Source organism: Schaalia georgiae DSM 6843, assembly GCF_000429245.1.
Classification (GTDB): Bacteria; Actinomycetota; Actinomycetes; order Actinomycetales; family Actinomycetaceae; genus Pauljensenia; species Pauljensenia georgiae.
The window spans coordinates 114,843-172,513 of the sequence record NZ_AUBM01000010.1 but is presented as its reverse complement, the minus strand read 5'-3'; the positions used below and the strand labels follow the sequence as shown (position 1 = coordinate 172,513).

Here is a 57,671-nt window from a genome sequence, read left to right as displayed (position 1 = left end):
ATTACGGGAAAGGGCTTGCCGTGCTCGCCCCTGGTGACAAGACCGTGATGCATCTGTTTCCAACGGGGAAACTCGTGAATGCTTGGGGAACTTCGTATGCGACTCCTATTGTTGCGGGTTTTGTGGCGGTTACGATGCAGCGGTGGCCCGGGGCGAGTGGGAACCAGGTGGTGCAGTCGTTGGTGAAGACGGCGACGAAGGGGTCCACGGGCCAGCCCTTGATCAGTCCGAATGGTTTGGACAAGACGGATCCGACTCAGTTCCCCGATGAGAACCCCCTCCTCGACAAGTTCCCGGGTACTGAGCCCAGTGCTCAGACTGTGGCGGACTACCGCGATGGGGTGCTGGGCACCCAGTCGGTCTTCGACAGCGACTCCTCCTACGTGTACCGGGGCACAGACGCGCAGGTGGCGCTCGCCCACCCGGACCGCTCCGCCCTTGGCACCTCGCCCCGCTACCACAAGAAGAAGGACCAGTAGCAGCGCGGGGCACTCGGGACCACAGGAACATCGGCAGTGAGGAAGTGAGAGCATGACCACGCCATCGAATCCGTCCGACCCGTCCAACGGGCAGTGGCAATCCGGCGGGCAGCCCACCACAGGCGGGTCCTGGCCCCAGGAAGAGCCGGGTGCGCAAGGGGCGTGGCGCGGAGCACCCAGCACCGCCCCCGCGCATGCGGGCATGGGCATGTACTCCACGCCCCTGACGCCCAGGAACAGACGCAGGAAGTGGCCCATGATCATTGGAATCGTCGTCGCCCTCCCATTCCTGGTCGTCGCATGCCTGCTCTTCTGGTCGGCCCACTCGTCGAATCAGCAGCGCCAGAACGACCCCGCGCTCCAGGCGTCCGACATCCAGAAGACCGACCGCGTCCCCTGGGAGATCCAAGGGGACATCCGCGCGCCCGGCGACGCCATCACCCCATCCGACGACTGGATCAACGGAATCGGCAGTGCGTGGACCATCGAGGAACCCGCGTGGAGCAGCGGCAGTTTCAACTACCGCGTCGCATACGCCACGAACGGCGCCCTCGTCATCACCAGCCAGAGCGCGAACACGTGGCAGAGCACCCTCAAAGGGTGGGACATCAGCGGCGACCAGCCCCGACAACTGTGGTCCCACACCGTGCAGGACAACGACAAACCGGACTTGGGCGCCGAGGAGAAGGGCGTGTGGGTCGGCAACACCCTCTTCATCGACGAGTACGCCATCAACGGCGACACGGGGGACATAGCGTCCATCAGCTGGCTCCGGTCCGAGAAGAGCAGCCGCACCAAAGGCAACGACCTGGTCGTCACACCCGACTTGGTGCTGGTCGCCTGCGATCCCGGAACAGGGGAGTGCTCCGCGCACACCGCGGACGGGACCCAGCTGTGGACCGCCTCCACAGGACTGTCCTCCTACACGCTGCGCGGGACCGCCCAAGCCGGCGGGCACACGTGGATCCGGCTCGACGCGGGGGCCGGGCGCAGTGCCTTCGTCAACACCGCGACTGGCGAGACCAAGAGCGCCACCTACGGGTCCGGGGACTCCTGCTGGCACGCCGCCGCATCGGACGGCTGGCTGATCGCCTGCCAGGGCGACGCCGCGATCACCGCGTTCACGGCGGACGGCGAGTCCGCGGGAACCTTCGCCGCCACCTACTGGCCGCTGTCCACTCGGGGCAAGAGCGAGTGCTCCAACGCCACCACACCCGTGTGGGCGCGCACCCCCACGCTCGCCCAAGCCACCGCTTTCTACCGCGACGGCGACATCAGCGCGACCCGGGGCACCCTCACACCCACCGACTGCGGGAATATCGTGTACCAGGCCCCCGGCGGCACCACGACAGACCTCGACCTCACCAGGGACAACAATCAGAGGGCATTCACGCTCGGCGACTCGGGGGGCGTGCTCCAGAAGCAGCTCGCCATCAGCGACAGCGGGAAAGTCCTAGTGATAGGGAACGCCGTCTTCGTCGACCTCACCAGCGGCGCCTACATGGGCTCCATCAGCGACGACCACCTCGACTGGCCGCTCCTGAGCGCCCCCGGACTCGTGCTGCTCAAAGACGACACGGGGATCGTGGCCTACAAACCGCGCTAGAGGGCCCGGGAATCCCGCCGCCCTCCGTCCCCACGTCGGCGACGCGCGCACGCGGTTTCCCGGCATCTGCTCGCGCGGGCGACACCGCGTGCTCTAAGAAGGGACGCGGCGGGGGCCTCAGACCGCCTGGCGGATCGCGTCGAAGAGCCCCGACGCGTACACCGACGCCGGCAGCACCACAATCATGGTGAACGCTTGGACGATATCGAGCATCCGCCCTGCCAGGGGCGAGGGCGCCGGCTTCTTAGCGCGCCCGTCGCGCACGGGGAAGAGCGCCACCAGCAGGAACGCCGAGCAGGACAGCAGGACCGCCGAACCCCCGGGGATGCCCGCCGCCACACCTGCTGAGGCCGCGACGGCCGAGACCAAGGCGGCCGAGGCGACGGTCAGGAGCGTCCGGGTGGCACCGCGCTGCCCGCGCGCCGCGAGGGCCAGGGTCAGGGCGCCGCCCACCACAGTCGCCAGGGCGGCGCGCCCGTGCCATTCCTGCGTTCCCAGGTACGCCCCCGACCCCAGGCCGCCCAGCACGCACAGCACGCACGCCAGGGCGACGACCACGTGGGAGCGCACCCGCGCCGACGTGTACGCGTCCTGCGAGGCGCGCACGTTCATGGCCTTCGGCTTCGGCGGCTCCTGCTGGCGCCCCGGCAGCGCGACGGTCATCACCTCGCGGATGTCGATGAGGACGAAGGACCCGGCCCGCACCGTCAACTGGGGAGAGAGCCACACGAGCACGGCCCCCACGGCGACCGCCAGGAACGCCGGACGGGCCACCAGGGAGTTCCCCAGGATCATGAGGGTGGAGCACGCGGTGGCCACCGCCCACGCGGCCCGGGGGACCGAGACGGCGTCGTCCACACCCTCCACGCGCCGCACTCCGTAGGTCAGGCAGTACAGCAAACCGCCCCACGTCACGATTATGGGGGCGACGGCGGAGCCCACCGGGTTGTCCGCCGGAACGATCTGCAGGCACGCCAGGGCGAACACCAGGCTGGCCACCGCCACGGACTCCGTCCTGGCCCACGTCGGGGCGATGTACCCCAGGGCCAGGGAGTAGAAAACGCTCAGCGCCCCCACGCCCAAACGGGAGAAGACATCGGGCTGCCACCCCCACACGAAGGGGCTCGCCAGGACGAAGACCTCGACGAGCACCACCGCCAGTGCGGAACCCACCAGGGTCCCCGCGGACACCGCGCGCGCGCGGGCGGAGCGCTCCGCCTCCTCCTCGGAGGAGGCCCGGGGGTCGCGGAAGGGCCAGCCCCCGTGGGAGAGCATCGCGGAGGGATCCGCGACGAACATGATGACGTCGCCCGCCGCCACCTCGAAGCCCACGCGGTCCGTGGGCTTCACCTCCGAGCCGGAGACCCGGCACAGGTGGACCCACGCCGGATCCACGCCCACCGAGTGGAGCGCCTCGGACAACGGGGTCCCCTGGGCGGCCGCGCAATCGCGCAAGGAGGCGTCCGGCAGGCGGAGCGTGAAGGGAACCAGCAGATCTGACACGTCTCCTCTTCTCCTGTCCTTCATGACATACGGTTAGGATTCGCCGCTGCGTGTATTCTTTCACGTGTGCGGCGGCGTGTGCCAGTGCGGCCCGTGCCCCAGTCCTCCCACTGGGGCCGCAGGGGCCCCACGGCTCGGGCGGGTATAATCAACCGGTAAAAAAGGGCATTCGGAGGAGACATGGCCAGACTGGCGAGGAAGAAGAAAGAGCCCGAGCCGGTGGAGGAGAACATCCCCACACGGCCGCAGGGCGAGCTCGCCCTCGAGCCCCCTCCCGACCGGGAGGAGCCGCCCAACGCCTCCAACCTGCTCACCTCCGTCGTCCCCATGCTCGGATCCGTCGGCATGATGGCCTTCATGGCCCTCTCCCAGTCGAACAACCCCCGGATGCTCTTCATGGCGGGGGCGATGGTCTTCGCCATGGTCGCCATGGTCGGCACGCAGATGTACCGCCAGGTGAGCGCCTACCGCACCAAGGTCGCCGACATGCGCGGCGAGTACCTGGCCTACCTGGCAGACACGCGCCGCCTCGTGCGCGACCTGGCCAAGCAGCACTACCAGTACCTGCAGTACACCCTGCCCGAGCCCGACTCCCTGGTCCTGCTGGCCGAGTCGGGCGCCCGCGTGTGGGAGCGGCGCACCAAGAACGTCGGGCTGCTCAACGTCCGCCTCGGGCTGGCCCAGCAGAAGCTCTCGAAGACCCTCAAGGCCCCCGAGCTCGGCGTCCTGGCGAACCCGGACGTCGTCTGCCAGTCCGCCGTCGCGCGTTTCGTCGACGTCCAGTCCAACCTGGGGCTGGCGCCCTTCGCGACCTACCTCGACCAGTTCCTCACCGTCGAGCTGTGCGGCCCCCGCGCCCTCACCGAGGCTCAACTGCGCGCCATGATCGCCCACCTGGCCGTCATGGTCCCCCCCGCGGACCTGCGTATCGCGGTCCTAGCGGGCGAGGAGACCATCGGCATGTGGGACTGGGTGAAGTGGTTGCCCCACTGCCGTTCGGAGGACGTCGAGGACGCCGTCGGCCCGGCCCGGATGGTCTCCACCAGCGCTGAGGAGCTCGACGAGCTCATGGGCCCCGGCGTCGAGACCCGCGGCGAGTTCCGCCAGGAGAGCGCCGGCCACGGGCCGCGCCCCCACATCCTGCTGGTCGTCGACGGCGCCGAGTACCCGTCGAACTGGATCCCCATGTCCGAGAAGGGGATGGAGAGCCTCACCCGGGTCGTCATCAGGACGACGTGGGAGGACCTGGAGGATCCGTCCACCCTGCGGCTCATCCTGCGCCGGGGCAAGGGCGACAAGGTCGTCGACGGCAAGCGCACCGCCGAGGTGATGCCGCTGGGGCAGGTGGTGCAGCAGGACGTCACCCCCGTCATGTACCGCCCGGACCAGATGGGCATCGCCGAGGCGACCGCTGTCGCCCGCCGCCTCACCCGTTTCACCGAGGGGATGGCCCAGGCGATCACGAACAAGTCGGAGAAGAAGGCGTCCTCGGACCTCATGGACCTGCTGGGCCTGGGGGACGTGCGCCTCTTCGACCCCGACAAGCGCTGGCGCCACCGCAAGGGCCGCGAGTACCTGCGCGTCCCCTTCGGCCTCACCGAGTCCGGGAACCCCATCATCATCGACATCAAGGAGTCCGCGAAGAACGGCATGGGCCCCCACGGGATGCTCATCGGCGCCACCGGCTCGGGCAAATCGGAGGTGCTGCGCACCATGGTCCTGGCCATGGCCCTCACCCACGACCCCATCCAGCTCAACTTCGTCCTCGTCGACTTCAAGGGCGGCGCGACCTTCGCGGGCATGGACACCCTGCCCCACGTCTCCGCCATGATCTCCAACCTGGAGGAGGAGTCCTTCCTGGTCGCCCGCATGGAGGAGGCCCTCCAGGGCGAGATGAGCAGGCGCCAGGAGCTGCTGCGCGCCGCCGGCAACTTCGCCAAGGTCGAGGAGTACGAGAACGCCCGCCGCGCCGGCAAGCACGACGGCCCGCCCCTGCCCGCCCTCTTCGTCATCATCGACGAGTTCTCAGAGCTGCTGGTCGCCCACGCGGACTTCATCAAGGTCTTCGAGGCCATCGGCCGCCTGGGCCGTTCGCTGTCCGTCCACCTGCTCTTCGCCTCGCAGCGCATCGACACGAAGGCCGGCGACCTCATGTCGCACATCTCGTACCGGATCGGCCTGAAGACCTTCTCCGCGGCCGAGTCCCGTTCCATCATCGGCTCCGACGCCGCCTTCAAACTGCCGCCGCTGCCCGGTTCCGGGTACCTGCTGGCGGGCGGCGAGGAGATGGTCCGCTTCCGCGCCTCGTACGTGGCCGCGCCCCCGCGCGACGCCGTGAAGGCCGTGGACGCCGAGGCGCCCGAGGACGAGCAGGAGCGCCACATCCTCCCCTTCTCCGTCGACCGGGTCGACACCGACGACGCGGTCGTCATCGAGAGGGTCGCCCTGCCCGCCCCCCACCACGCCCAGCAGGCCAGCCAAGGCGGGCAGATGGCCTCGCCCGCGCCGGGCACGGCACCGGCGCCCGGCGCCGCGCCCGTCCCGCAGGCCGAGGAGGCCGCGCCCGACTTCTCCCAGTACGCCGATATGAGCCAGCTCGACATCGCCGTCGAGCGCATGGAGGGGCACGGGCTGGCGGCGCACAAGATCTGGCTGGAGCCCCTGGACACGCCCCCCACCTTGGACATGCTCTTCGGGGACCTCGCCGAGGACCCCCGCCTCGGACTCATCTCCCCCTCGTGGCGGGGCAAGGGCCCGCTGCGCATCCCGATGGGCACCGTCGACTTGCCGCGGCAGCAGAAGCAGGAGCCGCTCGAGTACGACTTCTCCGGCGCCAAGGGCCACGGCATCGTGGTCGGCAGCCCCATGACCGGCAAGTCCACGGCGCTGCGGAGCCTCGTCATGTCCCTGGCCCTCACCGCCTCCCCGCTGGAGGTGCAGTTCTACGTCCTCGACTTCGGCGGCACCTTCTCCTCCATGCGCAACCTGCCGCACATCGCGGGCATCGCGGCGCGCGGTGACAACGAGCGCGCCACCCGAATGCTGGCCGAGATCGAAGCGATCCTGGCCGACCGCGAGGCGTACTTCCGCAAGAACGGCATCGACACGATGAGCGACTACCGCCGCATGCGCGCCGCCGGCGAGGCGGACGACGGCTACGGCGACGTGTTCCTCATCCTGGACGGGTGGGCCACCTTCAAGGAGGAGTACGACGGCGAGGACAGGCGCGTGGGCCGCATGATGGAGCGCGCGCTGAACTTCGGTGTCCACCTGGTCGTCGCCGCCGGCCGCTGGCTGGACCTGCGCATGGACATCCAGCCCCTGTTCGGGACGAAGATCGAATTGCGCGTCGACGACGAGTCCGCCTCGATCATCGACCGCCAGGCCAAGAAGAACGTGCCCGTCGACCGCCCCGGCCGCGGCCTGGACATGGACGCCCATCAGATGCTGCTGACCCTGCCGCGCATCGACGGGGAGCGCGACCCCGGCACCCTCAGCGAGGGCGTTCGCAAGTCGATCACCACGATCAAAGCGGCCGCGAGGGGCATGCACGCCCCCCGGCTGCGGCTGCTGCCCGAGAGGGTCGGGGTGCGCGAACTGCTGGCGGCCATCCCCGAGCTCAGCCGCCCGATGGCCGAGCTGGAGGCCGAGTACGCCCGCGTCCTCGCCGAGGAGGCGGCAGCCGCGCGGGCGGCGGCCCCCGAAGGGGAGGTCGTCGAGGAGGCGCCCCTGGAGAAGCCCGCGGTCCCGCTGCACGACAAGTGCCTGGTGCTGGGCGTCGAGGAGCGGCGCCTCGGCCCGCTGGTCTTCGACCCCCTCAAGGACCAGCACATCTTCGCCGTCGGCGACGGCGAATCGGGGCGGAGCGCGTTCATCCGCCTGATGGCGCACGAGATCATGCGGACCAACACGCCCGAAACGGCGAAACTGGTGATCGTCGACCCCCGGCGCTCCCTGCTGGGCGAGATCCCCGAGGAGTTCCTGCTGGCGTACCTGTCCCTCAACGACGACATCGAGGGGGAGCTCCGCGCGATCGCGGGCGCGATCACGAAGAAGCGCGCCCCGGGCAAGGACGTGACCGTCGCCCAGCTGCGCGAGCGCTCGTGGTGGTCCGGCCCCGAGGTCTGGGTGCTCGTCGACGACGCGGAGATGCTGTCCAGCGGCATGAGCAATATGCTGCAGCCCCTCGACCCGCTGCTCGCCCAGGCCAGGGACGTCGGCCTGCACATGGTGCTGGCCCGCCGCACGGGCAGTGGCATCATGAGCGACAGGTTCGTCACCAAGCTCCGCGAGCTGGGCGGGACAGGGCTGATCCTGTCGGGCAGCCCCGACGACGGGGCGGTCATCGGGCGCGTGAAGGCCGTGCAGTCGCGGCCGGGGCGCGCGCAGGTCGTCGCGCGCAACTCCGGCCTCTTCCGAGCGCAGATAGCATGGCAGCCGCAGTCGGAGTAATACCGGAAAGGATGCGGAGTCTGTAGAATCCTCAGTGGAACCGATCAACGAAAGGGTGGCAAGATGGGGACTCACGTGAAGCGGATGGGGGGCGCGCTCGCGGCCGTCGCGGCGGCCTGCGCCCTGGCGGCGTGCGCGCAGCTCGGCGGGGGCGTCTCCTCCGGCAAGCCCCTCGACCAGCTCGAGAACCTCGGCGCCGGGACGAAGGCGGACTACCAGAGCCGCATGGACCAGGCGTCGGAGGCGGACAAGCAGAAGATCCTCACCGAGGCGAACCAGGTCAATGCCGTGGTCGGCGCCGAACTGGTCCTCGACGACCCCTCGGCGAAAGGCGCGAAGTTCCAGCTCAAGGACGATAAGACGGTCGTCATGGACCAGAGCATCGCCCCCCTGATGTCCAACGCCACGAACTGGCGGGTCGGGGACCGCTCCATCGACCTGTGTACCGACGCCAGCTGCGAGTACTACTCCTCGTGGACGGTCGCCCCGAAGACGGGGTCCGGGGGCGGCTCCCTCAGCGGCTACACGCTGACGCTGCTCATCGAGAACGAGGCGGAGGCCGCCAACGTGAAGAACGTGACCCGGGAGTTCACCCTGGGCAAGTGAGGGACGTGCGGGCGGCGGGGCGGCTCGCGCCGCCGCCCCTGCGCCCGGGCCCGGCTCCCGATCCTCTTCATTCCTCCTCCTGCCTCTTCCTCGTTCCGCGTGCCCAAGGGGTCCGGGCCCCGCGCGCTGCGCCCCGGGATCCCGCATGGTGAGACAATTCATTATATGATTGCTTTCACTCCCGTTGTGGCTGGTGGTCGGGGCGAAAGTCCGTCTCGGGGGCGCGCTCGCTCCGGCATGATGGGCAGTGGTCGGATTCGTCGAATGGCAGCGGGACCCTGTGTTAATTAGTGTGTACCCCGGCCCGGAACGCTTACCTGGCAACTCTCTATGGAGTAACGACTCGTGCGACACTAGGGAGACGGGCCTGAAATCCGACCAGCGGCACGTGATGAAAGGTGGGGATGCGCTGTGAGAGGCATAAAGCGCCGGATGCCTGCGCTGTTTGTCATCACTATGGTGCTGTTTGTATCAGTTCTTGGCCTTTTGTATAAGGGCATGGAGGTGACCCACGTCGACGTGGACGACGGCGGCATCTGGGTCATCGACAAATCCAAACAGATGGTCGGCCATCTCAACTACGACGCGCGCATCCTCGACGGCGCCCTGCGGACGGACTCCGCGAACTTCGACATCGGGCAGGCCGGTGAGACGGTCACCATGACGGACCAGGCGACCTCGACGATCGCCCCGATCAACGTCACCGCCGTGGCGCTCGGCTCCGCGACCCCGCTCCCCTCGGGGGCGGTCGCCACGCAGGGCGGGGACACCCTCGGTGTCTACAATCCCGCCGAGGGGACGTTCTGGGTGACCAGTGCGAAGGGCCCGACCGCTGCGGACCTGGGGGACGGGGCCGCGCTCGATAGTGGCGAGGGCGCTGGCGCCTCGACGGTCGCCGTCGATGGCACCGCGTTCTCCCTCAGTGCCTCGGACGGCACTCTGGTCACTGTCGCACCAAAAGGAACCGTCCAGTCGGTTAGTAAGTCCCGGATCAAGGGGATCGACCCCGCAGCGACGCTGGCGATGACAGCAGTCGGCAATCGTCCAGTCGCATTCGATACCACGGGCAATATTCTGTACTTGCCGAATGGTCAGGCGTACAGGCTCACCGACTACGGCATAGCGCCCGGCGCTGTGCTCCAACAGCCCGGCGCCGATGCGGACTCCGTCTACCTGGCCACTCCCACGGGCCTCGTCGGAGTGCCCCTCAAAGGCGGGGAGCCCTCCGTCATCGACACGGGCGCCAGCGGGAGCCCCGCCGCTCCCGTGTGGCACATGGGCTGCGCCTACGGCGCCTGGTCCGGCAGCGGCGCCTACCTGCGCTCGTGCGCCGATCCCAGCAAGGACACCAACGACGTCGTCGACACCCTCAAATCCGCGCGCGAAGTCGTCTTCCGCACCAACCGCTCCGCCATCGTCCTCAACGACGTGGCCCTCGGATCCGTGTGGCTGCCCGACGAGAACATGGTCATCGTCGACAACTGGGACGAAGTGGAGCAGCAGCTCGCCGAGTCCGAGGAGGAGGAGGAGACCACCGACCTCATCGACGAAGTCGCCGACCCCGAGCGCAAGGAGCAGAACACCCCGCCCGACGCCGAGGACGACGAGTTCGGCGTCCGTCCCGGGCGCTCCACCCTGCTGACCGTCCTGGACAACGACTCCGACTCGGACGGCGACGTGCTCACCGCGCGCGCGACCTCGACCCCCGGCTTCGGGACGGTCGTCTCCTCGCGGGGAGGGCGCGCCCTCCAGATCACCGACGTCGCCGACTCGCAGACGGGGTCGACCAGTTTCACCTACGAGGCGTCCGACGGGCAGGACACCGACTCCGCCACCGTCCGCGTCTCCGTCCACCCGTGGAGCGAGAACGCCGCGCCCACGCAGAGAGTCGTCCCCACTGTCAAGATCGGGCAGGGCGCGCAGATCCAGTACAACGTCCTGGGCGACTGGCGCGACCCCGACGGCGACCAGTTCTTCCTCCAGGACGCCCAGGCCCCCGAGGGCCTCTCCGTCCAATTCGCTGAGGACGGGACCCTGCAGATCCGCGAACTCGGCGCGGGGGCGGGCCAGAAGACCGTGGGCCTCACCGTCTCCGACGGGCGCGCCCAGGCCACGGGGACACTCAAGGTCGACGTGCAGGAGCCCGGCAACCAGCCCCCGTCGGCCAACGCCGACTTCTACGTGGCGCGCGAGGGCGAGACCCTCACCCTGGACCCGCTGGCCAACGACACGGACCCCAACGGCGACCCCCTGCGGCTCGCCGGGATCTCTGCCCCCTCCTCGGTCACCGCCCTGCCCGACCTGGAGGTCGGGACCATCGACTTCACGGCGACCGCCCACGGAACCTACCAGTTCAGCTACACGGTCACCGACGGCGTCGATCAGAAGATCGGCATCATCCGCGTCGACGTCATCCCCGCGGACGAGTCCTCCGGCCCCATCGCCGAGGACGACCTGGCGGTCCTGCCCGCGGGCGGATCGGTGCTGGTGGCGCCACTGGGCAACGACACCGACCCCTCCGGCGGCGTCCTAGTGGTCCAGTCCGTCGATGTCCCTGTCAACTCCGGGCTCGAAGTGGCTCTGCTGGACCGCCACCTGCTGCGCGTCAGCGCGCCGGCGGGGATCGACGAGTCCGTGTCCTTCACCTACACGGTCTCCAACGGCTACGGTTCGGCCACGGCCCGGGTGCTCGTCATCCCCGGCTCCGAGACGAACTCCTCCCTGCCGCCCGTCCTACAGCCTGACAACGTCAAGGTGCGCGTCGGCGACGTCGGCACCGCCTCAGTCCTCGACAACGACCGCTCGCCCGGGGGGCTCAGCCTCTCCGTGGAGCCCACCCTGAACTACGAGGCGAACCCCTCGGTCGGCACCCCCTTCGTCACCGGGAACGAGGTCCGCATCGAGGCGGGCAACACCCCGGGCACGCTGTCCGTCGTCTACTCGGTCATCGACTCCTCCGGGAACACCGCCGCCTCGACGGTCACCTTCGAAGTGGTCCCCGACTCCGAGGCCAACAACCCGCCCAGGCCCAAGGCCCTCACGGCGTGGGCGGCCAGCAACCAGACGACGCGCATCCCCGTGCCGTTGGCCGGGGTCGACCCCGACGGCGACTCCGTGTGGCTGGTCGGCACCGATCAGCAGCCCACCAAGGGCACGGCGGTGGTGCACGACTCCTGGTTGGAGTACACGCCCGCCCAGGGCACCTCGGGCACCGACGTCTTCACCTACGTGGTCGAGGACCGCCGGGGCGCGCGCGGCACCGCGCGGGTCCGCGTCGGCATCGCGCCCCCCGCCTCCCTCAACCAGAACCCCGCTGCCGTGCCCGACACCGTCCTGGTGCGCCCCGGCCGCCAGGTGTCCGTCAACGTCCTGGCCAACGACGTGGATCCCGACGGGGACCCCCTCAGCCTGGACGCGGACGGCCTGACGGCGTCCGACCCCAGGCTGGCGCCCACCGCCTCCGGCGACTTCGTGACGATCACGACGCCCGAGGCCGAGGGCACCTACCTGGTGTCCTACGTTGTTTCCGACGGGCGCGGCGGCAGCTCCCGCGGGCAGCTGACCGCCTACGTCTCCGCGAACGCGCCCCTGAAAGCGCCCATCGCCCGCGACGACGCCCTCTCCTTCGACAAATTGCCCTCCGACGGCTCGGCCGCGCGCGTGCGGGTCACTGAGAACGATGAGGACCCCGACGGCAGCGTGTCCGATCTGGTGGTCACCACCTCCGACCCGGGCGTCGTCGTCGAGGGCCAGGATCTGCTCATCACCCCGCAGGCGAGCAGGCGACTGGTCGTCTACACGGTGACGGACTCCGACTCCCTGTCCAACTCCGCGGTCGTCTCGGTCCCCGGACTGGACTCCACGCCGCCGACGGTCAGATCCGACAGCATGCCCATCGAGATCAAGGCGGGCGAGAGCCGGACCCTGGCCCTGGCGGACTACACCACTGTGCGCCCCGGGCGCTCGGCTCGCCTGTTGGAGGGCGGGGCCATCGCCTCCTCCAACGGCATCGACCAGGCTGCGGCCAACGGGGAGGGCTCGGTGGACGTCCATGCGCGCGAGGGCTTCTCGGGCAGCGCCACGGTCTCCCTCGACGTCTCCGACGGGCCCTCCGGCGACTCGGGGGCGCTGAGTTCGAGGCTGTCCCTGACCTTCATCGTCCGCCCCTCGTCGAACCAGCAGCCCACGCTGACGCCCACGCCAGTCCGGGTCGGTGCGGGGGAGGAACCCGTCACGCAGAACCTGGCGCTCGCGGTCACCGACCCCGACGGCGCCAACCCCCGGGACTTCACATACGCCCTTGTCTCGAAGCCGGACAGCGTCTCCGCCTCCGTTTCCGGGACCGTGCTGACGGTGTCCGCCCCCGCGGGGACGGCAACCGGTTCGGCGGGCTCGATCGTGGTGAGCGTCGATGACGGCTCCGGCCCCGTCCAAGCGTCCGTCCCCGTCGAGGTCGTCTCCACGACGAAGCCGAAGATGCAGGTCAGTGCCATCACCCGCACTGTTGAGGCCGGCGAGTCGGTCACCGTGGACGTGGCGTCCGCGAACGTCATCGGCGCCATCGGCCCCGTCCAGGTGGTCAACCCCGGTCCCGGAATCGCCGCTGGGAGCAGGGCCTCCGTGACATGGAGCGGGACTTCCGTCACCATCACGCCCGATCCGGACCAGGCCGAGTTCACCTACCAGTACAGCATCACGGACTCGCCCGGGGACGCCAGCCGCACGGTCGCGAACACCATTACCGTCAAGGTCAACCGGTCCAAGCCCTCTCCGCCCGTCAGTGTCCGTGCGGAGAACCGGGGCGGCGCCCAGGGGGTCGGGGCCGCCGGCCTCTACATCACGAACGGCAACTTGTACGGGGCCGTCGTCCTGGGCTACCGGGCGACCGACGTGAACACGAGGACGGTCTACGACTGCGGGCCGGAAATGCCCTGCCTCGTCTCCCCGCTCGATCCGGGGATCCACTCCTTCACGGTCGTCGTGAGGACCAACAAGGGCGACTCGGATCCTTCGGCCCCGTCGAAGCCGCTCAACTTCGGGTCCGATCTGTCCAGCGTGACAGGCCTCCAGCTGGACGCGCGCAGCGGGAGCCTCACCGCGAGGTGGCAGGCCCCCGAACGGCAGGGCAGCGGCATCGCGAACTACGAGGTGACCTTGACGGGCCCCAACGGCGGCACGCAGGTGGTCCCCGCCTCCCAGCTCTCCTACACCAAGAGCGGACTGACCGCTGGTGTGTCCTACACGGTCTCAGTCATCGCGATCGACAGGGACGGCAGGCGCTCCACGCCGACCACTGGGACGGCCACCCCCTCCGGTCCCCCAGACGCGCCCCATGACCTGAAAGCGATGGTGGTAGGGGCAGCCGGCAACGGCGCAACCCGCTTCAACGTGACCTGGAAGTTGGGAGCCCACCACTCCTCCGGTTGGGCGAAGGGCACAGTGTCCGTCGATTCCCAGTTGTACCCGGTCAGCGCCGGGGCGACGCAGAAGGAGGTGTCGGTGCCCTCTGGCAGCTCTGCCACCATCACGGTCACCGTGGTCAATGCGGACGGGTACTCGAGTGCGGCGTCGATCAGCGTGTCCACCCTGGTCAAGAACCCGCTGCCCCCGACGACGCCCGTCCTCAAGCCCACCGGCAACGCCGGTGAACTGCAAGTCGTGGGCCTGGCCAAGGTCCCCGGCAACGGGTATGAGGAGAGGCAGCTCACCCTGCGCTACGGGCGTTCCGAAGCCGCGTGCGCGTACGGCGACGAGGTGGCGGACCGGGATGTCATTGCGGTGGGCGCCTCCAACGCGCCGGTCACCCTGTTCTTCTGCCAGACCGCCACCGCAATCGACGCGACCAAGGTCGTCTCTCCCGCCACAACGGCCACAGGGACTCCCAAGGCCGACAAGGTGCCGAAGTTCAAGGTCGAGGTCGAGGCCGATGGGACGAGCATCAAAGCGTCGTGGAACATCCCCGGAGGCGCCGACATCGTCAAGGCGCACGCTTCGATCAAGGAGGGGGGCGCTGCGCCCCAGTACGGCTCGCCGCCCCCCACCTCGGCCGTCTTCTCCGGCCTCGCCCCGCTGAACAAGTACACAGTCGTCGTCACGCTGACGAACTCCTCGGGTGCGGAGCGCACCGTCGAGGAGGAAGTGTGGACTGAGGAGGACCCCCAGTACATCGACGAGACCTGGGAAGGACGGGCGGACTGCTGGGGCACGGAGTGCGGGACGTTCAGGATCTCCGCGACCAGGGCGAACCAGTTCTCCCAGAACGCGACGCTCACGTGCTACGTGTACACCTACCAGGACCTCAAGCACAAGCGCCGCAAGGTGCGGCTCGACGCCAAGGGGAACTGGACGGTGACGGGCCTGCCCACTTCGGCGACCTCAGCGGGCGCTTTCGCGGGCATGGACCGGCATGTGACCAGTTGCTGGGTGGAGGATGACTGAGGGCTCCACAGCACCTATACTTTGTTGGTAATTATTCCTCGAGGAAGGATATGAATGACGCTCTCGACCGAACAGGCGGGTGAATTCGCACAGGTCTTCAAAAGCCTCGTCGACGCCATCTCCAGCGCCGTCCTGGACAAGCAGCAGGTCGTGCGCCTGGCGCTCACCTCCCTGTTCTCGGGCGGGCACCTGCTGCTCGAGGACGCGCCCGGAACCGGGAAGACCGCCCTGGCCAGGGCGCTGTCCGCCGTCATCGACGGCTCCCACTCCCGCATCCAGTTCACCCCCGATCTGCTGCCCTCCGACATCACTGGCGTCAACATCTACGACCAATCGAACGGCCGGTGGGTCTTCCGGGCCGGCCCCATCTTCGCTTCCATCGTCCTCGCGGACGAGATCAACCGCGCCTCGCCGAAAACCCAGTCCGCCCTCCTGGAGGTCATGGAAGAGGGCCAGGTCACCGTTGACGGCGTCTCCCGCCCCGCTCCCACGCCCTTCATGGTGATCGCCACCCAGAACCCCGTGGAACAGGCCGGCACCTACCCGCTGCCCGAGGCCCAGCTCGACCGCTTCCTCATGAAGGCCTCCGTCGGGTACCCCTCCCGCACCGCGATGGTCGAAGTCCTGGCAGGTTCCGCCGCCCCCGACCGCTCCCGATTGCTGCGCCCCGTCGTGGGCGGCAAGGACATCGACCACTGGTCGCGCGTCGTCGCAGGCAACTTCGCCGACACCGCCGTCCTCGACTACGTCGCGGCGCTGGCCGAGGCCACCCGCGAGGACGAGTCGGCGCTGCTGGGCGTGTCCACCCGCGGCGCCATCGGCATGGTCCGCTGCGCTCGCGTATGGGCCGCCGCCCAAGGGCGCACCTTCGTGCTGCCCGACGATATCAAGGCCCTCGCTGTGCCCGTCTGGGGCCACCGCATCGTCGTCGACCCCGACGCCGCGTTCTCCGGGGCGACCGCCCAGGGGATCATCACGCGCGCGCTCACCGGCGTCTCCGCGCCCGCGCTCGGGAGCTGAGAGCCGGTGAGGGGAGTCGTCCGCGCACTCGGCCGGGGGCTGTCCATCGTGACGCCCACCGGCTGGGCGCTGCTCACCCTGGTCGCCCTGTCCGTCGTGGTCGGCCTCACCCTCCAGTGGTCCGAGGCGGCCACCATCACAGCTGCCAGCCTGATCGTCATCGTCATCGCCGCAGTGCGCGTAGCGTGGCGCCCCCCGCACATCGTCGCCATCGACATCACCAACAAGCACATCGTCGCCGGTCAGAGCACCGTCGGCCAGCTCACCGTCATCAACGGAAGCGCCCGCTCCGCGCGCACCGGCATCATCGAACTCCCCATCGGCACCGGCCTGGGGGAGTTCGTGGTCCCCCCGCTGCGCGCCCGGGGCAAATGGGAAGACATCTTCCTGGTCGGCTCCAAACGGCGGGGCGTCATCGAGGTGGGCCCCGCGCGCTCCGTGCGCACCGACCCCCTCGGCCTCGTCCGCCGCGTCCGGGAATGGGGGGAGCCGGTCGTTCTGCACGTCCACCCCCGGACCGTGCGCGTCCCCTTCGACGCCACCGGCTTCCAAGTCGATATCGAAGGGGTCGTCACCGCGAAACTGTCCAGTTCCGACGTGTCCTTCCACGCGCTGCGGGACTACGAGCCCGGCGACGACCAGCGCTCCGTCCACTGGGCGTCCAGCGCGCGCCTGGGCAAACTCATCGTCCGCCAGTACGAGGAGACCCACCGTTCCCACCACCTCGTCATCCTCGACAACACGGAGGGCTCCTGGGAGCAGGACCCCTTCGAGACAGCGGTCTCCGCTGTCGCGTCCCTGGGGCTGGCCAACCTGCGCGAATCCCGGACGGTGTCCCTGGCGACCGCCTCCGAGTGGGTCCCCACCACCTCGGCCATGCGGATGCTCGACGCCCTCGCCGAGCTGGGAACCGCGCCCAGGGGGGACTTCCTGCGCCGCGTGCGCGAAGTCATCGACGACCGCCCCGGCGCCTCCGCGGTCACCGTCGTCGTGCCCGCCTCCACCACTGACGAACAGGCCGCGCGCCTGTCCCGCCTGACGCCTGTGGACGTCCCCGCCTCGATCGTCCGGATCGACCCCTCCGCCGCCCGGGGCAGGAGCGCCGTGGGCGGCGGCATCCTGCTCGACTGCCCCACTCTCAAGGACCTGCCCAGGCTGATCATCGCCGGAGGCTTGACGTGAGCGAATCCATCGAGAACACGCGGAAACGCATGCACCGCGTTGTCGCCGACGAGGACGTCCCCCCGCCCCCCGTCCCCGGCGAGAACGTCGCCTGGGCGGCCAGCGCGGTGCCCTCGGGGCGCTACGGCAACGCCAGGACCACGCGCGCGCGCCTGCGCAGCTTCACCGAGAGACTGCGGCGGCCCAGTCCCTCCCTGCCGGGGTGGTCGGTCCTCGTCCTTGCGGTGCTGGCCGCCGGCCCGACCCTGGCCTTCGAGCCCGTCTTCGGCAATGGCCAGGGACTCCTCGCCGCGGGCGCGGGGGCGGCCGCGGGCCTGGCGATCGGAACAGCCGCCAGCCGGTGGCGCTGGGACCTGCTCAGCACGCTCGCCGCAGTGGCGGCGGTCTACCTGCTGCTGGGCGGCTACGCCGCGCTGCCCCAGACGCTGGCCAACGGGTTCGTGCCCACCGGACAGACCCTCCAAGTCCTGGTCCTGGGCGTGTGGCGCAGCTGGAAGGACCTGCTCACCCTGACGCCCCCGATCTCCACCTACTCCGGTCCCGCTGTGGTGCCGTGGATCACAGGACTGCTCGCGGGCACCCTCTCCTCCCTCATCACCATCCGCCTCGGACGACCGGTCGCTGGGACCATGCCCATGGGGATCATGGGCCTCGTCGCCATTTTCTTCGGTCCCAGCGGTCAGGAACAGCCCGCATGGGCGGTCGCCGCGTGGTGGGCGGTCCTCGTGGGCTGGTGGGCGTGGGCCGCCCAGCGCCAGCGCCTCCGCCTCGGACAGGACGTCCTGGCGGGCCGCGCCGACTCGGCCCCCGCGCCCGCGGCAAGGGGAGCGGGCGGGCGGATGCGCTCCACCGTCTACGCGGGGCGCCGCGTCGCTGGAGCGCTCACCATAGTCGCCGCGGGCATCGCCGTCGCCGTTCCGGTCACGATCGCGCTGTCGCCCCTGCCCGGGCGCGTCGTCGGGCGCGACCTGGTCGACCCGCCCCTCGACGTGCGCACGTACCCGTCGCCGCTGTCCGCCTTCCGCCACTACTCCACCGACCTCAAGGACGACGCCCTCATCACCGTCTCCGACCTGCCCGACGGGCAGCGCGTGCGGATCGCGGCGATGGACGTCTACGACGGGACCACTTTCGGCATGTCCGTCGCCGGCGAGTCCGCCTCAGAGGGCTACATCCCCGTCGGCACCGCCATCCCCGGGAGGCTGGGAACCGCCTCCGCGTCCATCAGCGTCACCACCGACAAGCTCCGCGGCCCGTGGGTCCCCGTCCTCGGACGGCCCGAGAACATCGTCTTCACCGGCGATGCCGCAGACGCGCGCCGCGAGGGCCTCCACTTCGACCAATGGGCGAACACGGCGCTCACCACCAGCCCCTCGCCGCAGATGGCCTACACCGTCGAAACGTCCTTCGTCGACGCCGCGACGGACGGCGAGCTGGAGAACCTGCCTGCCGCGTCCTTCACCAACTCGGATAAGAACCTCCCCCAGGGGCTCGAAGCCCTGACCGCCAAGGCCACCGAGAACGCGGACGGCCCCCTGGCGACCGCGCGCGCCATCGAGCACTACCTCTCCGACACCGGCTTCTACCTCCAGGAGAACAGCGTCCAATCCAGGCCGGGTGTGCGCACCGACCGCCTCGAGCGCATGCTCAAAGCCCCCGAACTCATCGGGGACGACGAGCAGTACGCGGCGCTCATGGCCCTCATGCTCCACTCCAAGGGCATCAACGCCCGCGTCGTCATGGGCGCCTACCCGGCCGAGGGGGAGGACGGCCATAACCGGGGCGGCGCAGTGAAACTGCTCGGAGCCGACCTGCACGTGTGGGTGGAGGTCGAGTTCAAGGACGGCATGTGGGGGGTCTTCGACCCGACGCCCCCCCGCGACAGGACCCCGCAGACCCAGGTCCCCAAGCCCAAGACGGTCCCGCGCCCGCAAGTGCTCCAGCCGCCCGACCCCCCCAAGCCCCCCGTCGAGCTGCCCCCCAACGTCCGCGACCAGAACGCCGACGCCAACAAACCCGACGGCGCTTCGCTGCCGTGGGGCCTCATCCTGGGCGGCACAGGCCTGTTCCTGCTGCTCGTCGGCCCCGTGATCGGCGTGATCGTGTACAAGGCCCTGCGCAGGCGCAGGCGCAGGCGGGCAGAGCCAGCCGCCGCCCTGCTGGGATCCTGGGACGAGGTCGTGGACCTGGCTGCCGACGCCGGGATCTGGGTCGAGGCCGGACAGACGCGCCAGGAAGCGGCATGGTCGCTGTCACGGCAGTGGTCGGGCGACCAGGACATCGTCGAGCCCAACGCCTTCGACCTGGTGGACGCCCCCTCCGGCCCCAACGCGGCCGTCATCGCCGGGTGGACGCCCTTCGAGCAGGAAGTGCCCACCGCCGTCGCCATCGCCCGCCGCGCGGACATCGCGAACTTCGCGCACAATGGCGCGACCCGCGAGCACGTCAACGCCGCCTGGAAGGACTTCGCCTCCCTGCGCGCCCAAGTGCGCCGCACGGTGGGCCCGATCCAGCGCGCGCGCCGCGCCCTCTCACTGCGCTCGGTGCGCCGCAACGCCGCCGAGGCCCGTCGGCGCAGGAAGGAACGGGGATGAGCACCGCGGGCATGGCAGTGCCGGGCCCCGCCATCCCCGGGTTCCGCTTCGTGCGCCCCCTGGGCATGGGCGGCTTCGCCGATGTCTACCTGTACCACCAGGCGCTGCCCTCGCGCGATGTCGCCATCAAGATCGTGCGCGCCCTGGGCGACGCGCGGGGGACCGAGGAACTCCACCGCGAGGCCGATGCGATGACCCTGCTGGCGGGGCACCCCGCCGTCGTCGAGTTGCACGGGGTCGGCACCACATCGGATGGGCGGGCCTACCTGGTCATGGAGTACTGCCCCGTCGCCGACGTCCTGTCCCAGGTGCGCGCCAAGCCCATGGCGCTGGACCGCGCCCTCGACTTCATGATCCAGATCTGCGGCGGCGTCGAGGTCTTCCACCGCCAGGGCTACGTCCACCGCGACATCAAGCCCTCCAACATCATGCTCGACGCCTACGGCCAGCCCGTCCTGGCCGACTTCGGCGTCGCCTCCCCCAAAGGGGAGCTGGAAGCGGGCGCGTTCGACGGGTTCTCCGTCCTGTGGGCGCCCCCCGAGCAGCAGGACGCCTCCAACCCCGCCACCCCCCAGCAGGACGTGTGGGCGCTGGCCTCCACCACATGGACCCTTGTCACAGGGCGCAGCCCCTTCGAGGACCCCATCGGCGACAACTCCGCCGCCAGCATCGCCATGCGCGTCCAGCGCGGGCGCATCCGCTCCCTCGGCCGGGCGGACGCGCCGCCGGAGCTCGAGGACGTCCTGCGCGCAGCGCTGAACACGGACCCGGACAAGCGCACGCCCTCCGCCCAAGCGTTCGGCAAGGGCCTCCAGAGCGTGCAGAGGGCCATGGGCCTGCCCGTGACCAAGATGGAGGTCAAGGAGTCGAAGACGAACGCGGTCTTCGGCCTGACCAGCGACGCCATCGACGCGAAGACCCGCCTGCGCGGCGCGGTGCGCATCGACCCCGAGGGCACCCGGATACGGGCGCTGAAGTACGACTTCGGCGACCAGGTCCCTGCCGCCCCCGTCGCCGACTCCTGGGAGGTCGAGCACACCGGCGGGGCCGAGGCCGCCCCCGAGTCGGCCAAGAAGCAGGAGGCGCCAGAGCGCTCCAAGCGCACGCCCTTCGCGACCATCCTCATCCTCTTCCTGGTCGGCGCGCTGGTGACCGCGGGCCTGATCACCGCGATCCTCACCCAGCAGGGGAGCGTCAACCGCATCCCCGGCACCGAGACGCCCAGCACCGGCAGTGAGACCGCCGACCCCGTCGGCCAGCCGCCCCCGGTCGTCTCCGACCTGGTCGGCGAGTACGCCGACGGGACGATCACATGGACGTGGAGCGCGCCGGAGAACACCTCGTCGGCGACCGTCGAGTACTCCTACTCGGCCACGGGGCCGGGCGGTGACAAGAACGGCACCACGGCGGACACGACCGTAACCCTTCCCGCTGCGAGTGGCAGGAACTGCGTGGATATCGCTACCGTAGCAGTCGTCACCAGGCGCGCGTCCGATCCCAAACACGCGTGCGTCGACGTGCCATGAGCAGTGCGAGAGAAAGAAGTCCGTTATGACGGTGGGGGAGTACAACCGCGAATTAACCCTGAAATGGGGGGCGGCCACCGATATCGGCCCGGTGCGCAGCGAGAACGAGGACTCGTGGCTCGCCGCTCCCCCCTTCTTCGCGGTGGCCGACGGCATGGGCGGCCACCTCGGAGGGGCCCGCGCCTCGAGGACCGCCGTGGAAACCTTGCGCGAGTACCTCGGCGAGGAGCGCCTCGGGGCACGTGCGGCGGACCTTGTGGACCTGTCCGAGGCCGTCGAGGAAGCGGGGGACCGGGTCAGCGCCCTCGCCGGGGCCGCTGGCGCGCAGAACGCCCCGGGCACCACGCTCACCGGCGTCCTCGCCCTCGACACGGATGAAGGCCCCTACTGGCTCTCCCTCAATATCGGGGACTCCCGCGTCTACGTGGTCGGCAACGGGCGGATCAGTCCGATCACCCACGACCACTCGGCCGTCCAGGAGGCACGGGACATGGCTGAGGAGCTGGGGACCCCCCAGATCATCCCGCCGTCCAACGTCGTCACCAAGGCCCTGGGCGGTGGGCTCACCGGTTCCGTCAGCGCCGACTACACCCTCATGCCCCTGTGCGAAGGCGACTACGCCGTCGTATGCTCTGATGGTATCCACGGAGCGCTCACGGACGCGCAGATGTGCTCGATCGTGACCGCGGGGCGCGGGCCCCAGGGCATCGCGGACCACCTCGTGAGCGCCGCACTGTCCGCTGGGACTCGTGATAACGCGACCGCCGTGGTAGTTTACGCAGCAAGTGCGTCCCGACTAATATCGGATCCGCACGCAATGACCCGAGTCATCCAACCAGTCCGCCCCGCGTCGCCCCACACGGCGCGGCGGGCTCCACTGAGAAAAGGCAGTAACTGATGCTTCAGATTGGTCGCTTCTTGTGCCGAGGCCAGGGCGCGATACTCGTGATGGGGCCGCTCGGCGCGGCCCTCGTGCCGCTGTCTTTGGCCGATGGCGCCGCAGACGTCGTCTGGGGCCGCGCGGACACGCAGACGTGGCTCGCCCAGGTCCAGGCCGACGGCGACAGCGCGCTGCTGCTCGACTGCGCCGGCGAGCAGCCCTACCTCACGGTCCTCGGCGCCATTCAACTGCGCATGCGCAGCGCCGGGCAGATCGCCGAGCAGGTGTGGACCGACCCCATCTGGGCCTGGCCCTTCAACCCCGGCGAGTGGCAGACCTTCGAGGCGACCATCGTCGACGGCGACGAGGTCACCTGGATGGTTCCGGCCGCCGACCGCGTCGAAGCGGGAGAGATCCGCATCGGACGGTCCCTGGACGAGTTGGAGGCCCTCGCCTCGTTGCCCGTCGACACCATGGGCTTCCTCATCCACTCCACGGAGACTCCCACCCAGCGCCCAGTCGCCGCGGTCCCCGAGTCGCCCAGGGATACCGAGGCATACGATATCGCCGCGGCCGAGGCGAAGTTCCTCGCGACCCTCAAGAAGGACGAGCGCTCCTCCGCGCCCGCCGCCGAATCACTGGCGGTCGTCGCCGAGCCGGTCGTCGCGACCATGCCCTCCGACGACTCCTCGGCGGCCAGGGCCCCCAGGGAGCGCCCCAGGCACGCCGCCGACCCCGTCGAGGACGGCGGCGCCCCGAAGGAGGGGCAGGAGGCAGCAGCCGAGCAGGCCACCGGGTCCGAACAGGGCGCCGGATCCGAGCAGGGCGCCGGATCCGACTCCCCCTTCCCGGGCGGTTGGGGCCCCCCAGGTGCCCGCCGCCACCGGGGCGGACGAGGAGGACTCCATGGCCCAGACCCTTGTCGATCAGCCGCCCGTCGCCCGGCCCCAGGCGGCCCAGCCTCCGGTGGCGCGGCCCCAGGCGGCCCAGCCTCCAGTAGCGCGGCCCCCCGTCACCACGGTGCCCCCGCCCTCGGAGGACTCCTACGAGGAGATCGCCCCCGACGTGCTGGCGGGGATGAACGCGGAGGCCACCCAGGCGCGCCGGGCCCCCCACAACGTCGGCCCCTCCGCCCCCGTCGCCTTCCTCATCCACGGCGGCACCGTGCCCGTGGAGGTCAGCCGCGATGTCATCATCGGCAGGGACCCCGACGCGCGCGCCCTCACCGGGCGCCCCATGGCGACCGTCCTGCGCGTCCCCAGCCCCGCGACGGAGATCTCCCGCTCCCACTGCGCCGTTATGATGACGGCCCCGGGCGCGTGGTCCCTCATGGACCTGGGATCGGCGAACGGCACGATCCTGCGCCACGCCGACGGGAGCTTCCAGGACGTCACGCCGATGGTCACCATCGCCCTGAACGACGGCGATCTGGTGGATGTCGGCGAGGGCACCACCATCGAGTTCAGAGTCCGCTGAACCCCTCGAGCGCGGGGGCGGGTCCATCGGGGCCCGCCCCCGCGCCGTCCAACGCCGCAACACCGCGCCGGAAGTGACCTTGGTCCCTAATCCCATGTACACTTATCGGCGGCAGCGGCCCAGTGCTGGGCCGGTCAATGACGAACGGAAGTTGAGGACCACGATGGTCAAGTACGTGTACGACTTCTCCGAGGGTGACAAGTCCATGAAGGACCTGCTCGGGGGGAAGGGCGCGAACCTCGCCGAGATGACGAAGCTCGGCTTGCCGGTTCCCCCCGGGTTCACCATCACCACGGAGGCGTGCCGCGCCTACCTGCAGGGATCCGTCGTCCCCGAGTCCTTGTCCACCGAGGTCACCACCGCCCTGCGCGGCGTGGAGGACCAGATGGAGCGCCACCTCGGCGACCCCTACAACCCCCTGCTGGTCTCCGTGCGCTCCGGCGCGAAGTTCTCCATGCCGGGCATGATGGAGACCGTCCTCAACATCGGCCTCAACGACCAGTCCGTGGTCGGCCTGGCCAAGGTATCGGGCAACGAGCGCTTCGCGTGGGACTCCTACCGCCGCCTCATCCAGATGTTCGGCAAGACGGTGCTCGACATCGACGGCGACCTCTTCTCCGACGCTCTCGACTCCCTCAAGGCCGAGCGCGGCGTCACGGGCGACACCGAGCTCACCGCCGACGACCTGCGCGGCCTCGTCGACACTTTCAAGGGGATCGTCCGCGACCAGACCGGCCAGGACTTCCCCCAGGACCCGCGCACCCAGATGGACATGGCCATCGAGGCCGTGTTCCGCTCCTGGAACACCGAGCGCGCCCGCATCTACCGCCGGCGCGAGCGCATCCCCCACGACTTGGGCACCGCCGTCAACATCTGCACGATGGTGTTCGGCAACATGGGCGAGAACTCCGGCACGGGCGTGTGCTTCACCCGCGACCCCTCCTCGGGCCACTCGGGCGTCTACGGCGACTACCTGGAGAACGCGCAGGGCGAGGACGTCGTCGCCGGGATCCGCAACACGCTCGCCCTGGCCGACCTGGAGCGCATCAACAAGCCCGTGTACGACGAGCTGCGCTCCATCATGCGCAAGCTCGAGACCCACTACCGCGACATGTGCGACATCGAGTTCACCGTTGAGCGCGGCAAACTGTGGATGCTGCAGACCCGCGTCGGCAAGCGCACGGCGGCGGCCGCCTTCCGCATCGCCGTGCAGCTGCGCGAGGAGAAGCTCATCACCCGGGACGAGGCCCTTGGCCGCGTCACCGGCGACCAGCTCACCCAGCTGATGTTCCCGCAGTTCGACACCAAGGCCGACAAGGAACTGGTCGCCACCGGCATGGCCGCATCGCCGGGCGCCGCAGTCGGCCGTATCGTCTTCGACAACGCGCAGGCCGAGGCCGCCGCCGAAGCGGGTGTCAAGTGCGTCCTCGTGCGCCGCGAGACCAACCCCGACGACCTGCCCGGCATGGTCGCCGCCGAGGGCGTGCTCACCGCGCGCGGTGGCAAGACCTCGCACGCCGCCGTCGTGGCCAGGGGCATGGGCAAGACCTGCGTGTGTGGCGCCGAGGCCCTCGAGATCGACGCCGAGCGCGGCACTGTCACGATCGGCGGCCTCGTCCTGACGGGCGAGGACGTCATCGCCATCGATGGGCAGACCGGCGAGATCTTCTGCGGCGAGGTGCCCGTCACCGACTCGCCCGTCACCACCTACCTCGCCCGCGGCCTCGAGGCGGGGCTGGCAGCCGCCGGGGACGACGAGGGCACCCGCGAGCTCGTCGGGGCGGTGGACTTCATCCTCTCCCACGCCGACGAGGTCCGCCGACTGCGCGTGCGCGCCAACGCCGACACCCCCCTCGACTCCAAGCGCGCCATCGAGTTCGGCGCCGAGGGCATCGGCCTGTGCCGCACCGAGCACATGTTCCTGGGCGAGCGCCGCCCCCTGGTCGAGCGCGCCATCCTCTCCGCCCCCGGTTCCGCCGAGCGCCAGGCAGCCTTCGACGAGCTGGAGAAGCTCCAGAAGCAGGACTTCCTGGAGATGCTGGAGGTCATGGACGGCAAGGCCATGACCGTGCGCCTCATCGACCCGCCGCTGCACGAGTTCATGCCCGCGCTGGTCGACCTGGAGACCAAGGTCGCGGTCGGCAGGGCCACCGGGAACCTGGATCCCGCCGACGAGGCGATGCTGGCGGAGGTGCGCCGCATGCACGAGCAGAACCCCATGCTGGGCCTGCGCGGCGTCCGCCTGGGCATCTACCTGCCGGGCCTGTTCGCCCTGCAGATGCGGGCCCTGTGCGAGGCCGCGGCCGAACTGGTCGCACGCGGCCTGCGCCCCGAGCCGGAGATCATGGTGCCGCTGGTCGGCTCCGTGCGCGAGCTCCAGCTGGTGCGCGAGGAGGGCGAGGCGATCATCGCCCAGGTCGCCGCCCAGCACGGCGCCGACCTGTCCGGCATCACCATCGGCGCCATGATCGAGCTGCCGCGCGCCGCCATGACGGCGGAGGACCTGGCCGAGGAGGCCGACTTCTTCTCCTTCGGCACCAACGACCTCACGCAAACCGTCTGGGGCTTCTCGCGCGACGACGTGGAGAGTGTGTTCTTCCCGCGCTACATCGAGACGGGGATCTTCGGGGTCTCCCCCTTCGAGTCCATCGATGTCCACGGCGTGGGCACCCTGGTGGCCGAGGGCGTGCGCCGCGCCCGATCCACCAAGCCCGGCATCAAGCTCGGCGTGTGCGGCGAGCACGGCGGCGACCCCCTGTCGATCCACTTCTTCCACCAGGTGGGACTGGACTACGTGTCCTGCTCGCCGTTCCGCGTCCCGGTGGCCCGCCTGGAGGCGGGGCGCGCGGCGGTCGCGGATCGCGTTGAGGAGTGAGCCCGGCGCCCGTGTGAGGTGACGCGGCGGGGCCGTGGCCGGTACGACCGGCCACGGCCCCGTTCGCTGCGGGATTGCGTGTGGCCCTGTTACGGCTTCGGTGCCGGTCGGACGGGCGATCGCGGGACTCGTCCACAACTGTGGGACCAAGGTCCGTTACGCGGGTGCGGGGCTGGCGCTATGCGCCCCCCGGCGTTGGTCACAATTCAGGGTGTGCTTACTTTAATATTTACGCCCTCATGGCAAGGTGGCTACGCTGGGACGCGGAAATCCCAACAGGGCCGACAGGCCCGCCGACCAGGAGGCAAGACCGTGGGCGCCCTCGTCACCACGACCACCAAGGCCACGATGCGGCAAAGTGCGAAAGGGCTCGTCGTCATCGTGATGGCCGCGCTCGCCGCAGTGCTCTGGGTCGCCCCCGCACGCGCTGCCAACCCTCAGACGTGGCAGGAGGTCTCCACCACCATCGCCTCCCTCATCGACCAGGCGGTGGCCGACTACAAGGCCGGTGACGCCGCCAAGGGCAAGGAGGGCGTCAACAACGCCTACTACAAGAACTACGAGACGACGGGCATGGAGAAGCAGGTCATGGCCCGCATCTCCGGCTCCCGGGTCAGTGCCGTCGAAATGGAGTTCTCCCTACTCAAGCAGGCCATGGGCGCCGGCGACAGCGCGGGCGTCGACTCCCACGCCGCCACCCTCAAGCAGTACATCGCCGAGGACGCCGCGAAACTCGACGGAGCCGCCCCGGCCTCGGGGTCGTCGGGCTCCGCCGACTACAGCCCCGGCGCCTGGGGGCAGACCGCCAAGCAGATCAACGGGATCATCGACCAGGCGGTGGCCGACTACAAGGCCGGTGACCCCGCCAAGGGCAAGGCGGGAGTCAACAACGCCTACTACAAGAACTACGAGACGACGGGCATGGAGAAGCAGGTCATGGCCCGCATCTCCGGCTCCCGGGTCAGTGCCGTCGAAATGGAGTTCTCCCTGCTCAAGAAAGCAATGGACGAGGGCGACGGCGCCGGCGTCGACTCCCATGCCGCCACCCTCACCAATGCGATCCGCGAGGACGCCAACACCCTGGACGGGTACACCGGGCAGGCCGCCTCCGCCGCCTCGCAGACCACGCCTTGGCTCAGTGCCTTCGTGCCCGCCCTGCTCGTCATCCTCCGTGAGGGCATGGAGGCCATCCTGGTCGTCGCCGCGGTCCTGGCGTACCTCGGCAAGTCCGGGCACAAGGACAAGGCGCGGGTCGTGTGGTCCGGGGTCGCCATTGCCCTCGGGCTCTCCGCCCTGCTCGCCTTCCTCTTCAACTACTTCACCTCCCTGGCGGGGGCCAACCAGGAGCTCCTGGAGGGGGTCGCCGCGCTCTTCGCCGTCGCGATGCTGATCTGGGTGTCGAACTGGATGATCCACAAGTCCTCCGACAAGGCGTGGGAGAAGTACATCCGCGACCAGACCGACGCCTCGCTCACCAAAGGATCGCTGCTGGGCCTCGCCTTCATCTCCTTCCTGGCCGTCCTGCGCGAGGGCGCCGAGACGATCCTCTTCTACGTGCCCATCGTCTCCAGCGCGGGCGACCGCACGGGCTACGTGTGGGCGGGCCTCGTAGTCGGCCTCGTGATCCTGGTCGTCGTCTACCTGCTCATCCAGTTCGCCGCCCTGCGCATCCCCCTGCGCCCCTTCTTCACCATCACCTCCCTGCTGCTCGCCCTCATGGCCTTCACCTTCACGGGGTCGGGCATCAAGGAGCTCCAGGAAGCCGACGTGCTCTCCCTGACCTACGTCAACGGCTTCCCGACCGTAGACCTCTTGGGGATCTACCCCCGAGTGGAGAACCTGGTCGCCCAGGCGCTGGTTCTCATCATTATCGTCGGCCTGTACGTCTTCGGGAAGCGCTCCCTCGCCCGCGCCAGCGGCGAGGCGGAAAGCGCCCCGGACGCGAAGGCCGACTGACACCCACGACACCGATCAGGAGAACCCTCCCATGAAGCGCTCCCTCGCCCGAATCGGGGCCGCGGCCGCCGCGATCGCCCTGGCGGGCACGCTCGCCGCCTGCTCCTCCAACTCCAACAACTCGAACAACAACGCGACCCCCCCCGCCTCCCAGTCCGCCGACGACGGCGCCAAGCCGGGCGAGGACGCAGGCTTCGAGGAACTGCCCCTGGGCGACGACGTGTTCGTCGGCCCCCTCAAAGTGGGCGGCGTCTACTTCCAGCCCGTCGACATGGAGCCCGCCATGAGCACCCCGGCGAAGGACTCCTCGATGCACATGGAGGCCGACATCTCGGCCGTCGCCGACAACGACCTCGGTTACGGCGCGGGCGACTTCATCCCCGCCCTCACCGTCGATTACCAGATCGCGGACAAGTCCGGAACAGTCGTCCAGGAGGGCACCTTCATGCCCATGAACGCCTCGGACGGCCCCCACTACGGCATCAACCTGCCCAAGCTCGAAGCCGGCACCTACGACGTGACCTTCATGATCACGTCCCCGGAGAAGAACGGTTGGCTGCTCCACACCGACGAGAAGACCGGCGTGAAGGGCCGCTTCTGGAAAGAGCCCCTCAAGGCCGAGTTCAAGGACTGGCAGTGGGATCCCACCTCCGTCGACTGGTGAGGACGAAGCGGGCCGGGGAGACCATCCCCGGCCCGCGCCCGCATGGGGCACTAGACTGCACGAGGGGGGCGCAGGCCCCCCTCAGCCAGGAAAGGACCGTTGATGCTTCAGCAGCTCAGTGAGGCGACTCTGAGCCTCCTGCTCACAATGCTCGCCGTCGGGGCCTCGATCCGCTTCGTCCCCGCGCCAGGGCGCGGCCGCAGCGGACGGCGCGCCCGCGCCCTGGCGGTCTGGGGCGGCATCGGGGCCGGCGCCGCCGCCTCACTGGCCCTCACCGTCGTCGCCACCATCGCACCCAAATCCCTCAACCGCCAGAGCGTCGGCCTCGTCACGCTCCCCGTGGCCATCATCGCAGCCGCCGCACTCGTCGCCCTGCTCCTGCGCAGGGCGCGCCTCGCGCGCGCGAGCGGCGCGGACCCCGCCGACCCGCTGCCCGGGGACGGCGCGCTGAGGGCAGTGGCGGCCCTCTACATCGCGTTCGCGCTCTTCAGGGCCCTCCCCACCGCCATGACCCAGGGGGTCATGATGCTGTCGGGCGGGGTGGAGCTCTACTCGACGACCGCGGTCATGGCGATCACCGGCTACGCGCTCGCGTGGGTGCTGTGCGCTGCCCTCGGATGGCTGTCCCACCGCCTGTGCTCCCTGTCCCCCCGCCTGTGGCCGGCCGTCCTGGTCATCACGTCGCTGGGGCTCACGCACATCCTCATGATCGTGCGCATCCTCAAGGCGAAGCGGCTCATCTCCATGCCCGCCAACGTGTTCTCAGTGGTCTCCTGGCTCATCAACCACGAGGCCGTCTTCACCCTCGCCGCCGCCGCCGCCCTCGGCGCGGTCACGGTCATCACGTGGTGGGCCTCGCGCTCCATCCCCCGCGAGGGCGCGAACCCGGCCGAGGGGCGCCTGGGGCGCGCCCGCGCCCGCCTGTACAAGACGATGGCCGGCAGCGCCGCGATCGGCTACCTGTGCGGGGCGCTGCTCATCACCGTCGGCGTCGCCATCGGCTCCCAGGAGGTCGAGCTCTCCGCGCCCGAGTCCTACTCCGTCGTCGACGACCAGGCCACCATCGAATTGAGCACGGTCTCCGACGGGCACCTGCACCGCTACGAGTACACGACTTCCACAGGCGTGAAAGTCCGCTTCATCGTCATCCAGAAGTCCGGCTCGTCCTTCGGCGTCGGCCTGGACGCGTGCGAGATCTGCGGCCCCACCGGCTACTACGAGAAGGACGGGAAAGTCATCTGCAAGCTGTGCGAGGTGGCGATGAACATCGCGACCATCGGCTTCAAGGGCGGGTGCAACCCGATCCCCATCGAGTACGAGGTGGGCAACGGCACTCTCACCGTCCCCGTGTCCGCCCTCGAGGCGGCGGCGCCGGTCTTCGCGAAGTAGGGCCCATGTTCTTCCGAATGCTCAAGGGCGCGCTCACCAGGCGCGGCAACCGGCACGCGATGATCGCCCTGACGGTGGCCCTGGGCGCCTGCGTGGCCACCTCCATGCTCTCAGTCATGTTCAACGTGGGCGACAAAGTCAACCAGGAGCTCAAGAGCTACGGCGCGAACATCATCGTGCGCCCCCAGGGCGCCGCAGTCCTCCAGGACCTCTACTCCACGCAGGGCCCCGCGCAGCAGCAGGCGTACCTGCGCGAGGACGAACTGGTGAGGATCAAGACGATCTTCTGGACCTACAACATCTTGGACTTCGCCCCGCTGCTGCCCGTCACCGCCACAGGCGCCGACGGGGGCGCCGTCACCGTCACGGGGACCTGGTTCTCCCACCGCCTCGACCTGCCCACCGAGGAGAGCGTGCAGACCGGGCTCGACAAACTGAGGGGCTGGTGGAGCATCGAGGGCTCGTGGCCCGACGACTCCGACGAGGCGGGCGCGGTGGTCGGATCGGCCTACGCCTCGGCCCACGGCGTCCACGTCGGCGACACGATCTCGCTGACCGGCGCCTCCGGGGCCCGCGATGTCGTCGTGCGGGGCGTGTTCACCGCCGGAGACGACTCCGACCACGCCGTCTACGCCCAGCTGGGCCTCGTCCAAGAGCTCCTGGGGCGCGAGGGGGCGGTGGGCAGCGTCGAGGTGTCCGCCCTGACCACCCCCGACAACGACCTGGCGCGCAAGGCCGCGAAGAACCCCAAGTCGTTGTCCGTGTCCGAGAAGGAGACCTGGTACTGCACCGCCTACGTGTCCTCCATCGCCTACCAGATCGAGGAGGTCATGACCGACTCCGTGGCGCGCCCGGTCCGCCAGGTCGCCCAATCCGAGGGCACGATCCTGGAGAAGACCCAGCTCCTCATGGTGCTGGTGACCGCCCTCGCCCTCGTGGCCTCGGCGCTGGCGATCGCGAACCTGGTGACCGCGGGCGTCATGGAGCGCTCCAGCGAGATCGGGCTCATGAAGGCCGTCGGCGCGAAGGACAAGTCGATCATCGGGCTCTTCCTCACGGAGACCATCGTCGTCGGCCTGGCGGGCGGCGTCCTCGGCTACGGAGCGGGGCTCGCACTGGCGCAGATCATCGGATACACCGTCTTCGGGTCCGCGATCGCCTTCGCGCCCGTCGTCGTCGCCCTGGTTGCGGTCCTGGTGGTCCTAGTGGTCCTGGGCGCGTCGATCCCCGCGATCCGCTACCTGCTGCGGCTCAACGCCGCCGAAGTACTGCACGGGAGGTGAGCGCGGTGTCCAAACGCGCGATGTTCTGGCGGATGGTCGCCTCGTCCGTCCTGCGCCGCCGCTCCCGTGTGCTGATCGCCGTCCTGGCGGTCGCAATCGGCGCCACGACCCTGTCGGGCCTGGCGACCATCGCCATCGACGTGCCCGCGCAGATGGCCCGCGAGATCCGCTCCTACGGGGCGAACATGGTGGTGACCGGGGCCGACGGCCAGGCGATGGACGACGAGGCCCTGGCCGCGGTGGACCGGGCCCTGCCCGCCGCCCAACTCGTGGGATCGGCGTCCTTCGACTACGAGACGGTCACAGTCAACGACCAGCCCTACGTCGCGGGCGGAACGGACCTGGAGGCCGTGCGCCAGATGAGCCCCTTCTGGTTCGTCGACGGCGAATGGCCCTCGGGCGGGGCGCAGGTGCTGCTCGGCGAGGAGATCGCCACCACCATCGACGCCAAGACCGGCGACCGGATCACGATCAACCAGCTCGACGGGACGGCCTCGTCGAACGCCGCGGCGGCCAGCGGCAGCGCGACCAGCGGCAGTGGGAAGGCGAACAGCAGCGGGGCGACGCCGGCCGCCCAACCGGCCGCCTCCGGCCCCGGCTCCCAGGCCGGAGCGCAATCGGCCTCCACCCCGCTCTCCGCGCAGACCGCCCAGGCCTCGCAGGGCGCCCAGGGCGCACAGTCGGGCGCCGACGGGCAGGCGCGCTCCATCACCGTCACCGTGTCCGGCATCCTCAAGACCGGCGGCAACGAGGACGGCTACATCTACATGTCCGCCGACGACATGGCGGAGCTGACGGGCGCCTGGGAGCCCTCCATCGCCCAGTACTCCGTCGCCCTCGAAGGCGACCAGCTGACGGAGCTGGTGGACTCGATCAACGCCTCGGTGCCCTCCGTTCGCGCCCAGACCGTCAAGCGCCTCGTCCAGTCCGACTCCGGCGTCATCGACATGCTGCGCTCCCTGCTGGGCCTCATCACCGTGATCGTCCTGGCACTCACCACCATCGGGGTGTCCACCACGATGATCGCCGTGGTCACCGAGCGGCGCAACGAGATCGGCTTGCGCAAGGCCCTTGGTGCCACGTCGCGGTCGATCATGGGCGAGTTCATGGGCGAGGGCGTGGCCCTGGGCGCCATCGGGGGCCTCGTCGGCGCTGCCGCCGGGTACGCGCTGGCCGCCGCGATCAGTTGGAACGTGTTCCACCGCGCCGTCGCCGTCCACCCCCTGGTCCTGATCGCCACAGTCGTTTCCTCCGTCGCGGTCGCCGTAGTGGCGTGCCTGCCGCCCGTGCGCCGCGCCCTGGCAATCGATCCCGCGCTGGTCCTGCGCGGAGAATGAGGTACGCAATGAGCACACCCACCACTCCACATGCCCCGGACCCGAGCACGCCGCCGGACTCCGCAGGAACGGCGCAGGACGGCCCCGCAGGGGGCCGTGCGGGAGGAGGGCCCGCCGGTGAGCCCCTGCTCCGCCTGTCCGGCGTCTCCAAGATCTACGGCGACCTGCACGCCCTGGACAACGTGTCGCTCGAGATCCCACGCGGCCAGTGGGTGTCCATCGTCGGGCCGTCGGGCTCGGGCAAAACCACTTTGATGAACATCGTCGGCGCCATGGACACCGCCACGAAGGGGACCGTCGCCCTGGACGGGCACGACATCTCCGACCTGACCGGCGACGAGCTCACCGAGATCCGGTGCCGCACGATCGGCCTCGTCTTCCAGCAGTTCCACCTCATCGGGCACCTCACCGCCCTCGAGAACGTCATGGTCGCCCAGTACTACCACTCGATGCCCGACGAGAAGGAGGCCATGGAGGCACTGGACCGCGTCGGCCTGGCCGACCGCGCCACGCACCTGCCGCGCCAGCTCTCCGGCGGCGAGCAGCAGCGCGTGTGCGTGGCCCGCGCCCTCATCAACTACCCCAAACTCGTCCTCGCCGACGAGCCCACCGGCAACCTCGACGAGACCAACGAGGAGATCGTCCTCGACCTCTTCGTACAGCTCCACAAGGACGGCACCACCCTCATGGTCGTCACCCACGACGCACTGGTCGCTGAACAGGGACAGCGCGAGATCCGCCTCGATCACGGCAGGGTCGTGAAGGAGACATGGCACGACCACGACTTCGCGTCCCGGGATTCCGGCCTGGCGGTCCCCGCCTCGTCGGCCGACGGCGGCGCCGGCCAGGGGCCGGCGCGCAGCGGGAAGGACAAGGTCCGATGACAGCGCACAACACGCCGCGCCGCGCCCGGGCCGCCTTCGGCCCGCTCGGGGCCCTGGGGGCCGTGGTCCTGGCCGCCTGCCAGCCCTCCACCGGCCTCGACATGTCCAAGCCCCTGCAGGACGGAACGTGGTCCGCCCAGTCGAACGCGGACGACCAGGGGTCGATCGGCACGATCACCATCACCGTCGAGGGCGGATCCATCGTCTCGACCTCGTACACGACGGCCATGTCCGACGGCTCCGACAAAGGCGGCGACTACGGGAAGGACTCGTCCGGGCGGGTCTTCAACCAGGACTACTACGACAAGGCGCAGGCCGCTGTCGCCTCCTTCGAGGAGTACTCGGCGAAACTCACCGAGACCGGGGACCCCGCAAAGGTCGACGTCATCTCCGGCGCCACCGTTGCCCACCAGCAGTTCGTGCAGGCGGCGATCCGCGCGATCGCCCAGGCGCAGGGCGTGGACGGCTCCGGGGCCGCTGACGGAGTGGACATCCCCGGTCTGGGCGAGTCCACGAAGGACGGCGGTGACCTGGACAAGGACCTCGGTGGGGGGAACGGCTGAGCGCGCCCGGGCTGGGGGCGCGCCTGTGGCGCTCATCCTTCCCCGCGATGGGGACCCGCGTCGACCTGATCGGTTGGGGCGGGGACGGCATGGGGATCGTCAACGCCCTCGTCGGCCTCGTCGCCAGGCACGAGGACCTGTGGAGCGCGTTCCGGCCCGCCTCTGAGGTCTCCCGCCTCAACGCGGCCGCCCGCACCAGCGCCCCCTACGTGAAGGTCAGCGCGGCCACCGACCGGCTGCTCGCCGACGCCGTCGCCCTGTCGCGCGCCACGGGCGGTGCGTTCAACCCGCTAGTGGGCCCCCTGGTGGCTCTGTGGGACGTCAAGGGCTTCGAACGGGCGGTCGCGTCGGGGCGGGAGCCTCCCCCGGCCCCCTCCGGGCAGCGCATCGCCGCGGCTCTGGCGCTCGTGCGCTCCTCAGTGCTGCGCAGGAGCCCCGACGCCCCCGCGTGGGCCCTCGTCGCCGACGAGGCGGACGCTGGGGGCCTCGCGCCCAGTGTGGACCTGGGGGCGATCGCGAAGGGCAGGACCGCCGACGAGGCGCGCGACCTAGCGGTGTCGATGGGCGCCAAGGGCGTGCTGGTGAGCGTGGGCACCTCTTCCGTGTCCGCCGCCGGGTCCCGCCCCGATTCGACCCCCTGGAGGATCGGCGTGCGCGACCCCGGCGGTCCAGCCGCCCAGTGGACGCGCTCATTCCCTTTGCCGTGCCCGGCCGCGGCTGGGGAGGGCGTCCCAGTCGCGCCCGGCGCCTCAGCCGGGCAGGGGGACGCGGATGCGCTCAGTGCCGCGGAGGACGACTGGTCCGGTGGGCGCGCCTCGTGCGCTGGTGGTGTGCGCGGCGGGGGCGTCCCGGGCGCTGGGACCGGCCCCCTCCTGGGATCCTTATCGACATCTGGGGACAACCTGGGGGCTTTGCCCGTCATAGCGGGGATTCTTCGTGAAACAACCCGTGAAACGGAGTGGGTTCGGGATGGATCTCAAGCGCACCCACTGATCCGCAACCACATCATCGACCCGCGTAACGGCCGGCCTGGGGCTCTCGTGCGCAGGCAGGTCAGCGTCGTCGCGGCCAGTGGAGTGCTGGCAGAGGCGCTGTCCACGGCCCTCATGGTCGCTCCCGACGATTGCATCGACGAGGCCGCAGTGGCGGCTTGGGCGCACGGGCGCGGTATTGAGGGCGCGTGGCGGATCATGTGATGGAGTTGAGGCGAACGGAGTGCCCGTAGCCGTGCAGTCGCTGTCCGATCAAGGCGCGCCGCATCACGCGCAGGCCAACAATGGTGTCCGCCGGTGGTCGGGGCACTGTGCGCGAATGGTGGTGTCTGCTGGTGGTCGGGGCACTGCACGGTGGGGTCGCGGGCGCGCATCATCGGCTCCGCGATGCATTGGGGCAGGTTCTGGGGCATTGGGGCAGGAAACGATGCATTGGGGCAGGTTATTAACCTGCCCCAATGCGGGCTAACCTGCCCCAGTGCGCGTTAACGTTGCCTTGTCGCCTACCGCCCCCATACCGGCGGGGCAGCTTGCGCGGGCATCCGCCTCACTGTGCCGAGCAGGGCGATGTCGCCGACACGTCTACGGGGTGAGCTGATGCGCGGGCATCCGACTCAATGACGGACTGTTTCCGGATTCCCACCCACGTGCCACGAACTCACCCAATCCGGCGGCTCTGGATCCACCAGCGGAATGCGTTCCCGGCGAATGCAATCAGTTGGCTGGGCTTTCTGTGTGTTCGCATGGGGGCTGATTCCCGCCGACTCTGTGGACGAGGACTGAGGGCCGTTCCCCTCAAGACTCCGCGGGAGCGCGCTGCGCGTGCCCATGAAGACGGGTGACGACGAATGGATGCGTCGGTCAGGCCCATCGCAGTCTTCTGACGGGAGCGCCCAGAGTTGCGCGTACGGGGGAGGCACCAGTGGTTGGCTCACGGAGAACGCCCTGCGTATCCTGCGGCGAAGGGCGCTGAAGTCCTCGAAATCCGCCCAGCACACCCGGATGACATTCCACCCGTCGTCGCGCAGTGCCTCGTCCCGGAGCACCCACCGTCGTTTTTGTGCTTCCACCTCAGCTCGCGAGGAGCCGAGCTTGGCCAAGCCATCGAACTCGAAAATGATCTTCAAATCGACAATGGCGATATCCGCGAAGTAGGTGCGTCCCCCGACATGGATCTCATGCTGGGTGGTGACGGGGAAGGGGCTGACGGTGAGTACCACCCAAAGGAGAGCGGCTTCTGCGGGGTTCTCACAGCCGGCGTCGGCCGCGCGGAGGATGCATGAGCCCCGACGGGTACCGCGCTTGGATGCGAGAGCCTCCAGAAACCCCACGAGGCGCGCTTTGATTCGAACTTCTCGTTTCCGGGCGCTCTCCTGGTCGGAGGCGCTGAACCGCGTCCAGGCGTGCAATGCCATACAGGCGAGCACGAAGGCGGGCAACTGCTCGTCACTCATGACGACGCGGAGCAGGGCGTCCTCGGGCGACTCGACCAGGAAACCGTCGCGATTGGGGTGCGGGTCTTCAATCAATGGAGGAGTACGGCGGCACGAGACGCGTGAGGGAGGGGTCCGTACTCCTCGCAGCACCACTGCGGGCAGCCCTGTGGTCCGCCGCTTGGTATCGGTGTGAATGACGACATCGGGGTTCTTGACCCATCCTGTGATCCCGTGGAGGAGGAGGGCGCTGGAACCCACGAAGACGGGTGTCGGTTCAAGAGAGTCTTTGACTGCTGCGATGCGCGCGAGGGCGATTGCCTCCCAAACTTCCCATCGAGGCGGATTCGGCCGGATGCAGGGGAACGAGGCCCGGAAACCCCGCTTGATCCGCACGGCGCATGAGTCCGTGGTTCCCGGTCGTGTATTGGTAGTATTGGTGCGGTACACATCAATATCGTTGCTTTCCATTCCATAAGGATGTCCATCCTCGTATTGTGGTGTCCACGACTGAGAGTCGTCCTGTGGATAACGCTGCGTACGATGCGGGTCTGTGGATAGTTGGAAGTACCGGCGCGGGATGGATTCGGTTGCGTCCGAGCGGTTGAGCCGGGCGAGCGGTGGGACGGATTTGGGGGCTGATCCGTGCTCGAGTTTCCCAGCCCCAGAGCACGCGCTGTGCCGGGGTACCTGAGACACGTCATTGGCTCCGCGTGGCATTGGGGCAGGTTCTGGGGCATTGGGGCAGGAAACAGTGCATTGGGGCAGGTTAATAACCTGCCCCAATGCGGGCTAACCTGCCCCAATGCGGGGCAGAGGGTTTCCAGGCAGTCCCGCGTGGCATTGGGGGGACGGCCGGTTTGGATCAAGGCGCCCCCGAGGCGAGCAGTGTCGCCAAGTGGACTCCGCCCCTGCCGGCCAGCTGCTCGGCCTGCGTGCGGCACGAGAAGCCGTCCGCCAGGTACACGGCGCCGGGCTCGTCGTCCAGGGCGGGCAGCAGCGACAGTCCCGCGACCTCCACGGACACGTCGTAATGGCCTGCCTCCATGCCGAAGTTCCCGGCCAGGCCGCAACAGCCGTCGATGCGCCGCACGCGCGCGCCCAGCCGCTCCAGCAGGGCTTGGTCGGCCCCCCACCCCATGACGGAGTAGTGGTGGCAGTGCGGTTGCGCGACCACGGTGACGCCCTCCAGCGACGGCAGGTCCAGTTCTGCGGGTGGCACGGTGGACAGCAGCTCCGCCAGCGTCAGCGTCCCGTGGCGGACCAGAGCGGAGCGCGGGTCGTCGGGCAGCAGGTCGAGCAGGTCGTCGCGCAGAACCGCCGTGCACGAGGGCTCGACGCCCACGATGGGGATGCCGTTCGCCGCGAAGGGCGCCAGCGCCCCGAGCAGTTTCTCGAGCCGTTTCTTCGCTCCGCCCAGCTGCCCGGTGGTGATCCACGTGAGGCCGCAGCACACGTCGGGCGCGACGATCGGCGCGAACCCGTTGCGCTCCAGGACCTCCACCATTGAGCGCGCACCCCGGTCGTCGAGCGTCTGACTGAAGGAATCCGCCCACACGACGACGTAGCGGCGCCCATCGGGGTCGCGCGGCGAGGCGGGGGGCACCTCGTTCCCCGGGGCCGCAGAGCCCGCGCTCCCGCTCCCCGGGGCCGCGGCACCCGCCTCCGTGGGGACCCCGGTGCCAAGCCCGCGGCGCCGCGCCCACGCGGAGAAAGTTCCAGCCTGCAGCGCGGGCATCCCCCGCCTCGTGTCCAGGCCGATGGCGCGGAACACGAGGCGGCGCAGCCACCCCACTGACAGGGCAGCATTGCCCGCGTGGGCCAGCAAGGGCACACGGGCCGTCAGGCGCGTCCAACGGGGCAGCCACCCGAGCGTGTAGTGCGACAGGGGGCGCGCCCGTCCCCTGTAGCGCCGGAAGAGCGCCTCCGAGCGGTACTTCGCCATGTCCACGCCCGCCGGGCAGTCCGCTGAGCACGCCTTGCACGCCAGACACAGGTCCAGCGCGTCGAGCACCTCGGGGGAGTCGATGGAAGCCACCAGCTCCCCGTTCGCCGCGTCCTGCAGGATCCGCGCCCGGCCGCGCGTCACGTCCTTCTCGTCGCCCGTGGCCTTGTAGCTGGGGCACATGAAGGCCCCGGGGGCTCCGGCGCGGCACTTGCCGACCCCTGTGCAGCGGTGGACCGCCGCCGTGAGGTCCCCGTGGTCCCCGCGGAAGGCGAAGCCCCCGTCGGCGGGGATCGGGCGGGCCCGGGGGCGGCGCAGGAACGCGTCCAACGGGTCAACGCCCGGCTGCGGGTCCTGCCCGTCCGCGGGGGCCGACGGGGCGGGGGCCAAGGCCGCGGCCGCGCGTTCGGCCAGGCGCTCGCGGGCGCGGCCCGGCGTCATCGGCGCCGTCAGCACTCCGGGGTTGAGCAGGTTGTCGGGGTCGAAGAGGGCTTTGACCTGGGCGAAGAGATCGAGCATGTCGGGCGAGTACATGTAGCGCAGCAGCTCGGATCGGGCGCGCCCGTCCCCGTGCTCGCCCGACACGGAGCCCCCGTGGCGCGCGCACGCCCGCGCCGCCCGCTCCAGGAAGCGCCTCGAGTGCGCGACGCCCGCCTCGTCGTCCAGGGGAAGGCCCAGGCGCACGTGGACGCACCCGTCCCCGAAGTGGCCGTAGAGCAGGCCATCGATGGAGAACTCCCGCATGAGGGCCGTGAAGTCGCGCAAGTAGGCGCCCAGGCGCGCGGGGGGAACGGCCGCGTCCTCGAACCCCGGCCACGCCTGCTCGTCGCCCTCCCCGGTGGCGGGGTCCAGCGGGGTGCGCCCGCCCAGTCCCGCGCCGTCCGCTCGGATGCGCCACAGGGCGGCCGCCTCGTCGCCGGGCGGGTAGACGACGACCGCGTCGGTGTGGGCGGCCCCGGCGAGCGCGCGTGCGTGGGCCAGGGAGTCCTCGGCGGTTTCGTCGGCTCCGCCCACCTCGCACAGCAGCCACCCGTCGCCGTCGGGCAGCGCGGGGACCGCGCCGGGGCCCTTGTGGCGGCGCACGGCGTCCACGAGGCGCCTGTCCATGCCCTCGACCGCCAGGGGCGAGTGCTCGAGGATGGTGGGCACGTCGTCGGCCGCCTCGATCATTCCGGGGTACCCCAGGGCCACGAGGACGGGCGCGGTGGGCAGGGGGACCAGGCGGACCGTCACGGACAGCAGCGTGACCAGCGTCCCCTCGGAGCCCGTGAGCATCGCTGCGAGGTTGCGGCCCCCCTCGGGCGTGAGGTGCTCCAGGGAGTAGCCGGACACCTGGCGCCCGAAGGACCCCAGTTCGCGGCGGATGGGAGCCAGGTTGGCGCCGATGAGTGCTGCCAGCCCCGGGACCTCGGGGATCGCGGATCCGTGGCGGGACGAGGCGGTGAAGCGGCGCCCCCGCCCGTCCACGCACTCCATTGACACGATGTTGTCGCTGGTGCGGCCCCAGGCGGTGGCGTGGGGGCCGCAGGCGTTGTTGCCGACCATGCCGCCGATGGAGGCGCGGTTCTGGCTGGAGGGGTCGGGGCCGAAGCGCAGCCCGTGGGCGCGGGCGGCCTCCTGCAGGGTGGAGCCGATGCAGCCGGGCTCGACGGTGGCCGTCTGCGCGCGGGGGTCGATGCTCAGCACGCGGTTCATGTGGCGGGAGAAGTCGATGACGGCGCCGGGGCCGATGGAGTTTCCCGCGCACGAGGTGCCCCCGCCCCGCGTGGTGATGGGGATGCCGAAGCCGCGCGCGATCTCCAGGGCGCGCAGCACCTGGTCTGTGTCGCGGGGGAAGACGACGACCTCGGGCGGTATCCGGTAGAGCCCGGCGTCCGTCGAGTAACGGGCGCGCGCGCCCGTGGAGGCGTCGGCCTCGATTCCCGCTGCGGTGAGCGCGGCCAGCGCTTTCGACCCGTTCATGGTGCCATTGTGGCACTGCGGGACGACGCGGGACCGGGGCGCGTCTGTTGAGCGCACCGGGTGGGCAGTGGATCGGTCCTGGTGGCGTGGTGGTTCCCCGGGCGGTGGGCCGTCCGGGCCGGCCTCCTTGTCGGGCGGTACGCCCCGGCGCGGACGCCGACGCGCGTTATCGACACCAGCGCGCGTTATAACCCCCTCACGGTGTCGACAACGCGCGTCCGTGTCGACGACCCCCTCACGGTGTCGACAACGCGCGTCCACGCTCGCGCTGAGGGGACCGAGTTCGGGGGCGGCGGACCCCCGGGTGCCTCAGTGCCTCGGGGAGTGCCGCCTGGGGGTGGGGAAGGCGTTGGTGACCGCGGAGGGCTCTCGGGGAGGGGGCGGGGCGTCTGGGAAGGCGGGCTCGCGGTCGGGGGGCGTGGTGTCGGGGTAGGTGGGGGGCTCAGCGCCGCTGGCGAGCACGTGGTCGCTCAGGCTCGTCCCGGTGGCGCGGCGGCGGACGACGGGGATGGGGCCGGTGGGGGTGCTCGTCGAGTGGGGGAACCGGGCGCCGCCGGAATCCTTGGGGTGCGCCGGGGGAGGGGTCATCGGGGCGGTTTTCCCCACTGGCGGTTGCGTTGGCTCGGCGTGATCCATGTGCTCCATCCTGTTCTTGAGGTGCCCCAGTATAGCCCTTCGCGTATTCTAACCAGGTGGAAGGGTGGACCCGGACCGGAGTTGTGCGGACGTGCCGAGAAGGCCGTGGGTATGCTTACGTGGTATGTATCGCATATGCTTGTGTCGCCCGCGAAATTTGAGAACGCTGTGAAACAATGAAAGCGAGCACACTTGTCCGAGGGGAGTAGCTGATGGCTCTGTTCGAGTTCGAGGATGGGCACCTCGTCCCCGCACAGTTCGGATACCCGGTCGCCTCCGAACTTGGCCCCGAGCTGGTCGATGCGGTCTGCCAGCAGGTGCTCCAGATCGTTTCGCGGCCCCTGTTCCCAGTCACCTGGCGCGATGTCACCAGTGACGGCGAGGACGCGCCCCCGCGCTTGACGGCCCTCGACGTCACGGGGCAGGTGGTCTCCGTCGAGATCTTGCAGACGCTGGACTCGAAGACGCTCATCGCCTCGTTGTCGCGCCTCGCCGAGATCGCGGCGCTGTCGTGGGTGGACCTGGCCAATGAGTACCCCAGCGGCCCCGAGGGCTTCCGTGTCGGCTGGAACAAGTTCCGCGAGTCCATGCCCACGGCCGCAGGACCCGGCCCCCGCCTCATCATGGTAGCGGCGGCCATCGAGCCGTCGGTGCGCCCCGCCCTGGACGTCCTGGCCAGCTCGGGCGTGGAGGTCCACGCCATGAGCCTGCGCCAGATGAGCAACGGGCGCCTCTTCCTGGACGTCGACGCCGTCGGCCCCAGGCTCTACGGCATGCACTCCCCGCACCTGGTCGGCGGTGGCCGGGACCAGATCCCGCAGATCGGTGACCAGGGCGTGGACCCGGCGATCGCGGTCCTCGGGGAGTCGCCCTACTTCGGCATTGAGGCGGCACCGCCCTCCGCCGTTCCCGCGGGCGCGCTACACGGCGGGGCCGGCCAGGGGGCGGAGTACGGCGACGGGGTGGGTTCCGCCTACGGCTCGGACGCGGCCGGGGATACGGACTACGACGAGTATGCCGATGACAGGGCGGAGGAAGGCGCCTACCCCGACGGGGACGACTACGACTACGGCGAGTACGCCGATGAAGGCGTGGACGAAGGCGCCTACCCCGACGGGAGCGACTACGACGATAGGGAGCCCGATCCCGCCGCTTTCAGCGGGCCCAGGACCAAGCCCACGCCCCGGCTCAGGGCCCACGGCGCGGTCGCCTACTCCACCGACGAGGAGCCCCCGGCCCCCTTCGCCCCCCAGGGCGGCGAGGAGGGGTCCCTCACCGACGGGGGCGCGATGGACGCCGCCGTGGCCTCGTCGGTCGATGTGGAGGCCGACTCCCCTGAAGTGGTGGCTGCGCGCGAGGCGGGCCTGCCCGTCCTGGACCGCGACGAGGACGGGCTGCGGGCGCTCGGGCAGATCCTGGGGGAGGACGTCCCCCTGGTCGCCCGCACCGACCTGCGCATGCCCTCCGATTTGGCGTTGACGGGTTCGGGGGCGATCCGCTGCGACGGGCTCACCTACCCCAGCATCGAGATCCTCTTCAGTGCGCGGGGCATCGCCGACTACGACGGGTGGAATGAGCTCTACCTGGGCGACCGCCTGGGCCCGACCCTGGCCGAGTCCCTGGCGGAGATCAACCGGGAGATCATGCGCGAGTACGCGGATGCCCCGGTCCATCGGGGTCCGGCTCGCCACTGAAGCTCCGCGGCAGCGCGCCGGTCGGCTCTGCGAGGAGGGCAGTGGCGTCGTGGCGCGGGAGGGGGCCGCGTATCAGGCGAAGGCCTCCAGCCAGCCCCTCATGATCGAGTAGGCGCGGGCACGCACTGACGGGTCGGAGAGGAAGACATCGTGCTTGCCCGGCAGTCGCGCGATCGTGACCAGGTCCGACAGTGACATCGAGCGCAGCGCGATCACGTCGGCGTCGAGGACGACGTCGGAGGAGAACACCTGGGGGGACCACGCCTCGCCCGTGTAGGACGACGTCGACATCATCGACAGCACGGGGCACTCCAGACGCACCTTCTTCTCGACCGTGTCGTGGCCGGCCATGATGGCGTCCAGCCACGCGGCCGGGACCGGGTAGGACTCGGGCCGTTTCCATTCGCGGGCGTAGTCCCATCCGCTGACCGCGGGATCCGACGAGGCGGGGGCGGAGCCGGCGCCCTGGTCGTCCTCCCTGCCGCCGTGCCGCCCGCGCAGCTCCTCGGGGAGTTCGAATCCGGAGGCGGCCCACCCTCCCACGAGGGAGCGGCCGTAGAAGTCGGAGCCCCCTGTGGGGATCTCCCACATGGGCGAGCGCTGGGCGATCTGCCCGATGAAGGGCTGCATCGCCGAGCGCAGCGACGCCAGCGACTGCATCTCCAGCCACGCGGAGTTCAGGACCAGGGCGTGGACCGCGCCCGGGTGGCGGTGCGCCCACAGGGTGGTGATGAGGCCGCCCGTTGAATGGCCCACCAGGACCAGTGGCGCTGAGCCGTGGTCCTCGCGGATGATGTCGAGGGCCTCGCCGATCTCCTCGTCGTAGGTGGTCAGGTCGTCCGTGAAGCCGATGGACTGCCAGGGGCGCAGGGACCTCCCGTACTTGCGCAGGTCGAGCGCGTAGAACGCCGCCCCCGACGCGGCCATGTTCTGGGCGAGCTCCGTCTGGAAGAAGTAGTCGTTGCGGCCGTGGACGTACAGCGCGACGAAGCGGGGGAAGCCGAGGGATCCGGGCAGTGCCCCGGGGTCCTTGCGGGGCCGGTAGCGCACCAGGGTGGCGACGTTGTCGCCCTCCTCGTCGGGGAGCAGCTCGATCGTGCGGGACTGGTAGGCCGGGCCCAGCAGGTCCTGGCGCCACCGCCCGACGGGCGCGGGGCCATCGGCGCCCCACGGCGCCAGAACGTCGTACTCGCTCATAGGCCAAGAGTAGGGCGTCGGAGCCGGTTCGGCCCGCGGTGCGCCGGGGCCGGGGGCAACGGCGCCCGGTTGGGGGCGGGAGGCCCCGAGTACTGGGGCCGGCGCGCGCTGCCGGTCGCGGTGGCCCGTGTCCTCCCCGGCCCTGTCCCTACGCCTGGGCGAGGGCTGGGCGGCGCGACGGGGCCCGCTCGTTGAGGAACTCGCCGAGGAGGGCGGTGAGCTGGTCGCACTCGATGAGGAAGCCGTCGTGGCCGTGCGCGGAGTGGATCTCGCGGAACAGGGCGCCGTCGATGCCCTCGGCCATCCGCCACGCCTGGTCGGGGTGGAAGAGCCTGTCCGAATCAACGGCGACCACCAGGGCCCGCGCCCGCACGCGGCCCAGGGCCTCGCGCTGGCCGCCGCGGTCGCGCCCGATGTCGTGGGAGAGCATCGTGCGGCACAGCGCCACGTAGGAGCCCGCGTCGAAGCGGCGCGCCAGTTTCTCGCCGTGGTGGTCCAGATACGATTCGACGGCCAGCCTGCCGCCCCGCAGGGGGTCCTCGTCGTTCTGGGGGATGCGGCCGAAGCGCTCGTCCAGCTCGGTGGGGGAGCGGTAGGTGGTGTGGGCGATCTGGCGGGCCAGGGCGAGGCCCCCGGTGGGGCCGGCGGGGAGCGCGTGGTAGTCGCCCCCGCGCCAGTTCGGGTCGAGCTCGATGGCGCGGATCTGCGTGTGGGCCCAGGCGGCCTGTTCCGCGGTGGTCTGCGCGCCCGAGGCGATGACAACGAGGCGCTCGACGCGGTCGGGGTGGGACACCGCCCACTCGATGGCGCGGTGCCCGCCCAGAGAAGCGCCGATGATGAGGGACCAGGCGCCCACTCCGAGCAGGTCGGCCAGCCGGGCCTCGGCTGTCACCTGGTCGCGGGTGGAGACGATGGGGAAGCGGGAACCCCAGGGCGCCCCGTCCGGGGACGGCGAGGACGGGCCCGTGGATCCTTGGCAGCCGCCCAGGGCGTTCGCGGCGACCACGAAGTAGCGGTCGGTGTCGATCGCCCTGCCGGGGCCGACGATGGCTTCCCACCAGCCCGGGGTGTCCTGGCCCGGTGCGGTGGGGCCCAGGACGTGGGCGTCGCCGGTGAGCGCGTGCAGGACCAGGACCGCGTTGGACTTCGCTTCGTCGAGTCGGCCCCATGTCTCGTAGGCGATGCGCACTGACGGCAGGGCGTCGCCGTTCTCCAGGCGCAGGGGGCCGATGTCGGCGAAGGACCGGAAGGCGGCGGGGTCGCCGTCGTGCCAACCGCCCGAGGCGGGGGCGGGGGGAAAGGGGTGTCGGGCCATGGCGCCGTCTCCTCGTGTCGGTGGGTACGGGGAGGTCGGCCCGGGTCGGTCGACTGCCCCCCCTATGAGCGGGGACCGCGCGCCAGCGGCTGTCGCTGACGCGGGTCAGCAGGGCATTCGACGAGTCATGGGGCCAGGCTAGCGCAGTCGCAGGGGCGCGCCGGGGCGTATCAGAGTGCGGACTCGTGTGACAGCAGGGCGGTGCCCGATGGGGCTGGTGTTACTAATGTTGCGATTGATGTGAGCGGTGAGTTAGTGGTTCTTGTTGCCAAGTGTGGCTGCAGTGGTTACGCTCTTGCTCTAGAAGCGCCCCCGGGCGCACCCGTATCCGCACGAAGAACAGGTAGCTCAGTGAAGGCACTTCCCCAACTCCGAGGCCGGATCCGCCTCGGACTCGCGGCACTGGCGGCCGTAGCGGCGCTCACGGTCCCCCAGATGGCCCAGGCGGCCCCCTCCGAAGACGACATCGCCAAGGCGCAGGCGGCCGAGGAGGCCGCCAAGCTCTCGGTAGCCGAGATTGAGGTCCGCCTCGCGCAGGTCAGCGCCCAGGCGCAAAGCGCCACGCAGGCCGCCCAGGTGGCCGGCGAGGACCTGAACGCCGCGAACATCGCCCTCGACCAGGCCAAGGCGACGTCCGCCCAGGCGCAGGCCGACGCCGCCCAGGCGCAGGCGGACTTCGAGGAGGGCAAGAAGCAGATCGCCTCCATCGCCCAGACCGCCTACCGCGACGGCAACGCCTCCCTGGACGCCCTGGCCCCCTACCTCGACTCCGACGGGCTTCGCACGGTTGAGACGAAGAAGAGCTCCATCGACTCCTTCTCCAATTCCGCGGAGACGAAGATGCAGAACGTCGCCGCCCTGGAGCAGGTCGCCAACGTCATGCGGGGGGCCGCCGAGCAGGCCCTGACCGCCCAGCAGAGCGCCACCGACGAGGTCCAGGCCCGCACGGACGCCGCCAATGCGGCCGCCTCCAGCGCCCAGGCGCAGCAGCGCACCGTCGAGGCGCAGCGCAGCGCCTACGTCGAGGAGCTCGCCAAGAAGCAGAACACCACCGTCGACCTCATCCAGCAGCGCGAGGCCGCCCTCGAGGCCGAGCGCCAGGCGGCGGCCGAGGCTGCCGCAAGGGCCGCTGCGGAGGCCGCCGCCCAGGCAGCGGCCGAGGAGGCCGCGAGGCAGGCCGCTGCGGCCCAGGCTGCGCCCGCCCCGTCGGTCGGTGGGGGCGATGACGACGACTCGGACTCGGGCTACACGCCCCCGAGCCGCACCCCCGAGATCGAGGACTCCTCCGACGACGATGGCGGCGGTTCCTCGTGGGGGTCGGGCGGGGCCGCCACGGCGATCGCCGCCGCGAAGAGCTACCTGGGCGTGCCCTACGTATGGGGCGGCGAGTCCTACGGCGGCGTCGACTGCTCCGGACTCACTATGCTCGCGTGGGCCCGGGCGGGGGTCAGTCTGCCGCACCTGTCCCGCGCCCAGTACGGCTACGGCACCCACGTGTCCATCAACTCCATGGAGCCCGGGGACCTCATCTTCTGGTCGTCCAACGGCGCCCAGTCCGGCATATACCACGTGGCCATGTACCTCGGCGGCGGCCAGATGATCGAGGCGCCCACCTTCGGCGTCCCCGTGCGGATCACCGGCGTCTACAGCTGGGGGTCGATCATGCCCTACGCCGTGAGGCTGTGAGGCCGGAGCCCGCGGACGGGGCCATCTGTCCGCGGGGCCTACCCTAGACCGGTTCCCGGTCGCGGTTGGCGGCGGTGCCAGTGGTCGCAGTCCGGGGCGGTGGACGCGGGGGAAGCGCGCACCGCCCCGGACTGCGTTCTCGCGTCCCGGAGCCGGGCTCAGTGCTGAACCGCCCAGTAGTTGCCCATGGAGTCGAACCGCAGGGCATGCAGGCGTTCGGGCGCGAGCACGACGGGAACGCCCGTGGTTCTTCCGGTCAGCTGCGCGAGCGCGTCACGGAACTCCTCCGGGGGCAGCGGCACGGGCATCGCCGGCCGGTAGTAGGCCAAGGTGATGTGGGGCGTGAACGGCCCAGAGGGGACGACCTCGTCGAACAAGCCCCGGGCGGTCAACAGCTTGCGGTGCTCCTCCTCGTCCACGGCCCTGACCCCGATGACAACGCTCGTGTTCATCATGTTGAACACCGTGGTGCACATCGTGCGGATGGGACCGATCCGGCGCGCACGTGCGACGAGCCCAGTCGCGCGCGCCGAGCTGGCCTCCACCAGAGGCCGGACCTGGGCCCGGTCCGGGGAGGCGTGGAGGTCGTGGAGCGTCACGTGCGCCATTTCCACTGGCAGCGGCAGCGACAGCGACTCGCCGAAACGAGCATGGAGGCTGCTCGCGATCGATCCGACGAGATCCCGGACCCGGTCGTCGAGGAAGTAAGCGACCGTGTCCCCGTGGAAAGGCAGCAGCGAACCAGAGCGCGGAGCCACCTTCTCCTCCAGTGACGGGGGCAGTGCGAACACCGGCTCGTAGGGGACCGAGTCGGTCTGGAACGATCCGATGCGCTCGTCGAACTCATGAAGTGTTTCCATGCGAACTCCTTCCGCGGGGAGGGCCGGTGCTCGTGCGCGCACCGCAGGGCCTACCCTAGGCCGGTGCCCGATCGCGGTTGGCGCGGGGGAAGCGCGCGCCGCCCCGACGCCGTTTCCCCTCCGCGGCGGCGCTGCCGCGGAACCTGGTCATGAATGGGTCGCCACGCGCCAACGCGCGCGACGGGCCTCGCGCCCTAGTGCCCGGCCTCGTGCTCCTTCAGGCGCTCGTAGGAACGGCGGATCTCCTCCTCGGCCTCCTCGCGGCCGACCCAGTGGGCGCCCTCGACGCTCTTTCCGGGCTCGAGGTCCTTGTAGACCTCGAAGAAGTGCTGGATCTCCAGGCGGTGGAACTCCGAGACGTCCTCGATGTCGGTGCGCCAGGAGGCGCGCTGGTCGGCACTGGGCACGCACAGGACCTTGTCGTCGCCGCCCTTCTCGTCGCGCATGCGGAACATGCCCAGCGCGCGGCAGCGGATGACGCAGCCGGGGAAGGTCGGCTCCTCCAACAGGACCAGGGCGTCCAGGGGATCGCCGTCCTCGCCGAGGGTTCCGTCGATGAAGCCGTAGTCGTCGGGGTAGCGCGTGGACGTGAAGAGCATGCGGTCCAGGCGGATGCGTCCGGTGTCGTGGTCGATCTCGTACTTGTTCCTGTTCCCCTTGGGGATCTCGATCGTCACATCGAACTCCATTGTGTCCTCCGTCTCGATTGTGCCGCGCGCCGCGCGCGAACGGGTTGGGATCGTCGGCATCGCCCGCTAGTGTGGCACCTAGGCACGACACGAAGGGACTTCCATGCGACGACGGTCTAACACTGCAATTGTATGCGCATCGGCGCTCGCGGTGATGACGGTTGGCTGCCTCGCCGCGTGCGATCCGCAGGCGCCGGAGGCGGCGCCGCCCCCCACCATGAGCGCCAGGCCCGCCCAGGCGGCGCAGGCGGCGGCCGGGGGGCAGGGGAACCCGGTGTCCGCCGCGGATGTCGCGGGGTTGTGGGAGGAGGTCCAGCAGTCGGCCGCCGCGGGTGGCTTCACGGCGTGGGGCCTGGTCGTCGACGGGGCGACGGGGGAGGAACTCCTCGACGCGGCCGCGGGCACTGCGCACACGCCCGCCTCGGTGACCAAGACGCTCACCGCGTTCACCGCCCTCACCCACCTCGACCCCTCCGCCACCCTGACGACGACCGCCCTGTACAGCGGCGGCACGGTTTACCTGGACGGGGAGGGGGACCTGCTGCTGGGCGAGGGCGAGTCCGACGCCAGCGCCATCAACGGGCGCGCGGGCCTGGCGACCCTGGCCGCGCGCGCCGCCGAGGCGCTCAAGGGCCAGGGGGTCTCCTCGGCCCGCGTCGATTGGCGCGGCTCCCTCTTCGAGGGCGAGGCCCACCTGGGCGCGTGGGACGCGCAGGAGGTGGGGAACTACGCGGGCGCTGTCGGTGCTATCGCCATTGACGCGGGTCGCACCGAGCCGCAGGCCAACTCCTTCCACCAGGATCCCGCTCTACGGGCAGCCGAGGTCTTCGCTGCGGCGCTCGAGTCCAACGGCGTGGCCACCGACCTCGGTTCGGCGGCCGCGGCCCCGCAGGGAGCGGCTTCTCTGGCCTCGGTGGAATCGGCCACCATGGGCCAGCAGATCCGCTGGATGCTCCACCACTCGGACAATACTGTGGCCGACCAGTACTGCCACCTGGCCGCCGCGGCCGCGAGCGCCCCGACGACTTTCGCGGGCTCAGTCGGCAACCTCGTGTCGACGTTGACCAGTGCGGGCGTGCCCACCGACGGGCTCAACCTCGAAGACTGCTCGGGGCTGTCGTCCAACGACCGCCTCACCGCCCGGACCCTGGTGGGGGTGCTCCGCGCGGCGATGTCCTCGTCCAATGCGGGCGCGCGCGACCTCATCGAGTCCCTGCCCTGGGCGGGCCTGCAGGGGACGCTCACCACGCGCTTCACCGATCCCCCCGCAGTGGGCAACGTGCAGGCGAAGACGGGGTCGCTGGCCGCGGTCGCGTCGCTGTCCGGCGTCCTCACCACCCAGGGCGGGCGCACGCTCGTTGTCGCGGTCGGCGTCCAGGATCCCGCCGAGCGGGCCGTTTCGGCGCGCGGACTCCTGGACTCCTTCGAGGAGGGACTCGTCTCGCTAAACTAGGACCCATGGAGATGCCATTCGGTCCGAAAGCCGTCGCCAACGCCCTCGCCGCCGTGTCCCACGCCGGCCCCCCGGCCTCCCCGATGGGCGCCGCGGCGGTGGTCGCCCGCCTGCGCAAGTCCGTCGCCTGGTCGAACCGCCGCCTCCTCGCCTTGACGGGGCTGGTGGAGGCGAGCGCCGCCGTGGCCGACTCCCCGACCCTGGTCGTGGACCGCAGGGGCCTGACCCGCGTGGTCGGCACCATAATGGAGCACACCACGGGCAAGCGCTCCCCCCTGGTGCTCGCCTCCCAGGCCGTGATCCTGCGTTCCCTCATGAGGACCGCGACCGGCATCTGGAACGTCGCTGACCCGGGCAGGGTCCTGGTCGCCCCGAACGTGCTGTCGGACGCGCGCCGCTACGCCCTGGACCAGTCCGACTGGTGCAAGTGGGTGTCCCTGACCACGGGCCTGCGCGGGGTGCACCTCACCCACGCGCCCTTCCTGATCCCCTACATCGCCGACCTCATGCACCACCTGCCGGCGCGCTCCGACGACCTCGTGCGCGTGGTCCTGCTGCTCGACGCGCTGCCGACGGCGCAGATGGACGCCCTGACGCCCCGGGACCTGCCCTCCGTCCAGTGGTTGCGTGAGCGCCGCGCCAATATTGGCGGCGTCGCGCTGGTGCACGCCTGCCAGGGCGCGGGCGTCCCATTGACGGGGGTCGCGCAGATCCACGCCCAGACCGAGGGCTTCGCCCGCGCGGTCGTGCACGAGGGGGCGCTCGAGGTCCTGCTGTCCTCGTTGGACGCGCTGCCCACCGCCGCCGAGTACGAGGATCCGCGCCTGTGGCTGGCCCGTGTGCGCTGAGCTGAGGCGCGCGAGCCGACTGGTCGGCGCGAACCCGCGGGGCCCGCTGGCGCGCGTGTCCCTGGCCGTGGGCGGGTGCTTGCGCAGCCTGGGCGCTTCCCCCCCCGACCGCATCGTCGTCGCGCTGTCGGGGGGAGCGGACTCCCTCGCCCTCGCCGCCGCCGCCATCGACTCGGGAACGCGTATGGGCATCGATGTCCGCACCGTCACCGTCGACCACGGCCTCCGCCCGGATTCGGGGCACGAGGCCCACGCCGTCGCGGAGCTGGCGCGCTCTCTCGGGGCAGTCCCCCAGGTCGTGGCCGTGGACGCGGCCGCTGGGGCGGCCGGGCCGGAGGGCAATGCGCGCGCCGCCAGGATGGAGGCCCTGCGGCGCGAGGCCTCGGGTTCGCCCGTCCTGCTGGGGCATACGATGGACGACCAGGCCGAGACGGTCCTACTGCGCCTGGCGCGGGGCTCGGGGGCGGGCAGCCTGCGGGCCATGTCGCCGCGGCGCGCCGACGCCGACGGCACCGTGTGGCTGCGGCCCCTGCTGGGGGTCCGGCGCGCCGACACCGCCGGGGCGTGCGCGCAGATGGGTTTGGTCCCCCGCTCCGATCCGACCAACGACCCCGACGGGCCGTGGCGCGCCGCCGACGGAAGCGCCCTGCGCCGGGCGGCGGTGCGGCACCGGGCGCTGCCCGCACTCGCCCGGGCCCTGGGCGCCGATCCGGTTCCCGGGCTGGCCAGGAGCGCGGCGGCGGCGGCCGATGACGACGACGCGCTGGCCTCGTGGGCGCAGCGGGTGCGCGCGTCAGAGGTCCGGGGCGAGGGGGGCGCGCGGTCGATCCGCGTGAAGGCGCTCGAGGGTCTTCCCAGGGCGGTGCGCGGGCGCGTCCTGGCGTCCTTCCTGCGCGACGCCGGTGTCCCCGGGGGCTCCCTGGCGGCCGGGCACGTCGAAGCGGTGGACGCGCTCGTCACCGCGTGGAGGGGCCAGGGGCCGCTCAACCTCCCGCGCGTCGTGGTTGCGCGCTCCGGCGCGGGGGAGCGGGCGGTGATCGAGGCGGGGCCGCTTCGCTCACAGTGAGAAAACGCCGTAGCGTGCGCACTGGTGCCACGAACTATGAGACGCTAGACGCGTTAACGCCCCAATGGCACGCCAGCAGAGAAGAGGAACGAGTGGACGCCGCTGATATGGGAGACGACCTCAAAGACGTTCTGGTCACCGCGGAGGACCTCGACCGGCGTCTGGGCGAGCTCGCCAGGCAGATCGACGAGGACTACGCGGGCAAGGAGGTCCTGCTGGTCGGCGTCCTGCGGGGGGCGGTCATGGTGATGGCCGACCTGTCGAGGAAGCTCCGCACGCCCCTGCAGATGGACTGGATGGCGGTGTCCTCCTACGGGTCCGGCACGAAGACCTCGGGCGTCGTGAGGATCCTCAAGGACCTCGACCAGGACGTGACCGGGCGCCACGTCCTGATCGTCGAGGACATCATTGACTCGGGCCTGACCCTGTCGTGGCTGCGGTCGAACCTGGTGGGCAGGGGCGCGGCCTCGGTGGAGATCGCCACGACGCTGCGCAAGCCCAAGGCCGCCAAGGTCGCTGTCCCCGTCAAGTACGTCGGTTTCGAGATCCCCGACGAGTTCGTCGTCGGCTACGGCCTGGACTATGCCGAGAAGTACCGGAACCTGCCCTTCGTGGGCACGCTGTCGCCCCACGTCTACCAGAAATGACCACCGCTAACTGAAAGACGGTTGTGAACGAGACCTCCAACAAGTACCCCCGCGTGAACCTGGCGTGGGCAATCGTCCCGCTCGTCGCCCTCCTGCTGGGGGGGTGGTTCGTGTGGCAGGCGTTCCAGCCCCGCGGGGTCGATACCTCCGAGGGCCTGGCGCTGATCAGCGGTTCCACTGTGGAGCGGGTCGTCCTCAACGAGGGCATCCAGCAGGTCAACCTCGGCCTCACGGAGGACTACACGCACCAGGGGACGGGCGTTGAGGATCCCACGGCGAACCTGGGCCGCAGCGTGTACTTCTCGTACTCCTACACCCAGACGAAGGACATCCTCGACGCCGTGCAGGCCGCCGTCCCGGCGAAGGGGTGGAACGCTGTGCGCCCCCAGGGGTCGGCGCTGGGCGCGTTGGCGCAGCTCGTCGTCCCCCTGCTGATCCTGCTGGTCGCCTTCTACTTCCTGATGAACCGCTTGTCCGGTTCGCGGATGATGGGCGGCTTCACGCAGTCCCGTGTCAAGGAGTTCAACCAGGAGCGCCCCGACGTGACCTTCGCCGACGTGGCCGGCGAGGACGAGGCCGTCGAGGAGCTGGAGGAGATCCGCGAGTTCTTGTCCTCGCCGGACAAGTTCCACAGGGTGGGGGCGCGGATCCCGCGCGGCGTCCTGCTCTACGGACCCCCCGGCACGGGCAAGACCCTGCTGGCCAAGGCGGTGGCCGGCGAGGCGCACGCCCCGTTCTTCTCGATCTCCGGCTCCGAGTTCATGGAGCTGTACGTGGGGGTCGGGGCCTCGCGCGTGCGCGACCTGTTCGACCGCGCGAAGAAGAACGCCCCCGCGATCATCTTCATCGACGAGATCGACGCGGTGGGCCGCCACCGGGGATCCGGCATCGGCGGCGGCAACGACGAGCGCGAGCAGACCCTCAACCAGATGCTCGTGGAGATGGACGGTTTCGACGAGCGCGCCAATATCATCCTCATCGCCGCCACGAACCGCCCGGACATCCTGGATCCGGCCCTGCTGCGCCCGGGCCGCTTCGACCGGCAGATCGCAGTCGAGGCCCCCGACCTCAGGGGCCGCGAGGCGATCCTCAAGGTGCACGCCGCGGGCAAGCCCATGACCGACGACGTGGATCTGCGCCAGATCGCCAAGCGCACCCCGGGCTTCACGGGGGCCGACCTGGCGAACGTGCTCAACGAGGCGGCGCTGCTCACGGCCCGCTCGAACGCGGATCTCATCGACAACCGCGCCATCGACGAGGCCATCGACCGCGTGATCGCCGGCCCGCAGAAGCGCACGCGCGTGATGAACGACCACGACAAGGCGGTCACCGCCTACCACGAGGGCGGGCACGCCCTGGCGGCGGCGGCCCTGCGCTACACCGACCCGGTCACGAAGGTGACGATCCTGCCGCGCGGGCGGGCCCTGGGCTACACGATGGTCATGCCCACCGAGGACCGCTTCAACAAGACGCGCAACCAGTTGCTCGACGACCTCGTCTACTCGATGGGCGGGCGCGTCGCCGAGGAGCTCGTCTTCCGCGACCCGTCGACCGGCCCGGCCAACGACATTGCCCAGGCGACGAAGACGGCGCGCGCGATGGTCACGGACTACGGCATGAGCGACCGCATCGGCATGGTCAAGCTCGGGGACGAGGACGTGGAGGCCTTCGGCCACCGCGGCGGCCCCAAGGAGGGCGCGGTCGTCTCCGACGAGATGGCCTCGGTCATCGACGCCGAGGTCCGCCGCCTCCTGGACGACGCCATGCGCGAGGCGTGGGAGATCCTCACCCGCAACCGCGATGTCCTGGACCGCCTGGCGCTGCGCCTGCTGGAGGAGGAGACGCTGGACGAGTCGCAGTTGGCGGAGTTGTTCAAGGACGTGCGCAAGCAGCCCGAGCGCCCCGTGTGGAACTACCAGTCGGACGCCGCTGTCGAGGGCGCGGTCATGGGGATGCCGAAGGGCGTGCCCGACTCGCCGACCGGATCCGGCGAGGGGGCGGCCGACCGGGGGGAGGCGCAGGCGGCCGCCGGGGCGGCGGACGGGCCGACTGGGGACGGCGCCCCCGCTGGTCCTGATCCGCGGGACGAGGGGCGGACGAGGTGACCTTCGACGCGGACGCGGTCGAGCGAGCCTGCCGGGACCTGCTGGTCGCCGTGGGCGAGGACCCGGGCCGCGAAGGGCTGGTCGGCACACCGGGCCGCATGGCGAGGGCGTGGCGGGAGCTGCTGGCGGGAGTCGACCTCGATCCACGGGACTGCCTGCGCACCCAGTTCCACGCGGGCACGGACGAGTTGGTCCTGGTGCGAGACATCGTCTTCCACTCGGTGTGCGAGCACCATCTGCTGCCGTTCTACGGCCGCGCCCACGTGGGGTACATCCCGCGCGGGGGCGTTGTGACTGGGCTGAGCAAGCTGGCCCGCCTCGTCGAGGGCTACGCGCGGCGCCCCCAGGTGCAGGAGCGCCTCACCGCGCAGATCGCCGACGCGCTCAACGAGGTGCTCCGCCCCCAGGGGGTCATCGTCGTCATAGAGGCCGAGCACATGTGCATGTCGATGCGGGGGGTGCGCAAGCCGGGCTCGTCGACTGTGACGAGCGCCCTGCGCGGAATTATGAACGACGGGACGACGCGCGCCGAGATGATGGCGCTCGTCCTCGGCGGGAAGCGGTGACATGGCGGAGCGCACGCTGGTGATGGGGATCCTCAATGTGACGCCCGATTCGTTCTCCGACGGCGGGCGTTACGCGCATGTGGACGACGCGCTCGCCCACGCCTACGAGATGGTGGACCAGGGGGCGGACATCGTCGATGTGGGCGGCGAGTCCACTCGGCCCGGTTCGACGCGCATCGGGCCGGACGAGGAGTGGGCGCGGATCGGCGATGTCGTTCGCGAGCTCGCAGCCGGGGGCATTGTTGTGTCAGTGGACACACTTCATGCGGTCACAGCCCGCCGCGCCGCGCGCGAGGGGGCCGCGATCATCAACGACGTTTCGGGGGGTATGTGGGACCCTGAGATGAATGTCTCGGTGGCGTCCACGGGGTGCCGTTTCGTGGTCCAGCACTACCGCGCCCTGCCCGGAATGCCGGGCGAATCCTTTGATTATGGTCAGGATGTCGTGGGCGCCGTCCTGGAGCGTTTGGGCCGTCAGGCCGATGCTGCGATCGGGGCCGGAATCGCGCCGGAATCCCTCATTATCGACCCCGGATTGGGGTTCTCTGTGACGAATGAGCAATGTGTGCTGATAGTGGAATCCCTCCCACGTCTGACCGCCCTCGGCTACCCTGTTCTCATAGGTGCTTCCCGCAAGCGCTTCATCAAGGCGATGGGCGGGGACGCCGACGAGCAGACCGCACGGATCAGCTCGGCCTGCGCCCGGCAGGGCGTCTGGGCCGTGCGGGTCCACGACGTCGCCCGAAACGCCCGGGCCGTCCGTTCCGCCCTCACGGGCCCCGCATACGGAGGTGAATGCCTGTGACACGCCAGACCGTCGTCATCGCCCTGCGCGGGCTCGAAGTGGACGCCGTACACGGCGTATTCGACTTCGAGCGCCAAGAGCCCCAGCGCTTCGTCGCGGATGTGACCCTGTGGGTCCAGGCCGACGGGGCGCTCGCCGACGACGACATCGCCGGCACCGTCTCCTACGCGGAGATCGCCGACGAGGTGGTCTCCATCCTCCAGGGCCAGAGCGCCTCGCTGCTGGAAACGCTCGCGGACCGCATCGCCCGCGCCGCGATGTCCCACGAAGGCGTCGAGGGCGTGGAGGCGACCGTCCACAAACCCGACGCGCCCATGCCCCACACCTTCGACGACGTGTCCGTCACGGTGCGCCTGGGCGCAGTGGACCTCGCGCCCCTGGCCCTCACCCGCGCCGATATCTACGACGCGGGAGCGGGCTCCGTCTTGACGGGCTCCACCCGCACTGGCGGCGCGCCGGAGGGGGGCAAGCACGGCCAGGAGGACGGGCGCCGTGCCGCCCTGCCCAGCCCCGTGGTCGTGGGCCCCCGCAGCGTCGTCATCGCCATCGGCGGGAACCTGGGCAACGTGCCCGTCACCCTCGCGTCGGCCGTGGAGGCGCTCGACTACGTCGAGGGCTTCTCCGTCACCGACGTCTCGCCCCTGCTGCGCACCCGTCCCGTCCTCGGCAAGGGACAGCAGGAACAGCCCGACTACTGGAATGCGGTGGTGCTGGGCACTTTCGAGGGGGACGTGTCCTCACTGCTGGAGCAGACCGAGCGGATCGAGCGCGAGTTCGGGCGCGAGCGCACTGAGCACTGGGGCGCGCGCACCATCGACATCGACATCGTCCAGGTCGCGGGCACCACCAGCTCCGACCCCGCCCTCATGCTGCCCCATCCTCGTGCCCACGAGCGCGCCTTCGTGCTGGCGCCGTGGGTGCTGGCCGACCCCTCGGCCGTCCTCGAGGGCGTGGGCGCCGTCGCCGAGCTGCTGGAGGCGTGCGACGACCGCGAAGGCATCCTCGACGCCATCGACGACTGGCTGGAGGACCCCGAGGGCATTATCGAGGAATCGGACG

The 57,671-nt window shown here is 70.4% G+C and carries 37 protein-coding genes and 1 pseudogene (2 of these 38 cut by a window edge); 30 read left to right on the top strand and 8 right to left on the bottom strand.

The window, feature by feature from the left end; translation table 11 throughout:
* Window positions 1–479 carry the final stretch of a S8 family peptidase gene (locus G447_RS11185; RefSeq protein ID WP_341532732.1) on the top strand. It extends 706 nt beyond the left edge of the window, so only the last 479 of its 1,185 coding nucleotides appear in the window; its start codon lies beyond the left edge, outside the window; its stop codon occupies window positions 477–479.
* Window positions 480–735: 256 nt separating this feature from the next.
* The gene (locus G447_RS0106200) at window positions 736–2,085 is read left to right on the top strand and encodes a PQQ-binding-like beta-propeller repeat protein (protein WP_243442324.1); all 1,350 of its coding nucleotides are present in this window, start codon (window positions 736–738) and stop codon (window positions 2,083–2,085) included.
* Window positions 2,086–2,202: 117 nt separating this feature from the next.
* On the opposite strand, the gene G447_RS0106195 is transcribed toward G447_RS0106200, so the two are convergent.
* Window positions 2,203–3,588 (bottom strand): hypothetical protein, encoded by a 1,386-nt coding sequence (locus tag G447_RS0106195; RefSeq protein ID WP_005869328.1) that lies wholly within the window; start codon window positions 3,586–3,588, stop codon window positions 2,203–2,205.
* A gap of 180 nt (window positions 3,589–3,768) precedes the next feature.
* Here G447_RS0106195 and eccCa point away from each other — a divergent pair, with 180 nt between their 5' ends.
* The 18 genes and pseudogenes from eccCa (at window position 3,769) to G447_RS0106105 (ending at window position 35,909) form a co-directional block, all read left to right on the top strand.
* Complete coding sequence (gene eccCa / locus G447_RS0106190; RefSeq protein ID WP_026430430.1) at window positions 3,769–8,040, top strand: type VII secretion protein EccCa; 4,272 nt, start codon at window positions 3,769–3,771, stop codon at window positions 8,038–8,040.
* 63 nt (window positions 8,041–8,103) lie between these two features.
* Window positions 8,104–8,646, top strand: a complete 543-nt coding sequence (locus G447_RS0106185) for a hypothetical protein (RefSeq protein WP_243441548.1) — start codon at window positions 8,104–8,106, stop codon at window positions 8,644–8,646.
* Between the two features lie 498 nt (window positions 8,647–9,144).
* Complete coding sequence (locus G447_RS0106180) at window positions 9,145–15,084, top strand: Ig-like domain-containing protein (RefSeq protein ID WP_051226262.1); 5,940 nt, start codon at window positions 9,145–9,147, stop codon at window positions 15,082–15,084.
* Between the two features lie 54 nt (window positions 15,085–15,138).
* A complete protein-coding gene (locus G447_RS0106175) occupies window positions 15,139–16,104 on the top strand; it encodes an AAA family ATPase (RefSeq protein WP_026430428.1) in 966 nt (321 codons plus the stop codon).
* A gap of 6 nt (window positions 16,105–16,110) precedes the next feature.
* Window positions 16,111–17,286 (top strand): DUF58 domain-containing protein, encoded by a 1,176-nt coding sequence (locus G447_RS0106170; protein WP_005869330.1) that lies wholly within the window; start codon window positions 16,111–16,113, stop codon window positions 17,284–17,286.
* Window positions 17,283–19,880: a transglutaminase TgpA family protein gene (locus G447_RS0106165; protein WP_026430427.1), complete on the top strand. Its 2,598-nt coding sequence runs from the start codon at window positions 17,283–17,285 to the stop codon at window positions 19,878–19,880. Before G447_RS0106170 ends, G447_RS0106165 begins: the two co-directional genes overlap by 4 nt.
* The gene (locus G447_RS0106160) at window positions 19,877–21,406 is read left to right on the top strand and encodes a serine/threonine-protein kinase (protein ID WP_026430426.1); all 1,530 of its coding nucleotides are present in this window, start codon (window positions 19,877–19,879) and stop codon (window positions 21,404–21,406) included. Before G447_RS0106165 ends, G447_RS0106160 begins: the two co-directional genes overlap by 4 nt.
* A gap of 25 nt (window positions 21,407–21,431) precedes the next feature.
* Entirely contained in the window at window positions 21,432–22,304 is an 873-nt protein-coding gene (locus tag G447_RS0106155; RefSeq protein WP_005869324.1) for a PP2C family protein-serine/threonine phosphatase, read from the top strand.
* A pseudogene (locus G447_RS12880) lies at window positions 22,304–23,762 on the top strand (FHA domain-containing protein). The gene G447_RS0106155 and the pseudogene G447_RS12880 overlap by 1 nt, the downstream one beginning before the upstream one ends.
* Before the next feature lie 163 nt (window positions 23,763–23,925).
* The gene (ppdK, locus tag G447_RS0106145) at window positions 23,926–26,637 is read left to right on the top strand and encodes a pyruvate, phosphate dikinase (protein ID WP_005869312.1); all 2,712 of its coding nucleotides are present in this window, start codon (window positions 23,926–23,928) and stop codon (window positions 26,635–26,637) included.
* Window positions 26,638–26,985: 348 nt separating this feature from the next.
* Window positions 26,986–28,593: an FTR1 family iron permease gene (locus tag G447_RS0106140; protein ID WP_051226265.1), complete on the top strand. Its 1,608-nt coding sequence runs from the start codon at window positions 26,986–26,988 to the stop codon at window positions 28,591–28,593.
* A gap of 31 nt (window positions 28,594–28,624) precedes the next feature.
* Window positions 28,625–29,257 (top strand): iron transporter, encoded by a 633-nt coding sequence (locus G447_RS0106135; protein WP_026430424.1) that lies wholly within the window; start codon window positions 28,625–28,627, stop codon window positions 29,255–29,257.
* Window positions 29,258–29,359: 102 nt separating this feature from the next.
* The gene (locus tag G447_RS0106130) at window positions 29,360–30,646 is read left to right on the top strand and encodes a DUF2318 domain-containing protein (protein WP_026430423.1); all 1,287 of its coding nucleotides are present in this window, start codon (window positions 29,360–29,362) and stop codon (window positions 30,644–30,646) included.
* Window positions 30,647–30,651: 5 nt separating this feature from the next.
* Window positions 30,652–31,929: an ABC transporter permease gene (locus tag G447_RS0106125; RefSeq protein ID WP_026430422.1), complete on the top strand. Its 1,278-nt coding sequence runs from the start codon at window positions 30,652–30,654 to the stop codon at window positions 31,927–31,929.
* A 5-nt stretch (window positions 31,930–31,934) separates the two neighbouring features.
* Window positions 31,935–33,266 carry an ABC transporter permease gene (locus G447_RS0106120; RefSeq protein WP_026430421.1) on the top strand — a complete coding sequence of 444 codons (1,332 nt, stop codon included), beginning with the start codon at window positions 31,935–31,937 and terminating at the stop codon, window positions 33,264–33,266.
* Window positions 33,267–33,274: 8 nt separating this feature from the next.
* Window positions 33,275–34,150 (top strand): ABC transporter ATP-binding protein, encoded by an 876-nt coding sequence (locus G447_RS0106115; RefSeq protein WP_026430420.1) that lies wholly within the window; start codon window positions 33,275–33,277, stop codon window positions 34,148–34,150.
* The gene (locus tag G447_RS0106110) at window positions 34,147–34,713 is read left to right on the top strand and encodes a hypothetical protein (protein ID WP_026430419.1); all 567 of its coding nucleotides are present in this window, start codon (window positions 34,147–34,149) and stop codon (window positions 34,711–34,713) included. Before G447_RS0106115 ends, G447_RS0106110 begins: the two co-directional genes overlap by 4 nt.
* Before the next feature lie 47 nt (window positions 34,714–34,760).
* Window positions 34,761–35,909: an FAD:protein FMN transferase gene (locus tag G447_RS0106105; RefSeq protein WP_026430418.1), complete on the top strand. Its 1,149-nt coding sequence runs from the start codon at window positions 34,761–34,763 to the stop codon at window positions 35,907–35,909.
* A 410-nt stretch (window positions 35,910–36,319) separates the two neighbouring features.
* Here the strand turns inward: G447_RS0106105 and G447_RS12475 are convergent, their stop codons facing one another.
* The 3 genes from G447_RS12475 to G447_RS0106095 form a co-directional block, all read right to left on the bottom strand.
* Window positions 36,320–37,609, bottom strand: coding sequence for a hypothetical protein (locus tag G447_RS12475; RefSeq protein ID WP_207382543.1), 1,290 nt, complete (start codon window positions 37,607–37,609; stop codon window positions 36,320–36,322).
* 394 nt (window positions 37,610–38,003) lie between these two features.
* Window positions 38,004–41,045, bottom strand: a complete 3,042-nt coding sequence (locus G447_RS0106100) for an FAD-binding and (Fe-S)-binding domain-containing protein (protein ID WP_051226261.1) — start codon at window positions 41,043–41,045, stop codon at window positions 38,004–38,006.
* 309 nt (window positions 41,046–41,354) lie between these two features.
* Complete coding sequence (locus G447_RS0106095; RefSeq protein ID WP_125205103.1) at window positions 41,355–41,633, bottom strand: hypothetical protein; 279 nt, start codon at window positions 41,631–41,633, stop codon at window positions 41,355–41,357.
* A gap of 260 nt (window positions 41,634–41,893) precedes the next feature.
* Between G447_RS0106095 and G447_RS0106090 the strand changes: the two genes are divergently transcribed.
* Window positions 41,894–43,375, top strand: a complete 1,482-nt coding sequence (locus tag G447_RS0106090; RefSeq protein WP_026430415.1) for an ICP22 family protein — start codon at window positions 41,894–41,896, stop codon at window positions 43,373–43,375.
* A gap of 72 nt (window positions 43,376–43,447) precedes the next feature.
* On the opposite strand, the gene G447_RS0106085 is transcribed toward G447_RS0106090, so the two are convergent.
* On the bottom strand, window positions 43,448–44,572 hold the full coding sequence (locus tag G447_RS0106085; RefSeq protein WP_026430414.1) for an alpha/beta hydrolase: 1,125 nt from the start codon (window positions 44,570–44,572) through the stop codon (window positions 43,448–43,450).
* 148 nt (window positions 44,573–44,720) lie between these two features.
* Window positions 44,721–45,887, bottom strand: coding sequence for a homoserine O-acetyltransferase MetX (gene metX / locus G447_RS0106080; protein ID WP_026430413.1), 1,167 nt, complete (start codon window positions 45,885–45,887; stop codon window positions 44,721–44,723).
* 351 nt (window positions 45,888–46,238) lie between these two features.
* Here metX and G447_RS0106075 point away from each other — a divergent pair, with 351 nt between their 5' ends.
* Window positions 46,239–47,573 carry a C40 family peptidase gene (locus G447_RS0106075; protein ID WP_034476531.1) on the top strand — a complete coding sequence of 445 codons (1,335 nt, stop codon included), beginning with the start codon at window positions 46,239–46,241 and terminating at the stop codon, window positions 47,571–47,573.
* A gap of 158 nt (window positions 47,574–47,731) precedes the next feature.
* Here the strand turns inward: G447_RS0106075 and G447_RS0106070 are convergent, their stop codons facing one another.
* The gene (locus G447_RS0106070; protein ID WP_026430411.1) at window positions 47,732–48,433 is read right to left on the bottom strand and encodes a 2'-5' RNA ligase family protein; all 702 of its coding nucleotides are present in this window, start codon (window positions 48,431–48,433) and stop codon (window positions 47,732–47,734) included.
* Between the two features lie 194 nt (window positions 48,434–48,627).
* Entirely contained in the window at window positions 48,628–49,122 is a 495-nt protein-coding gene (locus tag G447_RS0106065) for an inorganic diphosphatase (RefSeq protein WP_005869943.1), read from the bottom strand.
* 103 nt (window positions 49,123–49,225) lie between these two features.
* On the opposite strand from G447_RS0106065, the gene dacB reads away from it, so the two are divergent.
* From dacB to folK, 8 genes are all read left to right on the top strand, one after another.
* The gene (gene dacB, locus G447_RS0106060; RefSeq protein ID WP_026430410.1) at window positions 49,226–50,575 is read left to right on the top strand and encodes a D-alanyl-D-alanine carboxypeptidase/D-alanyl-D-alanine endopeptidase; all 1,350 of its coding nucleotides are present in this window, start codon (window positions 49,226–49,228) and stop codon (window positions 50,573–50,575) included.
* Window positions 50,576–50,580: 5 nt separating this feature from the next.
* Complete coding sequence (locus G447_RS0106055) at window positions 50,581–51,423, top strand: zinc-dependent metalloprotease (RefSeq protein WP_026430409.1); 843 nt, start codon at window positions 50,581–50,583, stop codon at window positions 51,421–51,423.
* Window positions 51,413–52,489, top strand: coding sequence for a tRNA lysidine(34) synthetase TilS (gene tilS, locus G447_RS11170; RefSeq protein ID WP_034476528.1), 1,077 nt, complete (start codon window positions 51,413–51,415; stop codon window positions 52,487–52,489). The genes G447_RS0106055 and tilS overlap by 11 nt, the downstream gene beginning before the upstream one ends.
* Before the next feature lie 92 nt (window positions 52,490–52,581).
* Window positions 52,582–53,136, top strand: a complete 555-nt coding sequence (gene hpt, locus G447_RS0106045) for a hypoxanthine phosphoribosyltransferase (RefSeq protein ID WP_005869993.1) — start codon at window positions 52,582–52,584, stop codon at window positions 53,134–53,136.
* A 23-nt stretch (window positions 53,137–53,159) separates the two neighbouring features.
* Window positions 53,160–55,241, top strand: coding sequence for an ATP-dependent zinc metalloprotease FtsH (gene ftsH / locus G447_RS0106040; protein ID WP_026430408.1), 2,082 nt, complete (start codon window positions 53,160–53,162; stop codon window positions 55,239–55,241).
* Complete coding sequence (gene folE, locus G447_RS0106035) at window positions 55,238–55,807, top strand: GTP cyclohydrolase I FolE (RefSeq protein WP_005869973.1); 570 nt, start codon at window positions 55,238–55,240, stop codon at window positions 55,805–55,807. The genes ftsH and folE overlap by 4 nt, the downstream gene beginning before the upstream one ends.
* A 1-nt stretch (window position 55,808) precedes the next feature.
* A complete protein-coding gene (gene folP / locus G447_RS0106030; RefSeq protein ID WP_026430407.1) occupies window positions 55,809–56,612 on the top strand; it encodes a dihydropteroate synthase in 804 nt (267 codons plus the stop codon).
* A protein-coding gene (gene folK / locus G447_RS0106025) for a 2-amino-4-hydroxy-6-hydroxymethyldihydropteridine diphosphokinase (protein ID WP_243442319.1) crosses the window boundary here: on the top strand, window positions 56,603–57,671 show its start. It continues 1,274 nt past the right edge of the window; 1,069 of the gene's 2,343 nt are visible here — the first part of the coding sequence; the start codon lies at window positions 56,603–56,605; the stop codon falls past the right edge of the window. Before folP ends, folK begins: the two co-directional genes overlap by 10 nt.

Excerpts from the sequence above, each read along its gene's own strand:
- G447_RS0106130 (WP_026430423.1), top strand. The coding sequence starts at position 29,360 with ATGCTTCAGCAGCTCAGTGAGGCGACTCTGAGCCTCCTGCTCACAATG.
- G447_RS0106105 (WP_026430418.1), top strand. The coding sequence starts at position 34,761 with ATGGGGACCCGCGTCGACCTGATCGGTTGGGGCGGGGACGGCATGGGG.
- G447_RS0106125 (WP_026430422.1), top strand. The coding sequence starts at position 30,652 with ATGTTCTTCCGAATGCTCAAGGGCGCGCTCACCAGGCGCGGCAACCGG.
- G447_RS0106055 (WP_026430409.1), top strand. The coding sequence starts at position 50,581 with ATGGAGATGCCATTCGGTCCGAAAGCCGTCGCCAACGCCCTCGCCGCC.
- G447_RS0106155 (WP_005869324.1), top strand. The coding sequence starts at position 21,432 with ATGACGGTGGGGGAGTACAACCGCGAATTAACCCTGAAATGGGGGGCG.
- G447_RS0106085 (WP_026430414.1), bottom strand. The coding sequence starts at position 44,572 with ATGAGCGAGTACGACGTTCTGGCGCCGTGGGGCGCCGATGGCCCCGCG.
- G447_RS0106070 (WP_026430411.1), bottom strand. The coding sequence starts at position 48,433 with ATGGAAACACTTCATGAGTTCGACGAGCGCATCGGATCGTTCCAGACC.
- eccCa (WP_026430430.1), top strand. The coding sequence starts at position 3,769 with ATGGCCAGACTGGCGAGGAAGAAGAAAGAGCCCGAGCCGGTGGAGGAG.
- G447_RS0106135 (WP_026430424.1), top strand. The coding sequence starts at position 28,625 with ATGAAGCGCTCCCTCGCCCGAATCGGGGCCGCGGCCGCCGCGATCGCC.
- G447_RS0106160 (WP_026430426.1), top strand. The coding sequence starts at position 19,877 with ATGAGCACCGCGGGCATGGCAGTGCCGGGCCCCGCCATCCCCGGGTTC.
- G447_RS0106115 (WP_026430420.1), top strand. The coding sequence starts at position 33,275 with ATGAGCACACCCACCACTCCACATGCCCCGGACCCGAGCACGCCGCCG.
- G447_RS12475 (WP_207382543.1), bottom strand. The coding sequence starts at position 37,609 with ATGGAAAGCAACGATATTGATGTGTACCGCACCAATACTACCAATACA.
- G447_RS0106110 (WP_026430419.1), top strand. The coding sequence starts at position 34,147 with ATGACAGCGCACAACACGCCGCGCCGCGCCCGGGCCGCCTTCGGCCCG.
- dacB (WP_026430410.1), top strand. The coding sequence starts at position 49,226 with ATGCGACGACGGTCTAACACTGCAATTGTATGCGCATCGGCGCTCGCG.
- G447_RS0106185 (WP_243441548.1), top strand. The coding sequence starts at position 8,104 with ATGGGGACTCACGTGAAGCGGATGGGGGGCGCGCTCGCGGCCGTCGCG.
- G447_RS0106095 (WP_125205103.1), bottom strand. The coding sequence starts at position 41,633 with ATGACCCCTCCCCCGGCGCACCCCAAGGATTCCGGCGGCGCCCGGTTC.
- folP (WP_026430407.1), top strand. The coding sequence starts at position 55,809 with ATGGCGGAGCGCACGCTGGTGATGGGGATCCTCAATGTGACGCCCGAT.
- metX (WP_026430413.1), bottom strand. The coding sequence starts at position 45,887 with ATGGCCCGACACCCCTTTCCCCCCGCCCCCGCCTCGGGCGGTTGGCAC.
- G447_RS0106100 (WP_051226261.1), bottom strand. The coding sequence starts at position 41,045 with ATGAACGGGTCGAAAGCGCTGGCCGCGCTCACCGCAGCGGGAATCGAG.
- G447_RS0106175 (WP_026430428.1), top strand. The coding sequence starts at position 15,139 with ATGACGCTCTCGACCGAACAGGCGGGTGAATTCGCACAGGTCTTCAAA.
- G447_RS0106180 (WP_051226262.1), top strand. The coding sequence starts at position 9,145 with ATGGAGGTGACCCACGTCGACGTGGACGACGGCGGCATCTGGGTCATC.
- G447_RS0106140 (WP_051226265.1), top strand. The coding sequence starts at position 26,986 with ATGCGGCAAAGTGCGAAAGGGCTCGTCGTCATCGTGATGGCCGCGCTC.
- G447_RS0106065 (WP_005869943.1), bottom strand. The coding sequence starts at position 49,122 with ATGGAGTTCGATGTGACGATCGAGATCCCCAAGGGGAACAGGAACAAG.
- ppdK (WP_005869312.1), top strand. The coding sequence starts at position 23,926 with ATGGTCAAGTACGTGTACGACTTCTCCGAGGGTGACAAGTCCATGAAG.
- G447_RS0106200 (WP_243442324.1), top strand. The coding sequence starts at position 736 with ATGATCATTGGAATCGTCGTCGCCCTCCCATTCCTGGTCGTCGCATGC.
- G447_RS0106090 (WP_026430415.1), top strand. The coding sequence starts at position 41,894 with ATGGCTCTGTTCGAGTTCGAGGATGGGCACCTCGTCCCCGCACAGTTC.